The organism is uncultured Succiniclasticum sp., assembly GCF_902793885.1.
Taxonomy (GTDB): domain Bacteria; phylum Bacillota; class Negativicutes; order Acidaminococcales; family Acidaminococcaceae; genus Succiniclasticum.
On the sequence record NZ_CADBFF010000005.1, the window covers coordinates 56711 to 114127 of the forward strand.

The following is a 57417-nucleotide window of genomic DNA, read 5'->3' on the forward strand; positions in this document are numbered from 1 at the left end:
TGTACAAAAAGATTTTGATTGTAGGGGCAGAAACGCTTTCCCGTATTACAGACTGGACGGATCGTAATACCTGTGTGCTGTTTGGTGACGGCGCAGGCGCTGCGGTACTGGGGCAGGTAGAAGAAGGTTATGGGATTCTGAGTCTTGACATGGGGGCTGACGGTACCGGTGGCAGACACCTGATCCAGCCTGGCGGCGGCAGCCGCAATCCGGCAACTCATGCGACGGTAGATGCTCATGACCATACAATCCACATGGACGGACAGGACGTGTTCAAGTTTGCCGCCCGGAAGATGCCGGCCGCCTGCAAAAAGGTGTTAGAAAAAGTCGGGATGACGATCGATGATATTGCCCTGTTGGTTCCCCATCAGGCTAATATGCGGATTATCAATAATGCAATAAGCCGGCTGAAAATAGACAGGGATAAAGTGTGGATTAACATTGACAAACACGGCAATATGTCAGCCGCCTGTATTCCGGTCTGTCTGACGGAAGCACGACAGGCTGGAAAGTTGAAGAAAGGCGACAATGTGATTATGGTTGCTTTCGGTGCAGGCCTTACCTGGGCCGGTGCCCTGGTAAAGTGGGCGAAGTAGTTTTCAGAATAAACTCTTGTTTTTATCGTTATAGATGAAATGCTGACGTTAGTTTCAGAAAGAAATGAAAGTGAGGTTGATTCCATTGTCAAAGGTAGCATTTGTATTCCCGGGACAGGGAGCTCAAAAAGTTGGCATGTGTAAGGATTTTTATGATAATTATGCCTGCGCTAAAAAAGTCTTTGAAGAGGCAGACGAAGCGCTCGGCTTTTCCATCAGCAAACTGTGCTTTGAAGGGCCAGAAGAAAATTTGCGCCTGACAAAGAATACGCAGCCGGCTATCCTGACCTGCAGCGTTGCGGCTCTGGCCGTGATGCAGGAGCACGGGCTGGAATGTGAAACTGCCGGCGGTCACAGTCTTGGCGAATACTCCGCACTGGTAGCAGCAGGCGTTATGAATTTACAGGATGCTGTAGTGGCTGTCCACAAACGGGGCGAATTCATGCAGGAGGCTGTTCCGGTAGGGGAAGGCGCCATGGCGGCTGTGATGGGAATGGTACCTGATGAAATCGTAGCAATCTGCCAGCAGGTGGAAAAGGACTGCGGCGAAGCGGTACAGGCGGTCAATTTCAATTGCCCCGGCCAGATTGTTATCGCCGGTACGACGAAAGCAGTTGAGAAAGCAGTTGAAGCATTGAAGGCTGCCGGAGCTAAGCGTGCTGTTCCGCTGCCAGTCAGCGCACCGTTCCATAGCACATTGATGAAACCGGCCGCGGAACGGCTGAAAGAAGTGCTGGATAAAATTGAATTTCGTGATGCAAAGTTCCCAATCGTTGCTAATGTAACTGCCGAACCGGTTGTAAAAGCAGAAGAAATCCGCGCATTACTGGTGAAACAGGCGGCCAGCCCGGTAAAATGGGAAATGTCCATGCGGAATATGATTAAAAACGGTTTCGATACTTTTGTGGAAGTTGGACCGGGGAAGACTCTGACCGGTTTTACCCGCAAAATTGACAAAGAAATGAATGTGTTAAATGTGGAAGATTTGGCAAGTTTAGAAAAAACACTTGCTTATTTTAAGGAGGTTCGCTAAAATGCAGTTAGAAGGTAAAGTTGCACTGGTGACAGGAGCTTCCCGCGGAATAGGCAGGAGCATTGCGCTGCTGCTGGCGTCCCGGGGCGCTGACATCGCTATCAACTATGCAGGAAACACGGAAGCTGCCGAAAAGACCAAGGCGGAAGTGGAAGCGTTGGGTCGCAAAGCCATCCTGGTAAAGACCGACGTAGCAGACGCGGAAGCCTGTGTGGCCATGGTTGACGAAGTGGTAAAGGCTTTCGGGAAAATTGATATTTTGGTAAACAATGCGGGCATCACCCGCGACGGATTACTGATGCGCATGAAAGAGGCGGATTGGGATGCGGTACTGCTCACTAACCTGAAGAGCGTATTTAACTGCACCAAAGCCGCTGTTAAATACATGATGAAAGCCCGTTGTGGACGAATCGTCAATATCAGTTCTGTAGTAGGGGCTATGGGAAATGCCGGACAGGCGAATTATGCGGCAGCCAAAGCAGGCATCCTGGGCTTTACCAAAGCCACGGCAAAGGAAGTCGCGGCAAGAGGTATTACGGTAAATGCCGTGGCGCCCGGATTTATCGCTACTGATATGACGGCGGTACTGCCTGAAAAGGTGGTGGAAAGTTTAAAAGCAGGTATCCCCATGGGACGTCTCGGCGACCCGGAGGATATTGCGAAGGCGGTTGCATTCCTGGTATCGGATGAAGCTGCTTATATTACTGGCCAGACATTGCATGTTAATGGCGGTATGTTTATGAATTAAGAAAACAGAGAATGACCGGAAAATGGTCTGCGAGAGGAGGTGAATCGTGATGAGCACATTCGAAAAAGTAAGAGATATTACTGTGGAACAGTTAAGCGTTGACGCTGATGAAGTAAAGATGGAATCTGCGTTCATCGATGATCTGGGAGCTGACTCTCTGGATATCGTTGAGCTGATTATGGCTTTTGAAGAGGAATTCGGTGTAGAAATTCCGGATGAAAAGGCTGAAAAGATTCGTACTGTTGCTGACGCAGTTAAAATGTTGGACGAAGAAAAAGAGGCATAATGCCGATCAGTCCAGGGATGCCCAGTGCAAGGGCATCCCTGGGAACTGTTTTGATGATTGAATTATGAAGTTCTTTCCTGAAATGGGGGATATCTGTTGAAATTACCAGTGCTTAAAATAGGAAATTTAGTTGCGCAGGTTCCGATTATCCAAGGCGGCATGGCAATTAGATTATCAACGGCACGTCTGGCTGCTGCGGTAGCCAATGAAGGAGGAATCGGACTGATTGCTGCTTCCGGAATGGAGGAGCAGGAATTACGGACGGAAATCCGCCTTGCCCGTAAGCTGACTAACGGCAAGGGCATCATTGGCATCAACTGCATGGTGGCGGCCCGGGCCTTTAAAAACTTAATTGTGACTGCTGCACAGGAAGGTGTGGATCTGATAGTGGCCGGCGCCGGTTTTTCAAGAGATATTTTTGCGGTCGGCAGGGAATACAATGTGGCTGTAGTTCCAATTGTATCGTCTGTTAAGCTGGCAAAGATTTCTGAGAAGCTGGGAGCTTCTGCTATCGTAGTAGAAGGTACGGAAGCCGGAGGTCATTTGGGTACGCAGCAGTCCATCAAAGAAATTCTGCCCGATATTGTGAAGGCCGTGAATATTCCTGTGATTGCAGCAGGCGGAGCCACCTGCGGGCAGGATATCGTGGATTTGTTAAATTTGGGTGCTGACGGCGTGCAGATGGGCAGCCGATTTGCAGCCAGCGAAGAATCTAATGGCGCTCGGTTCCTGAAAGAAATGTATCTGCGGATGTCGAAAGAAGACGTAGTACAGATTGACAGTCCGGTAGGTTACAAGGGACGTTCGATTCGCAGTCCTTTCGCGCAGTTGTCACTGGAAGGAAAGGCTCCTTTGCCGGTTGTCTGTGACGCATGCCTGAAACATTGTACTCACCAGTTCTGCATTATCCGCGCACTATCCAGAGCGCAGCAGGGCGATGTGGAAACGGGACTGATTTTTACCGGGGCTAATATGTGGAAGATTCATGAAATCCTGCCGGTAAAGGAAATATTCCGCCGTATTAAAGAAGAAATCGAAGCGATTAACAACTGAAAAAGAATATCAGGAAAATAAGCATATCGGCTTGTTGAATTAGAATCAAAAATCATGAGGTGATAATTTTGAAGAAACGTGTAGTAATTACCGGGTTAGGCGTGGTTACGCCTATCGGCAACGATGTGGAAACATTCTGGAACAATCTGATTGCCGGAAAATCCGGTATTGATACGATTAAGTCGTTTGATACTGCTGAATTAAAAACAAAGATTGCAGGGGAAGTCAAGGATTTTGATTACACTCTGTATGTAGATAAAAAAGAAGGACGCAAAATGGACCGGGTGGCTCATTTTGCTGTAGCGGTAGCCAAACAGGCGGTGGCAGATGCAGGCATCGACGTGGCACAGGAAAACCCGGCCCGTCTTGGTGTATGCGTCGGTACCGGTATTGGCGGTATTAATACGTTCCTGGAACAGTCTCTGAAATATGGGGAAAAAGGGCCGGGACGTATCAGCCCGTTTTTTATTCCTATGGAAATCCCCAACATGCCGGCAGCCCATATCGGCATTGCACTGGGTTGGAAAGGCCCTAATACAGCAATCGTGACAGCCTGTGCTACCGGCACAAACTGTATCGGTGATGCTTTACGGACCATCCAGTACGGTGATGCGGACGTAATGATCGCCGGCGGTGTGGAAGCGGCAGTGGATCCTATTGCTATTGCCGGCTTTGAGAATATGAAAGCACTGTGTTCCGACTGCAATGATAATCCCCAGGCAGCTTCCCGTCCTTTTGACAAAACCCGCAACGGGTTTGTCATGGGTGAAGGCGGCGGCGTGATTGTGCTGGAAGAGTTGGAACATGCAAAAAAACGCGGTGCTCATATTTACGCGGAACTGGCAGGCTTTGCCATGAATACGGACGCATATCATATCACGGCTCCTGATCCGGCAGGAGAAATGCCTGCTATCTGCATGGAAGCGGCTATTAAGGATGCGGGTCTGACCCCTGACGACATAGATTATATTAATGCCCACGGCACATCGACCCACCGCAATGATTTGAATGAGACTGTTGCAGCTAAAAAGATTTTTGGCGAACGTGCCTATAAAGTGCCCATGAGCTCCAACAAGTCCATGACCGGTCATCTGTTGGGCGGCGCCGGAGGCATGGAAGCGGTTGCTACTGTTCTTACGATTGTAAACAGTATCATTCCTCCCACTATAAACTACCATGAAGTGGATACAGAGGACGGAATGGATCTGGACTATGTTCCTAACCAGGCAAGAAAGCAGGAAGTCCGGGCCGCCATGTCCAGCAATTTTGGCTTTGGCGGGCATAACGCAGTTATCGTGATTAAAAAGTACGAAGAGTAATCGCTATGCAGACACAGACCTTGAGAAATTTTGCGGGATTGCCCTGTATCAGTGAGGAACGCAGGGCAAAGTTGCAGGAACTGTGCAGTAATCTGGGCATCACGATGCAGCAATATGAGTTGCTGAATCTTGCTCTGACACATACTTCTTTTGCTCATGAAACACATCATTATCCGCATAATGAGCATAATGAGCGGCTGGAATTCCTGGGGGATTCCGTGCTGGGTCTCATCGTCAGCACCTATATGTATGAGCATTTTCCGCATTTTGATGAAGGCCGGATGACCAAACTGCGTGCCCAGGTGGTGTGCGAAGCTTCCTTGTATCAGTGTGCAAAACGAATCGGGTTAGGCGATTACCTGCGTATGGGAAACGGGGAGTTATCTTCCGGCGGAAATAAGCGGCCTTCTATTCTGGCGGATGCGTTTGAAGCCGTACTGGGAGCCTATTACTTGGATCAGGGTTTTGCTGCGGCGCAACAGTATCTGTTGGGACTTTTGGAACGGGAAATTAACGATGTTTGTAACGGTCTGCTTGTGATGGGCGACTATAAGAGTATGTTGCAGGAACGTCTGCAGCATAAGGCGCAGTATGAAATTGTTTATGAGATGTTAGATTTTGAAGGGCCGGAGCACAACCGTATCTTTACTTCCGGTGTCTTTGTTAACGGAGTGGAATACGGAAGCGGCAAAGGTCGCACCAAGAAAGAATCGGAACAGCAGGCGGCCCGCGAGGCGCTGGAACGTCTGAGAAGGGAAGATTCTGTTCAGGAATAAATCACCGTTTTAAGTTTTATTCAATGAATCCGGTAGCAGCTGCCTGACAACTTATAATTATTGAAAAATTTGAACACACCATGTATTGCGGAAAACGTTCCGCAACAGGGTGTGTTTTTCTTTTTCTTACAGCTATAAAGAGAAGTCGGTTTTATTGCTTGCAAGGTAAAATAATCTTGAATGTTTTTGCGAGTTGTAGTATAGTTAAGGTATCGGTTATACAGAAAATTTGCGCTCATCCGGAGCGACTTGGATAAGCTGCATATTTTTGTAAAATTGAATTTTATGAAGGAGGAGAAACTCATGAAAAAAATTCTTGCTGTAGCAGGGTCCCTTATGTTGGCTGCTTCTGTCCTGATGACGGGTTGCGGTGGCGGCGGCGGTGGAGACAAAAAGGCTGCCGATGCCAACAAGGAATGGAAACCCACGAAGGATGTCAAGGTTATTATCGCCTATAAAGCCGGTTCCGGCACGGATACAGGCGCCCGCCTGTTGTTGAACAATGCCAAACCCTATGTAGGGCAGACCATGGTTATTGAAAACAAACCGGGTGCTGATGGTAAGATCGGCTGGACTGAACTGACCAAGGCAAAACCGGACGGATATACCATCGGTTTCATCAACCTCCCGACTTATACCACGCTGGCTATTCAGCCGAATGCTCCGTTTAACGATCAGAGCATTGTTCCCATCTGCAACCACCTGACCGAGACCGGCGTAGTTGTAGTTAAGAAAGACGCAAAATGGAAGACCCTGAAAGAACTGGTTGCCGACGCACAGGCAAAACCCGGTGTGCTGAAAGCTTCCACTAACGGCGTAAAGGCTTCCAACCATACGGCAGCCCAGCTGCTGGCACAGTCTGCCAAATTCCAGTACAAGGCTGTTCCTTACGGCGGCACGGCCGACCAGCTGCTGGCTCTGCGCCAGGGCGAGGTTGATTTCTCCTGCGCCAAAGTGGCCGATATTGCCAAGCTGATTAACGGCGATAAAGCGGAACTGCGTGTATTAGGCCTGTTTGCTGAAAAACGCGATCCGCAGTTAAAAGACGTTCCGACATTGGGCGAACTGGGTTATTACAATAAATGGTACGGCTCTGCCCGCGCGCTGGTAGCTCCGAAGGGAACTCCGGAAAACATTATCAAATTCTATGAAACCGCTATGAAGAAGACCATGGACGATCCGAAGGTTAAAGAAGCTCATCAGAAAGCCGGCATGGCTACCGATTACAAAGACAGCAAGGCTCTGGGCGCTTTGATTAAGGAACAGATGGATTTCTGCAAGAACGTAGTTACCAAGTTGTATGATAAATAATCGGATTCATGAGGGCTGAAAGAGGTCCGGCAACGGGTCTCTTTCCTCTGTATTACGGTTATCCTTTAAAAACTGAAGCCGGCTGAGGCGGCTGCCTGTGTGACGGCTGCTTCAGGCCGGCTTTATTTCTGGTTGGTTGAGATTATGATCGCGAGGTTGCTTTTATGAAAAGGACCGATCTTTATATCTGTGGCTTCATGTACCTGTTCTGCGCCTTTTTTCAGCATGAGACGCAAAAGTTCCCGGAAGGAGCCCGCCATTATCCCCATTTTGTCATCGGGCTTTTGTTTTTGCTTACCACCATCCGCCTGTACGATATGGTAAAGCAATATTTGAAAGACAGGCATGTGATTAATGATTTGTCGGAAACATTCAAAGGATTCCAGCCCAAACAGTTTTGGACCATGTTTGCGGCTTTCCTGGGGTTCTTTGCTCTGATGTACTTTTTCGGGTTTTATGTGGCTTCCCTTATTTATATTCTGTTCTGCCTGCAATACTTCCATATTCCCAAAAAGTACATGGCGCTTGTGTTGCTGGTCATGCTTGTCCTGACGTATTTCACCTTCAGCTGGTTCCTGAATGTGCCGCTGCCCAAAGGTGAGATACTGGGAGAATTCTTGTAAGAGGGGAGGCTGTTACTTATGGATGCAAATACCTTGGGATTGATGGCCGCCGGTTTCTTGCATGTGTTTTCACCCATGAACCTGGGCATGATGATTCTTGGCGTAACGATTGGTATTGTCATCGGCTGTATGCCGGGTCTTTCTGCAGCCATGGGCGTGGCGCTGCTCCTGCCCCTGACTTTCGGCATGAAACCGGAAACCGGCCTGATTATGTTGGGCGCCATTTACTGCGGCGCCATCTTTGGCGGTTCCATTTCCGCTATCCTGATTCACACGCCGGGCACGCCGGCTTCGGCTGCCACGGCCATTGACGGCTATCAGCTGACCCTGAAAGGCAAGGCTGGTAAAGCACTGGGTACAGCCTGCACCGCTTCGTTCTTTGGCGGACTGCTCAGCTGTATTTCCCTGTATTTTTTTGCACCGGCGTTAGCCCAGCTGGCCATGAAGTTCGGCAGCCCGGAATATTTCTGGCTGGCGCTGTTCGGCCTTACCATTATTGCGGGTGTGACTTCCGGGTCTATGGTCAAAGGCCTGATGTCTGGCGCGTTCGGCCTGATACTGTCCACCATCGGCATGGACCCCATGGAAGGGGTGGAACGGTATATGTTCGGCATCGACGCTCTGTATAACGGCATCAATGTGACCTGCGCCATGATAGGCCTGTTCTCCATGTCACAGGTGTTCATGCTGATTGAAAAAGCCATTAAGGAGCGGGGCAACGTTATTGATTTTGAAGATTCTGTAATCCTGAAAGCCAAAGAACTGGCCCAGATATTCCCTCATGTGATCCGTTCCTGGATCATTGGGAACATCATCGGTATCTTGCCCGGCGCCGGCGCATCTATCGCCTGCTTCCTGGGGTACGATACTGCCAAGAAGTTTTCCAAACGGAAAGACGAGTTCGGCAAAGGCTCCATTGAAGGCGTGGCGGCTTCGGAAGCAGCCAATAATGCCGTAACCGGCGGATCCCTGATTCCCACGCTGACGCTGGGCATACCCGGTGAATCGGTAACCGCTGTGCTCATGGGCGGTCTGATTATCCAGGGTCTGCAGCCCGGTCCGGAACTGTTCACCAAATATGCGGAGATGACCTACACCTTCTTCGCAGGTTTCGTAGTCACGCAGTTCTTCATGTTGATGATCGGTTTGGGGGGGTGCCGTCTGTTCGCGCACATCTCCCGCCTGTCCGACGCTATCCTGATTCCCTGCGTATTCGTATTGTGCGTGGTAGGTTCTTTTGCCATCAACAACAGTTTTGTGGAAGTGGGTATTATGTTCCTGTTCGGCTTTTTCGGCTATCTGATGCGGAAACTGGATCTGAATACAGCGGCGGTGGTACTGGCGCTGATTCTGGGGCCGATAGGGGAACGCGGTCTGCGCCGCAGCCTGACTCTGTCCGGTAATGATATCAGCATCCTCTTCAGTACTCCCATTTGCTGGATATTGATTGCGATGTGCATTCTGTCCTCTTTCTCACCACTTCTTATGAAAGTGCTGAAGAAGCGGGAAAAGGCCGGAGAGGCCAAGTAAATAATTCATAAAAGAACGAGGGTAACTGAACCTGCTCAGTTACCCTCGCTGTATTTTATTATGTGTCTGTTTGCCTGTGACGCAGTCTGAACAAATCAATTCCAAAACTGTGTTTTACAAAAAAGTGTTTTGGGTGGCTGACAGTTTAATCCCATTCCAGCGTATCGCCCGGATCAACTAAAATTACTTGTGTACCGGGAACATTCTTTTCTACATCTGCCTTATAGGCTTCCGGATCTTGGGCGATGACCGGCCAGGTATTGTAGTGGATGGGGATGACTACCGGTGCTTTCAGGAATGCGGCAGCTTTGGCAGCATCGTGGGGATCCATGGTGAAGTTGCCGCCGATTGGCAGCAAAGCGTATTTAAACGGATCCAGATCCTGTAACAGCTGCATATCGCCGAAGAGGGAGGTATCGCCTGCAAAATAGAACTTCACACCGTGGAAATCAATGATGAAACCGCAGGCATGTCCACCGGCGATGCCGCTGCCGTGGAAGGCAGGAGTCAGGCGTGCTTTCCCGAATGGGAATTTGTAAGTCCCGCCAACATGCATGGCATGTGCTTTGCAACCGTTTTCCGATGCCTGGCCGGCGATTTCTGCCGTGGTGATGATAAGGGCGTCGCACTGCTTGGCCAGTTCATAGGCGCAGCCCAGGTGATCGCCGTGAGCATGGGAAACAAAAATATAATCTACCTTCAGGTCTTCCATGGAAACGTGGATGGGGTTGCCATCGATAAACGGATCGCAAATAAGCGTCTCGCCGCCGGCTGTAACGGTAAAGCAGGCATGGTGGATAAATTTGAATTCTGCAGACATGATAATTCCTCCTTTTTATTCTTTATGACATCATAATACTATGATTTCGTAATAGTATTATAACATATCCAACGTTATTCTGTCAGATGTTGCGGGGAACATTTCTAGTCAGGATAAAACTTTACAGACAGGTGAAATTTGGAATATAATTATATAATATAAGCATAATATCTAAATCAAGAAAACACGGAAAGAGTCAGGAGAAAAAGCAATGAAAAAAATGACGAAGATAACCTGTGCGGTAGCAGTTGCGTTGTTGCTGCTTCCTGTTCCGGGTCAGGCGGCTCGTACTGCTTCTGCCAACCGGGGAGGGAAACCGGTTGTTACAATGGGGGATCGTCCGGGGGCGATTGTTCCCGGCGCCGGTCAAAACAAGAATGATACGAAGCAAAATAAAGCTGCCAAGGGCAGCAATACGGAAATAAAAAATAAAAAGAACAGCGGGACACAGGTATCTCAGGGAAACAAGACGGATACAAAGCGTGGGGTTAAAACGAAACAGACCGCAGCGGCCAAACGGAATCTGAACGCCATTTACATTTTGCCGAAAGGCTATAAAGATATTACCATCAAGGGTAAGGCGGAGGCTACCAAAAAGCAGGCGGCCCAGCTGATTGTGGCAAACAATAAGAATCTGCCCATCGGCTGCAGCGTGGGAGAAATCGTGGACCTGTACTGGGAAGAAGCGGAACGGGAAGGTATCCGTCCGGACATGGCCTTATCCCAGGCTTTGCTGGAGACAGGCTACTTTAATTTCGGTGGTGCCGTGGAACCCTGGCAACACAATTTCTGCGGATTGGGGACTGTTGGTAACGGAGTCCAGGGAGCTGCATTTAAAACGACCCGGGAGGGTGTGCGGGCCCATATCCAGCACCTGTTAGCGTATACGAGCCATGACTTACCTAAAACAAAACTGATAGATCCCCGTTATGAAAAAGCGCATAATCTTCGTCTGCAGAATGGGCTTATTACCAAATGGTCCGGCCTGAACTGGACCTGGGCCATGGGCGGCGAATATGCGGAAAAAGTCATCAACACGCATCAGCTGATGCTGCGTTGCCCGGATAAGGAACCGGAAGGAATGTGGACGGACCACAAAAAACAGCAAAAAGAGCTGGAAAAACTGTATGAAAAGAAAATGAAGGAACGCAATAAACTGGAACAATATAAATATGAAAAACCTAAACATGAAAAATATAAAAGTGAAAACCGTAAAAATGAAAAACATAAAAATGAAAAACGCAAAAAGTAAAGAGGCCTGACCATGCATATCGTTTTATACCAGCCGGAGATTCCGGCTAACACCGGCAACGTAGTTCGTCTGTGTGCAGTAACAGGCTGCCATCTGCACCTGATCCGTCCTCTGGGCTTTTCGACGGATGACCGGCAGCTGAAACGAGCAGGGCTGGACTACTGGCATCTGCTTAAGATAGACTATTGGGATGACATTCACGAGTTGTTTGAAGCGTATAAAGATAATCCTATATTTTTTCTGACCAGCAAGGCCGCGAAAGGTTATACTGAAGTGCACTATGATCCGGACAGCCTGTTGGTCTTCGGCAGGGAAACTTCCGGGTTGCCGGACTGGATCCACGAAGAATTTCCGGAGCAGTGCCTTCGCATTCCCATGATCCCGGATCCCAAAGCACGTTGCCTGAACCTGTCCAATGCGGTGGCAGTAGTGACATATGAAGCCTTCCGCCAGCAGCCGGATTTTGGCGGACTAAGCCTGACGCCGACGGTTCATTCCGGCAAACTGAATTCGCAGTATGAATTATAAATAAGCAGCGGACTTCAACAATTCTGCTTTTGATAACAGATGAAAAAATGGATATATCTTGTCTGAACAGTTACAGGAGGCACCATGATCGTTTTGAAAGAGTTTGAATTTGACGCGGCCCATTATCTTCCCAGTTATAACGGGAAGTGCGAGCACTTGCACGGGCACACTTATAAACTGGTGGTAAAAGTGGACGGGCGTCCGGATATGGAAGGCATGGTACTGGATTTTTCCCTGCTGAAAAAAATCGTGCAGACGAAAGTACTGCGTAAGCTGGATCACAAGCTGCTGAACGATGTACTTCCCAATCCCAGCGCGGAAAACATTGCAATCTGGGTTTGGGATCAGCTGGCCAAACCGTTATATGCGGAAAACCGGCGCCTGTATGAAGTGGAAGTATGGGAAACCCGGACCAGCGGCTGCATATACCGCGGAGAATTTTACGAAGGTGAATTATGTTAAATGAGGCATTAGAAAAAAAGAAACAGTTTTTGAAAGATGTGCAGTCGGAACAGGACAGCCGCAATATCCCGCTGAAACATGTGGGTATCAGCGATTTGCGCTGGCCTCTGGTGCTGCGCGACCGGCAGAAAGGGGAGCAGCATACGGTGGCCACGGTATCCGTGGCGGTGGATTTGCCGAAAGACCTGCGGGGTACTCATATGAGCCGCTTTGTACAGTGCCTGCAGAAGCTGGATATCGTCAATCTTTCCGCACTGGAAGAGGTGCTGGATGACTTAAAGGAAAGCCTGCTGGCCGACCGGGCATTCCTGAAGCTGGAATTTCCTTATTTTATCCAGAAGGAAGCACCGGTAAGCGGACTGAGTTCTGTCATGGACTTGAATTGTGTGTATACGATGGAAAAAGGAACCCGTTTTACCCAAAAGGTCGAAGTGCAGGTGCCCATTCAGACATTGTGTCCCTGTTCCAGGGAAATCAGCGCCTATGGAGCTCATAACCAGCGGGCCGTGGCGTCTTTGGAGATTGAAGCCAGTGAGTTTGTCTGGATTGAGGAACTGGCGGAAATGGCTGATGCGGGTGCCAGTGCTCCGGTGTACGGATTGTTAAAACGTCCTGATGAAAAGTTTGTGACGGAAGAAGCCTATGACAATCCCCGTTTTGTAGAGGACGCAGTGCGGGAGATCGCTCTGCGGCTGGAGGCGGATTCCCGTATCAGCTGGTATCGGGCGACGGTAAAAAGCTTTGAAAGTATTCACAATCATAATGCGTTTGCCTGCGTGGAAAAAGGGTGGAAATGATGCTGTACGAAGTCAACCAGGACGCGCTGCGTTATGAAATGGAACATCTGGGCGTATATAAGCCCAGCGTGGCCATCATGCTGGGCAAAGGAAAAATAACGCCCCTGAAGGTGCTGCATGTCAGGACGCCGGCGGCTAACATCATCAAGCAGGAAATGCTGGCGGCAGGAGGCGACTGCGCCACGCCGGGAACGACAATTACCTGTGCGGTTCCCCATGTGGATATCCTGCTGCTTGGCAATGCGAAGCATTATAAAACGCTGGTCTATAAGCTGAAGCAGATGCCCTATTTCGGCATACCGGATATGGTAGCAGATCTGGAAACGTATCTTGCTGCCGTTCCCAAAAGCACGAAACTGGCAGACGGGCGCTTACTGCATTACGATTCCGTAAAGGTGATGGGCATCATCAACGTGACGCCGGACTCCTTTTATGCCGGTTCACGTAAAAAGAGCGTTGACGCGGTGCTGGAACAGGTGGAACAAATGCTGGCGGAGGGCGCTGCCATATTAGATATCGGCGGAGAATCCACCCGGCCCGGCAGTGATCCGGTTACCCCGGAGGAAGAACGGCAGCGGGTCCTGCCTGCGGTAGCGGAAATCAAAAAGAGATTTCCGGAAAGTATTGTGTCTGTAGATACGTATCGCGCTCAATTGGCAAAGGAAGCCTTGGAGTGCGGGGGCGATATCATCAACGATATCAGCGCCATGACGGCAGACGATGCGATGATGGATGTGGTGGCGGAAGCCAAAGCGCCCATTATTTTAATGCATCGCAGAGGCACGTCCAAAGATATGCAGCAGCAGTGCGAATATAAGAACGTGGTACAGGAAGTGACGGAGTTCCTGTTGAACAGGGCTGCGCTTTTGCAGGAACGGCAGATCGGTCCGGATAAAATCATTCTGGACCCGGGCATCGGCTTTGCCAAAAACGATGAACAGAACCTGAGGCTGATGCAGAATCTGAACGCGCTGACCGTGAACGCCTGGCCGGTGTTGCTGGCGGCGTCACGCAAAACGACAATTGGAAATGTGCTGGGAGTTTCACAGCCTCTTCCTCCGGAAGAACGGCTGGAAGGAACCCTGGCAGTGACTGCTGCCGCAGTTTATGCTGGCGCCAGTCTGGTTCGGGTGCATGACGTTAAGGAAAACGTGCGGCTGATCCGTATGCTGGAAGCGATCCGTAAGGTGTGAAATGGCAATTTATATTGCGTTGGGAAGCAATCTGGGCGATAAAGAAAATAATATGAAAGAAGCCCTGCAACGGTTAGCCAAAAAGGGCGTAACCGTCTGCAAGGTTTCTGATTTTATGGCGACGAGGCCTTATGGCGTAACTGATCAGCCGGATTTTTTGAATGCGGTTGCGGAAATAGAAACAGACTGTTCTCCCACGGAACTTCTCCGGGTTTTATTACAGATTGAACGGGAGATGGGACGGAAACGTATCCGCCGCTGGGGTGAACGGAATATTGATTTAGACCTGTTACTGTATGAAGACCAGATTATTAATTTGCCGGGTTTGCAGGTTCCCCATCCGGACATGCAGAACCGGGATTTTGTGTTGCGTCCGCTGGCGCAGATTGCGCCAGAGACGGTACATCCGATCCTGAAGAAGACGATCAGACAATTATGGGAAGAACTGTCTGACAAAGAATAAGAATTCACATATGGACCGGTATAGATTTATGTTTTTACAAAATATAGTATAACTCATGTACTTCCCGCCGTAAGCTTAACTTATGCAATTGTTTGTGTTATAATAGTCAAAATCAAATATTCTAAATTATTGTATATAATAAAAATTTTGGGGGAAATCATGCAAAAGATTGAGGCTGAGAACAAACATAAATTCAGCTTGGGGATGTTCCTGGTAGCACTCGGTATAGTTTACGGCGATATTGGCACGTCCCCCATGTATGTTATGAAATCCATCGTCGAAGGCAACGGTGGGATTACCAACGTGGATCAGGATTTTATCGTGGGTTCCCTGTCGCTGGTCATCTGGACTATCACTCTGCTGACGACAGTAAAGCATGTGCTGATTGCGCTACGGGCCGATAACCACGGTGAAGGCGGCATCTTTGCGCTCTACAGTCTGATCCGCAATTGCGGAAAATGGCTGATTATTCCTACTATGATCGGCGGCTGTACCATGCTGGCCGACGGTGTCCTGACCCCTGCGGTTACCGTTACAACGGCCGTAGAAGGGCTGCGTAGTATCGATGCCGTGAATGATTTTCTCGGTAGCGGGCAGCATCTGGTGGTCGTGATTACGCTGGCGATTATCAGTCTTCTGTTTATAATCCAGCGGAGCGGAACCAGTTCTATCGGCAAGATGTTCGGGCCGGTCATGATGGTGTGGTTTCTGTTTCTGGGCGTCACGGGAATCTGGCTGACCCTAGGCGATCTTTCCATCTTGAAGGCCTTAAATCCGGTTTATGCTTTACAAGTCCTGTTCAGTCCTCACAACAAGGCGGGCTTTTTGATTTTGGGCAGCGTGTTTCTGTGCACCACCGGTGCGGAAGCCCTGTATACGGACATGGGGCATGTGGGCCGGAGCAATATCTTCATCAGCTGGCCGTTTGTTAAAATCTGTCTGATTTTAAACTATATGGGACAATGCGTCTGGATCATTCAAAATCAGAATAATCCCATTATACAGGTGATGGAAGATCTCAATCCGTTTTATATGATGCTTCCAGAAGCAATGCGGCCGTTGGCGATTCTGCTGAGTGCGCTGGCCGCAATCATCGCCAGCCAGGCTCTGATCAGCGGAAGCTATACGCTGGTGCGTGAAGCTTCCAGCCTTGACCTTATGCCTCATTTAAACGTGCAGTATCCGTCAGATACGAAAGGGCAGATTTATATCCCTTATGTAAATAATATCTTGTGGTTCTTCTGCGTGCTGGTAGTCCTTTACTTCCAAAGCGGGTCCCGGATGGAAAATGCATACGGTCTGGCCATTACAATCAGTATGCTGATGATGACGGTCCTGTTTTGTGTTTATATCGGCGTGCTTCATAAACACCCGGTGGCTGCGGCGGTATTCGGTGTGATTTTCTTTGCTCTCGAGGGTGTGTTTTTCATATCAAGCCTCGGAAAATTTGTAGTGGGAGGCTATGTCGCGATTATCATTTCCCTGATGGTCCTTTTTATCATGATCGCCTGGTATCGGGGAACAGAAATCGAGCAGGAGCAGAATATCTTTTTGAATATGCGCGAGCATTTGGATTCCATTAAAAAACTGCAGAACGATGAGTCCATCCCATTATGCAGCAACAATGTGGTCTATCTGGTCAAAGGAGACGAAACCGAAGTAATAGACCGGGATATCCTGTATTCGATTCTGGACAAAGATCCGAAACGGGCAGATGCCTATTGGTTTATCAGCGTCAATACGACGAATGATCCCTATCAAAAACAATACGAAGTGGAAACCTTTGGAACAGATTATATCTTTCGTGTGAATCTGTATCTCGGTTATAAGGTAAGGCCCAGTGTCAATATCTATCTCAGACAGGTTGTGCACGATTTGCTTGCGACGGGTGAATTGCCGAAACAGAACAAGCGGCATTCCATCTATGCGCCTTCTGATGTGGGTTCTTTCAAATTCTGTATGATTCGAAAAACGATGCCGCAGGAAGGCGACATTGACGAAGTGGATGATTTGCTGATCCGTGCCAAGTACCTGATCCGTCGCATCTGCGGTAACCCGTTCCAGTGGTTCGGACTTGAAAATTCCAATATGATCATCGAATACGTGCCGTTATTCCTGTTGCCGAGGCAGAAGGAAGACAGATTGGAACGACTCTGATTTCAGGAGAATCTTCCAATAACTGAACAGAGTCTTTAATACAGTATCGTTTAATATAAAAAGGCGGTTACACCTTTTCCGGTGTAACCGCCTTTTTATATTGTTTTAACATATTATTTCGCTGCGTTTGCCTTGATGCATTCGTTGATGTCTTTGATCAGGGCGGGTACATCCAGTCCGTGAGCACCGGCGCCTTCACCGATGGTTTCGAACTGTGCAGCCATACAGCCGATGCAGCCCAGACCGTAATCGGCAAATACCTGCATGATTTCCGGATGTGCCTGAACGGCTTCGATAATATTGGTGTCTGCCGTAATTACATCAGCAGCATTTTTAACGTCTTTTACTTCCATGTTATTCACCTCGTAGAAATTTTATTGCATTGCTATTATAGCATTGTTGTAAAAAAAGGAAAAGACAGGAAATAAAAATTCATTCTTTTTTCAAAAAACATCAATAAAAGTATTGCAAAATAGGAAAATAGTCTGTATAATGGTGAAAAGTGGTGAAAAGTGGGGAAATGGGGTGGAGGAAATGTTTCTGGGTGAATACAGGCATTCTCTGGACGACAAGGGTCGTCTCTTCATTCCTGCCAAACTGCGGGATGCATTGGGAAAACACTTTTTTATCAGCAAGGGCTTTGATCATTGTTTGATGATATATGATGAGGAACAGTGGAAGCTGTTTTCGGATAAATTGAACGCGCTGTCCATGGGACAGAAAACGAACCGGGATATTAAACGATTTTTCTTTTCCGGCGCTGATGAATTCTCCTGCGATAAACAAGGGCGTGTGCTGTTGAGTGCCAGCCTGCGGGAACACGCAGGTATCGGTAAGGATACTGTGATTGTCGGTGTTGGCGACAAGGCGGAGATCTGGTCTGCAGAACGGTGGCAGGCACGGAATGCTGCTGCGGAACAGATGATAGAAGAAGGTCTGGATGACCTGAATCTTGACATTTGACGAGGCGGTTATGGATTTTTCTCATGTAAGCGTTCTTCTGAAAGAATGCATAGACTGGCTTGTTACAGACACGGACGGTATCTATGTGGACTGTACTCTGGGCGGGGGGGGACATTCTTCTGAAATTGTTGCCCGCCTGTCGGAAAAAGGCCGGCTGATCGGAATCGATCAGGATGACGATGCGCTGGCTGCGGCATCAGAACGCTTGCAAAACGCCCGGTGCAGGGTGGATATTGTCAAATCAAATTTTAAGGATTTAAAAGGCGTACTCCATAAGCTTGAAATAAATGGTGCTTCAGGTATCCTGTTCGATCTGGGGGTTTCTTCTTATCAGCTGGATATGCCGGAACGGGGCTTTTCTTACATGCATGAAGGTCCGCTGGACATGCGGATGAACCAGGAAGCTGCACTGACCGCGGATACCATCGTGAATACGTACAGCGAAGCAGAACTGGCCGGTCTGATCTGGCGGTACGGGGAAGAACGCTGGGCGAAACGGATTGCGCAGTTTATCGTTGCAGAGCGGCAGAAAAAACCGTTGCATACTACCGGCGAACTGGTAGAAGTTATCAAAAAAGCGATTCCCAAAGGTGCCCGTAAAGACGGTCCTCATCCAGCGAAACGGACGTTTCAGGCGCTTCGGATCGAAGTAAATGACGAATTGAACATTCTGGACCAGGTAGTAGAAGACGCGGTGAACGCATTGAAACCGGGAGGGCGAATCGGCGTCATCACCTTTCAGTCGCTGGAGGACAGGATCGTAAAACAAAAGCTGGCGCAGCTGGCCAAAGGTTGTGTCTGTCCGCCTCATATGCCTTGTGTCTGTGGCAGAAAACCGCTGATCGGCAAACCGGGAAATCTGGTTCCCGGGGATGAGGAAATAGAAATGAATCCAAGGGCACGCAGTGCAAGGCTGCGTTTTGCGGAAAAAATATAGTGGTGTTGTTTATTACAAATAAGTATTCTTCAACCGAAAGAATCAAATCATAAAATGAAAGCGGGCTTACGATGTTAGCAAGAAAATATAATTACGAAGAACAATGGGCACAGTCGGAACAGGAACGGCTCAGAGAGCTGAAGGAACTTCAGGAACGCCGCCAGCGGATCCGAAAGGCCAATTATAAACTGTTCCGCCGCCGTCTGTTTGTTACGGTGGGATTTATACTGGTCATGTACGCTGTAACGGTTATGCGCAGCGCTGCCCTGGTTTCGGCAGGAAATCATCTGATTGCTCTGCAGACGCAGGAGTCTCAGCTGATAGCAAGGAATGCGGAACTGAAAATCGAGGTAGATCAGCTGAAGGGACCGGAACGGATTACGTCCATTGCGGAAAAGCAACTTGGTATGAAAGTGGCCCGCAGCAACATTTATGTAAAAGCCGTCAGTCAATAGGTTATAGCTAAGGGAAGATAGTAACAGATCTTGCGCTTATCATAGCCTTTTAAAATTTTGAGTAAGGAAGAAAGAAGAGTTTTGATAGGCAGCCTGGACAGGCTGCCTTTACTTTTAAGGAAACGCTGATTCATTCGTCTGCACGCTGACCGGTGCTTTTTGTGACTGATTGCGTCAATGTCCCTCAACGTAGCTACGGCTACGCTTTCGGGCCATTTCCTTGCCAGCCGCAAAAAGCCCTCGGTCATCACACAAACTCATTAAATCAGCGTCTCCTTAAGGGATACTGTGGAACCGGGAGGATAAAAACAACCGGATACAAACTGAATTTCCGAAAAGGGGGATTTGATTATGCAGAAGCAATTGCGGCAATTGATTGATCTGCTGCCGGAAGCCAATGTAATAGGAGGTGCGGATAAAACCATTACGGATATCACGGCAGATTCCCGCGTTGTGCAACCGGGTAGTCTGTTTATCGCGTTAAAGGGTGTCCATGTAGATGGTCATACATTTCTTTCCAAAGCAGCGGAAGCCGGAGCAGCGGCTGCGCTGGTGGAAGATGTCCCTTCCGAAATTCCTGAAGGGCTCACGCTGTTGCAGGTTAAGGATGTCCGCGAGGCGATGGAAATCGTTGCGCCGTTCTTTTTTGATTACCCCGGTAAAACCATGCGCATGATCGGTGTGACCGGAACCAACGGTAAGACTACCAGTACCAATATCATCCGACAGGTATTGAAAAGTGCAGGCTATAAATGCGGCATGATTGGAACCATCAACGTATTGATTGACGAGGAGTCCGTCGTGTCCCACAATACCACACCGGATGTGGTCGATCTGCAGAAGTTTTTATATCGTATGAAAGAAGCGGGCTGCCAGTACGTGGTGATGGAAGTTTCCTCTCACGCGTTGGCGTTGAAACGTGTAGCCGGTATTGAATATGATACGGCGGTGCTGACCAACATAACAGAAGATCATCTGGACTTTCATAAAACCATGGAAGCCTACCGGGATGCCAAAAGCCTCCTGTTTGAACATTTGACGGATGGTGAAAAATCAAACAAAACGGCGGTGTTTAATGCGGACGAACCGGCAAGTAAGATTATTGAAGCGCGGACGAAAGCGCCTTATCTTACCTATGGCATGGGAAAAGAAAACGATATCTGTCCGATTGCGTACGAAGTGGGAGCCAAAGGCATGCATCTGTGCCTGCATACGCCGGCAGGGGATATGGATCTGCACCTAAACATTACCGGCAAGTTCAATGTTTACAACGTTATGTGCGCGGTAGGCGCGTTACTGGCAGAAAAAATAGATAAATCGGAAATTGAAAAAGTGCTGAACGGTTTTGCCGGGGTGCCGGGTCGTTTCCAATTGGTGGAAGCAGGACAACCGTATACGGTAATCGTGGATTACGCCCACACGCCGGACGGGCTGGAAAATGTGCTGAATACGGCGCGGCTGATTACCAAAGGCCGTCTTTGGGCTGTGTTCGGCTGCGGCGGCGACAGGGATAATAAAAAGCGCCCCATTATGGGAGGCATTGCCCTGCAGTTAGCGGATGACGTGGTTGTAACGTCGGATAACCCGCGAAGCGAAGATCCGGAAAAGATCATCGACCAAATCGAGGTGGCGTTGAAACCGGTGCCGGAAGGGAAAACGGTAACAAGAATTGCGGACCGGAAAGAAGCAATCCACTATGCGCTGGCCCATGCAGGTGACAACGACGTAATCATGATTGCCGGCAAGGGACACGAAAACTACCAGATACTGAAAGACAGAACCATTCATTTTGATGATAAAGAAGTAGTAGAAGAATACTGGAAAGGAAAACAGGCATGATTACATTACAGGAAGTTGTAGCCGCTACGGGTGGCAAATGCACCTTTACGGGGAATTTGGATTTTACCGGTATCAATACAGATACACGTACCATTAAAAAGGGCGAATTGTTCATCGCACTGAAGGGTGAGAACTTTGACGGTCATGCCTATGCGGGAAAAGCAGCGGAAAGCGGAGCGGCAGGAATTCTCGCTTCCCGGAAGGTGGACGTGGAAGGGATTCCGGTGATTTATGTCGAAGACACTTTAAAAGGGTATCAGGATATTGCCCATGCGTACCGCATGAAATTTCCCAGTCTGAAAGTTGTGGCAATCACCGGTTCCAACGGCAAAACCTCAACGAAGGACATGGTGGCGACAGTATTGGCTTCCCGATATAACGTTGTGAAGACCCAGGCAAATTTCAATAATGAAATCGGTTTGCCCCGTACATTGTTGGGAATTCAGCCGGATACGGATATCGCGGTGGTGGAGATGGGTATGCGTGGCCTGGGCCAGATCAAAGCCATGTGCGCCATTGCCCGCCCGGATGTGGCCGTCATATCCAACGTGGGTTCTACCCATGTAGGAGAACTGGGTAGTCTGGATAATATTGCAAAAGCGAAAAGTGAAATTCTGGAAGATTTGCCGTCTGATGGTTTTGCGGTACTGAATGGGGATTTGCCCAGAGTACGTGCCATGGAGAAAAAATTGCATACCGGCGTAAGCTGGTTTGGGTTTACCGAAGCAGATGATGTGCGGGCAGAAAATGTAGAGATTACGGCGGACGGAAGCCGTTTTATCTGCAAAACGGCGGACGGTTCGGCAGAGTTTTTTATCCCGCAAATCGGCGAACATAATGTAATGAATGCCTTATCGGCTATTGCAGTAGGCAGGCATTTTGGTGTACAATTAAATAATATAAAAACTGCATTGCAGGGAACGGTACTGACTGGGAGTCGGCAGGAACTGCTTCATTTTGGAAGTTATACCGTGATTAACGATGCGTATAACGCCAGCCCTGCTTCCATGGAGGCGGCCTTTGCCACGCTGGCAAGACTGAAGCAGAGCGCGCAGTCACCCTGCCGTACCATTGCGGTGGTGGCGGATATGCTGGAACTGGGCGACACCGCTGCGGAAGCACATCAAAGTGTGGGACGTATGGCAGCCAAAGCAAAAACTGATATCCTGTTAGGATATGGGGAAGAAACAAAAGCAACGGTGGATGCAGCTGCGGCGGAAGGCGTTCCGGCTTTCCATTTTGCAGACCGGCAGGGCGCGGCTAAAAAGCTGACTGAAATCCTGAAGCCGGGAGACATTGTGTTGCTGAAAGGTTCTCATTCCATGCAGGTGTCGGGAATCATTGACCTGGTTTTTAAAAAGTAAGAGGTAAATTGTTGCAGGATTCACAGAACAATTATTTGTAAATTGTCTGGGAATGCCAGGAATATATGATATTTCCTGCAAATATCTTGGAAAGTATGGTGTACAGTATGGATGTTACGGGCATGCAAGTCCTGGGGGCGTTATTTACCGCCCTGGTTGTATGCGCAGCGTTGGGACCGGTGATAATCCCGGCGCTTCATAAATTGAAGTTTGGGCAGAGCATTCGTGACGTAGGCCCGGCCAGTCATATAAAAAAAAGCGGCACGCCGACCATGGGAGGCATCATGATGCTGTGCGGTTTGTTTATCGCGATGCTGGTCTGGAACCGTTTTACGCCGCTGATCATAATTGCATTTGTGCTGACATTCGGGCATGCACTGATCGGTTTTCTTGACGATTATATCAAGGTTGTAATGAAGCGGAATCTGGGTCTTACTGCAAAACAGAAACTGGCCCTGCAGATTGCGCTGGCAATGGCGTATATTTATTATGTGGAGCAGCATGCGGGAGCGTCCGGAACGGATTTATGGATTCCGGGAACCGCTGTTACGATTCATACGGGCTGGCTGTATTACGTACTTGTACTGTTGCTTCTGGTAGGAACCACAAATGCGGTAAATCTGACGGACGGATTGGACGGACTGGTTTCCAGTGTCAGCATACCGGTTATGCTGACATATTCGTATATAGCCTGGCAGGCAGGCGAAGGGGATCTATGTCTGTTTGCGGCAGCCGTTTTGGGTAGCTGTCTGGGCTTTCTCGTGTGGAACCATCATCCTGCCAAAGTGTTTATGGGGGATACCGGATCCCTGGCATTAGGCGGTGCAGTGGCGGCATTGGCATTGCTGACTCATACAGAGATTCTGTTGGTTATCATAGGCGGCTTATATGTCTGTGAAGCGCTGTCAGTGATAATCCAGGTTGCATATTTCAAGCATACCGGAGGAAGAAGAGTTTTCCAGATGACGCCGATCCATCATCATTTTGAACTGGGCGGCTGGAAAGAAACGAAAGTCGTGGCGGTATTTACCCTGGTCAGCTGTGTTTTCTGTCTGGCCGGCATAGGGTTATGGTTCTTGGGAAAGGGTGGCATGTAATATGTCCGGAATAGAAAAAGTAATGGTATTTGGCGCCGGCATCAGCGGAAAAGGTGCGGCTATGGAACTGGCGGATCAGGGGAAGACTGTTTTCCTGTATGACGATATGCCGAAGGACCTGGAACCCGAACTGACGGAGATGCTGGCGCGGAAGGGCGGCGGATTTGTCAGCGGCAATATCGAAGAAATCCTTCAACAGGTGCAGCAGATCATTTTATCGCCGGCAGTCCCATATAATCTTTCCGTTTTGCAGAAAGCAAGGGAAAACGGTATCGAGGTAATTGCGGAAATCGAATCGGCCTGGCGTAATTATACAGGGCATATGGTTGCCATAACAGGAACCAACGGGAAAACCACAACCACGACGCTGGTTGGTGAAATGCTGAAGACGCTGCCGGTGAAAACTGCGGTTGGCGGGAATATCGGCCTGGCCCTTTCCAGAGAAGTAAAAGGACTGGATGAGAACAGCTGGGTTGCGGCGGAAGTTTCCAGCTATCAGTTGGAAGGCATTAAAGATTTTCGCCCGGATGTGGCGGCAATCCTCAATCTGACGCCGGATCATATGGAACGTCATAAGACCATGGAGGAATATGCCCGTTGCAAACGGAATATCTTTGCCAACCAGACTGCAAAACAGATTACGATTTTGAACTATGACGATCCGGAAGTCCGTACATGGGGGAAGTATTCGAAAGGTACGTTATGTTATTTCAGCCGTAAGGCGGTTTTACCGGAAGGCGTTTATATGAAAGACGGCAGTTTTTTCATTAATTGGAAAAATGCTGTGAAAGAAATCTGCCACAAGGATGAACTGCGAATTTTTGGCGCCCACAATGAAGAAAATGTGCTGGCGGCAATTGCCTGCGGCTTTTTTGCCGGAGTGACCCCGGAAAAAATGCGGGAGACGTTGCTGGGATTTAAGGGCGTAGAACATCGTATCGAGTATGTGACGACGATTCATGGCGTTCCGTATTACAATGATTCCAAGGCGACCAATACAGATTCCGTAATCAAGGCGTTGGAAGCGTTCCCCAGCGGACACATCATTCTGTTGGCCGGAGGGCATGATAAAATGACCCCGTTGGGCCCCATGATGTATCTGATCCGGGAAAAGACAGACCTGTTGATTTTACTGGGCGAGGCAAAGGAACGCTTTTATCAGGCAGCAATGGCAGCTGGTGTAGAAAACATCATGGTAGTGGACACGTTTAAAGATGCTGTCGATGCGGCGTATGCTCATGCCAAAACGCCCCAGGTGGTGCTGTTGTCGCCGGCCTGTTCCTCTTTCGATATGTTCCATGATATGGGCGAACGGGGACGCTATTTTAAAAAGCTGGTAACAGATTTAAAGAAAAGCGCTGACTGACTGTTCTTATTCCAAATGAGCCGTACAGGAATAAACCGGACGGCTTGCAGGCATGGTCATCAGTGTTGCCTTAAACAATACAGACTGCCTTTACAGGCAGCAGAATGGAGACAACTGTCAGATGAAGATCATCGTATCCGGCGGTGGCACCGGTGGACACATCTATCCGGCGCTTACCATTGCGGATACTATAAAAAAACTGTATCCGGACGCGGAAATACGTTTTGTTGGCACGACCCACGGATTGGAAAAGGATCTGGTGCCCCGTGCGGGTTATCCCATTGATTTTATTGATGTGCAGGGTTTTAAACGCAGCCTGAGCGCGGATACGTTCCGTTCGGTTTATAAGCTGTTCACCGGGCTGGGGGATGCAAAAAAGCTTTTGGATACGCATAAGCCGGACCTGGTTATCGGTACCGGCGGCTATGTTTGCGGTCCAATCGTATTCCTGGCGGCGATGAAGGGGATTCCGACCTGTGTGCAGGAACAAAATGCACTGCCGGGTGTGACCAACAAGATTTTATCGTATTTTGTAAAAACGATTTTTCTCGGATATAAGGAAGCGGACAAGTATTTTAAAGGAAAAGCGCAGAAGATTTTTACGGGAAATCCGATTCGGGAGGAGATTTTAAGCCATACACGCTGGGAAGCATTGCGGTTTTTCCAGCTGGATGTCCAAAAAAAGACCATCCTGATTACCGGCGGGAGCCTGGGTGCTGCGTCTTTAAACAAAGCAGCGTTTCAGTTGGAAAAGGAACTGTCCGGCAGAGACGATGTGCAGGTTCTGCATGCCACCGGGAAAAATCATTACGAAGCATATAAAAAGCAAATTGAGGAAGCCGGTGGGTTCCAATCGAATATTCGCGTTTCTCCCTATTTATACGATATGCCGATGGCGCTGGCGGCGGCTGATCTGGCGGTGTTTCGGGCCGGGGCGATCGGATTGGCAGAACTGACTGCCCGGGGCATCCCTTCTATCCTGGTTCCCTTTCCGTATGCAACGGCCAACCACCAGGAGTTCAATGCCAGGGCATTAGAAGCAGCCGGTGCGGCGCTGGTGATTTTGGACAGGGAACTGAACGGGGATATACTGCAGGAAAAAGTGGAACGGCTTCTGCAACACGACGAAGAATTACGGCAGATGAGGCTTGCCGCAGGCAGGGCCGGACGGCCTGAAGCTGCCGTGGATATTGCAAAACAGGCAGTTGCTTTGATTAATACAAAGAAACGCTGATTACGCACAGAGAACTAATTGGCGGTTCCAAAATGAAGGCGGAGGTAAAGCAGATGTTGGACAAGTACAGACATATCCACTTTATCGGTATCGGAGGAGCTGGGATGAGCGCATTAGCCTATGTGCTGGTGAAACGAGGCTTTGATGTGACAGGCTCTGACCTGCAGGCCGGCCATATGGCGTATGAACTGGCAGAGGCAGGCGCTTTGGTTTATATGGGGCATGACGAATGCCAGATAGAAGGGGCGGAAGCGGTCGTTGTTTCCACGGCGATTCCGAAGACGAATCCGGAACTGGTGGCGGCCCGTGCAAAGAATATTCCTGTTTTGCATCGCAGTGATGTGCTGATGGCGCTTTTGAACGGAACCGGAACGAAAGGGGTTGCTGTGGCAGGGGCGCATGGCAAGACGACGACCAGCGCTATGATCGGTGTAATTGCAGCGGAAGCCGGTATTGATCCCACGGTCGTGATCGGCGGCGATGTTGCGGCATTGGGCGGTAATGCGCGCAATGGGGAAAGCGAATGGGTCGTGGCGGAAGCGGATGAAAGCGATGGCTCTTTCTTAAAATTTTTACCTTTTATTCCTGTCATTACCAATATTGAAGACGATCATCTGGACCACTACGGGACGGAAGAAAACATTTATCAGGCCTTCAAAGAATATCTTTCTCATATGAAAGAAGGCGGCACTGCCGTGTTGTGCCTGGATAACGCAAAGGTGCGCCGCCTGTCGGAAGAAACGGAGCACGATTATGTTACCTACGGACTGACGGAAGATTGCGATTATTATGCGAAAGATATCTGTTACAGCGTAGAAGGTACAAACTATGACGTGTATAATAAGGGCAAAAAGCTGGCGTCCGTGCATCTCATTGTGCCCGGCCGGCATAATGTGTTAAATTCGCTGGGGGCATTTGCGGCCTCTGTGCTGATGGGGATTTCCCCGGAAACGATTGTAGGTGCGCTGGCGAAATTTTCCGGAGCCAAGCGTCGCTTTGAAACCAAAGGGAAAGAAAACGGAATATGGGTTGTTGACGATTACGCACATCACCCTACGGAAATCGGCGCCACGCTGCAGGCTGCGAAGGAAACCGGGGCCAAACGGATCGTATGTGTATTCCAGCCCCACAGGTACACCCGCACGAAACTGCTGTATGAAGAATTCTGTAAATGCTTCGGTAACTGTGACAAGTTGATCCTTACGCACATTTATTCTGCCGGCGAGGATCCGATACCCGGTGTCAGCGGGAAAAATCTTGCGGAATCGATCAAGGTCACGACCGGGAAAGATGTAACGTATATTGACAGTTTTGCACGGCTGGAAGAGTATCTGTTCAAAAACTGCAAACCGGGCGACCTGGTTATTACCATGGGGGCCGGCGATGTGTTCCGGATTGGGGAAGAACTGGTAAAAGAATTTCGGCAAATTGAAAAATAGAATGGGGAAATACTATGGATAAAGACATTACGGTAGCCGTCGTTATGGGCGGGCCTTCAGCGGAAGAGCAGATATCACTGTCCACGGGGCATGCTATGGCAGAAGCATTACGCGGCAAAGGGTATCAGGTAAAGGAGATTCGGCTGGTACCGCATAATTTTTTCGAGCAGGTAAAGGAAAGCGGTGCTGACGTGGTGGTAATTGCCGTACACGGTTTATATGGCGAGGACGGAAGACTGCAGAGCGCGCTGGAGATGATGGGGATTCCCTATACAGGCTCCGGAGTGCTGGCCAGTTCCCTCAGCATGAATAAGCTGGCTGCTAAACGGGTATTCCTTGGCAGCGGTATTCCTACTCCGGATTATATTTTCCTGCATCGGAGGAACCGCGGAAAGCAGGATATGATCAAGGCAATCACGGACAAGTTCTCTCTGCCTGTTGTTGTTAAACCGGTATCCCAGGGCAGTTCTCTGGGGGTTACCATTGAAAAAGACGTTTCCGGACTTCAAAAAGCTTTGGATGAAGCGTTCCGGTATGATGAAGAAGTGCTGGTGGAGCAGTATATTGCGGGACAGGAAACCTCTGTGTGCATGATCCGCCGGAAAGACGGAACGGTTAAAGTCTGGCCGGTTGTGCTGATTCATCCTCATGCCGAGTGGTACGATTTCAATGCCAAGTATTCGGTGGGCGGCGTGGAACATCTTGTACCGGCGCCGTTGCCGGAAGAAATAATACAAAAGCTGAAAGACATTTCTGTCAATGCTTATGAGGTACTGGGCTGTTCCGGCGTAGCCCGTACAGACTGTATGATCGACAAGGATGGAAACTGTTATGTGCTGGAGATGAATACAGTTCCCGGTATGACACCGACCAGTCTGGTACCGGATGCGGCAAGGGCGGATGGCACGGACTTTGGCGAGTTGTGTGAAATGATATTGGAAACCGCGCATTTATAAGGAAATGTTGGTCAAATGAGTTCTTCTCATGAAAAATTGCAGGAAGACCGCCGCCGCAGACGGCTGGACAATATAATATGGCTTTTGGGGCTCCTTATTTTTGCGGTTGCTGCAGTGGCAGGCTGGAATCATATACACCGGCCTGACTTTGCATTTGGCGATATTGTGATTCATGGAAGCAAACAGTTTACCCGGGGAAAAATCCTGCAGATGGCAGGATCCGGGGAGCCGGTTAATTTGTTTCGGGTGTCAAAGAGTAAAATTGTAACGGCACTGCAGGGGGATGTCAGAGTAGAGAGCGCAGAAGCGCATTATGATTTTCCTTCCACCCTGAATGTTTATATCAAAGAGCGCCAGCCCGTTCTATACGTGGTAACGGATTACGGTAACTATGCCAAAGTGGATAAGACGGCGCTGGTCATGGATATGACAGATGGAATCAGGGATGCGTCGATTCCCCGCCTGGCCGGTGTTGCCTGTGGCAATGCCTTTATTGGGGATACGCTGCAGAATGATACGATCCGGGAAGTGTTGCAGTTTTTGGATAAACTGAAGCCGGACGCAAAAGAACAGATTGCAGACCTGAGCGTAGATGCGGAACACAAACTGATTATCCATATGCGGTATGGCTTTCCGGTGATTTTAGGGCCTGTGAACGAACTGGCCGGGAAAGCGGAACTGTTTATGACAGTATTTAACGAGATAAAAGGGAAAAAAGTGCAGGTTGAATATATGGATTTGCAATACACCAAGCCTTTCGTCCGTTTGAAAAATCCGGAACGGTAAAGAAAAATACTGTAAATGTTGACAGGTTTGTAGTATAATATAGCAGAAGTAAACTGCAATAATGCCTGGCGTCTGCACAGGCTTGCAGAAAAGAGGATATTACGGATGATAACAGCAATCAATAAACATACCAGAATATTAATTTTTCTGGTATGTATTATTTTGGGATTTATGATCACGATGCAGCTGAAGTCTCATAACCAGTACCAGAACCTGGCAGTGCAGCGTGCAGAAGATCTGACGGTTCGGCTGAAAGAGGTACAGGAAGACCGGGACAAGCTGGTCAAAGAACTGGATGAGTACCGGGCAGGCCGTATCTCGGGTGCGGCAAAAAAGGAAATGGACGAACTGAAGGCCCGGGCCGGTGAAACCGAAATGGAAGGGAAGGGGATTGTTTTTACCCTTGATGACAGCAAACAGGCTGCCAAGGCTGGGGAGAACAAAAATCTTTACATCATACACGACGATGATCTGCTGCGCGTAGTCAATGAACTGCGTTCTGCCGGCGCGGAGGCAATTTCCCTGAATGGCCAGCGACTGATCGGCTCCAGTGAAATCCGCTGTGTCGGTCCTACGGTCCTTGTGAATGAAAGAAGGCTGGCAGCGCCTTTTGTGATTTCAGCGATCGGGAATCCCAAGACGCTGGAGAGTTCCCTGAAGCTCCGGGGCGGCGTCATTGAAAACTTTAAATTCTGGGGTATTAAGGCCGATATTGTACAGTCGGATAAAGTCAGGATCCCTGCTTTTCAGGGAAAACGAACTTTTGAGTTCGCAAAAATGGTAACCGAAGAAGAGAAGAAAGAAGATAATAAAGAAACCGTGCAGGCTGCTGAAAATAAAAAGGAAACTGCCGGAAATGCGCAAGCAAAGGATAACAAAGTAACTGCGGATGCAGGTAAGGAACAGCCGGCAGACCGGCGGAATAATGCCGGAGGTGGCGCCCAATGATCTATGCAATAATCGGTCTGGTCTTCGGTATTATAGGCGGCATTCTGACTCCGGGGTTTGTGCCTAAAGTGTATGCACCGTATTTTTCTGTGGCGCTGATGGCGGGTCTGGATACCGCCTTCGGGGGATTACGCGCGGCGATGGAGGGAGACTACGATAACGTGGTGTTCCTGTCAGGCTTTCTTGTTAATATTATGTTGTCTGTTTTTTTCTGCTATGCGGGCATCATGATGGATATCGATTTTTATATGGTTGTCATCCTGGTATTGGGCATGCGTATCTTTAATAATCTGGCTATTATCCGGCGGCTGTATCTGAAGAAATAATTGTGAATTTTTTTGTTAATGTGTCTGAATGTACTTTTTTATTTTTGTATAGAATGTTATAATAACAATAGGTAGTATTATGAAGCAGGGGGAAACCGAATATGTTTGAAGATATTTTGAATAGTCCGGATAGTTCCGGAATTGTTCCTGAGACGTTGGCAAAGATTAAAGTTGTTGGTGTAGGCGGGGGCGGCAACAATGCCGTAAACCGCATGATCGTTGCCGGATTGCAGGGCGTGGATTTTATTTCGGTGAACTGTGATGCGCAGGCGCTGTTGCTTTCCAAAGCGCAGAACCGCATTCAGATTGGTGAAAAACTGACCAAAGGATTAGGCGCCGGCGCCAATCCCGAGATTGGACAGAAAGCGGCGGAAGAATCCAGAGAAATTATAATCGAGCAGCTGCGGGGCGCCGATATGGTCTTTGTAACCGCAGGCATGGGCGGCGGTACAGGAACCGGTGCAGCTCCCATCGTTGCAGAATGTGCCCGGGAGGCCGGCGCGCTGACTGTTGGTGTAGTTACCAAACCGTTTTCTTTTGAAGGCAAGCGCCGGATGAATCAGGCGGAAGCCGGTATCGTTACGTTAAAGGAACGCGTTGATACACTGATCACCATTCCCAATGACCGTCTGTTACAGGTGATTGATCGCAGGACCAGTATGATAGATGCGTTCCGTATTGCGGATGATGTATTGCGTCAGGGCGTTCAGGGCATTTCCGATTTAATTTCCGTGCCCGGTCTGATCAACGCCGACTTTGCGGATGTTAAGACGATTATGTCCAACGCAGGTTCCGCATTGATGGGTATTGGTACCGCCACAGGCGACAACGGTGCAGTGGCTGCAGCGGAAGCGGCGATTAAGAGCCCGTTACTGGAAGCCTCCATTGAAGGCGCAAGGGGTGTACTGTTCAATATTACCGGCGGTAAGGACCTGTCTCTGTTTGATGTTACGGAAGCTTCCAACATCATTACAGAAGCCGTGGATCCGGATGCCAATATTATCTTTGGCGCGGTTATCGACGAAAAACTGGATGATGAGATCCGCGTGACCGTTATCGCAACCGGCTTTAACGGAAAGAATCCGGCTTTATATCCGGAAAAAACCGGACAGTCTACAATTAAGACTCCCGGATGGAACACTCCTCGTCAGCGCGGCGGTGCAACGGAAGTTAAAGCGAATCCTCCTAAACAACAGGCTGTTGCTGATACTCCGGCAAAAGAGGAACCGTCCCACGGCAGTATTATTACTGGATTTCCCAAAGATCCCGGAAATGATATCCCACCCTGGATGCAGAGTCGCTGATTGATTTCATAAAACGATGCGGCAGTGAGAAACTGCCGCTTTGTTATATCTGTTACTGACGTTGTTCTGTTGTTTTCTGTGGATGAAAGGAATGTGTACTTATGAGATGCCCGTTTTGCTCGTTTGAAGACAGTCGCGTCGTTGATTCCCGTTCCGTTGAAAATGGCGCATCGATTCGTCGCCGCAGGGAATGCCCCCAATGCAACAGGCGTTTTACTACATACGAGAAGTATGAAGAAACGCCGCTGGTGGTCAACAAAAAGGACGGAAGACGGGAACTCTTTGACAGCTCGAAATTGTTTAACGGTTTGCTGAAAGCGTTTGAGAAACGTCCCGTATCTGTGGAAACCATTCAGGATATGGCCCATGAAATCGAACGGGAGCTGCGCCTGAAAGGGGAATCGGAAGTGACCAGCCGGGAAATCGGAGAGCTGGTAATGGAGCATCTGGAAAAGACGGATCAAATCGCTTATGTCCGTTTTGCTTCTGTGTATCGGCAGTTTGCAGATGTGCAGAACTTCATGCAGGAACTGCAGCGGATCATGGCAAACAATAAGTCGGAAGAGGCGAAGAAGTAAATTTGCATCGATTCAGGCAACAAAAAAACCTGCTTACTCAGTAAGCAGGTAATTTTTTTGTGCTGTTATTCAGCGGCGTTTACTTTTTTGGCCAGTTTAGATTTTTTGCGGGCGGCGGCATTTTTGGAAATAACACCGCTCTGTGCCGCTTTATCCAGCAAGCTGGAAGCTTTCTTTAAAGTAACTTCGGCTTCCGCTTTATTTCCTTCGGCAACCTGTGCTTCTACTTTCTTAGCAGCAGTACGAACTGCGCTCTTTTCAGCTGCGTTCTTGGCGCGACGTTCTGCGTCGGTCTTTACGCTGCGGATAGAAGATTTAATGTTAGGCAATGGATTCACCTCCTACTTTAACTTTTACCATAGTATTTTACCACGTGAGTTTAGTTTATGCAAGATGATTTTATAATTACGGAAATAATTCTTTTACAAAAAATGAATATCGTATATAATAACTAAGAAATACTAATTCAGATTATAGAAAGGAACGGCGTAAGCCGTAAAAAATACATGCAAAAAGACCACATTCGCAACTTTTCAATTATTGCCCATATCGATCATGGCAAATCCACGCTGGCCGACCGGCTCATTGAGATGACCGGTACCCTGTCCAAACGGGAAATGGAAGAACAGATCCTGGACTCCATGGACCTGGAAAAGGAACGGGGCATTACAATCAAGGACCAGGCGGTGCAGAGCATCTATCGTGCCAAAAATGGCGAAGACTATATGCTGAATTTTATTGATACCCCCGGTCATGTTGATTTCAATTATGAAGTGTCCCGTGCGCTGGCAGCCTGTGAAGGGGCGTTGCTGGTCATCGACGCCAGTCAGGGCATTGAGGCCCAGACGCTGGCCAATACGTACCTGGCGTTAGATAATAATCTGGAGATCATTCCGGTCATCAATAAGATTGATCTGCCCAGCGCCGACCCGGATAAGGTCCGGAAAGAAATAGAGGACGTTATCGGCATTGACGCCAGCGAGGCGGTGCTGTGCAGCGCTAAGACCGGGGAAGGCGTAGATGAAATACTGGAAGCTATCGTCCAGCGGATTCCTGCTCCGGAGTGTGATGACGACAAACCGTTAAAAGCCTTGGTGTTTGATTCCAAATTTGATTCCTACAAAGGCGTGCTTTTATATTTGCGTGTCTACGACGGAACGATCCGAAAAGGCATGAAAATTGAGATGATGGCTACCGGTGCCACCTACGAAGTAACGGAAGTAGGCGTGTTTAAACCGGCACCGGTGAACGTGGATGTGCTGCGGGCCGGTGAGGTAGGTTTTCTGGCGGCCGCCATTAAAACGGTAGGCGAGGCCCGGGTAGGCGACACGGTAACGGATGCCAACCATCCGGCCGGGGAACCGCTGCCCGGTTACCGGAAAGCTACGCCGATGGTGTTCTGTGGATTGTATCCGGTGGAAAATACGGATTATGACAATTTGCGGGATGCTTTGGAAAAGCTGCATTTGAATGACGCGTCACTGCTGTTTGAGCCGGAAACGTCTACTGCGCTGGGCTTTGGTTTCCGCTGCGGATTTCTGGGCCTGCTTCACATGGATGTCATCAAGGAACGACTGGAACGGGAATACAAACTGGACCTGATCACTACGGCGCCTAACGTTGTGTATCAGATTAATAAAACCAACGGGGACATCGAGCTGGTGGATAATCCCTCTGCATTTCCGGATCCGACTGTGATTGCAGAGGTTGCAGAGCCCTACGTTACAGCGACGATCATCGTTCCAAAAGATTACGTTGGCGCTGTAATGGAACTGTCACAGGAAAAACGGGGCGAATACCAGAACATGACCTATCTGGACGAAGATCGCGTCATGATTCATTATTCACTGCCCCTGTCCGAAATTATTTACGATTATTTTGACCGCCTGAAAAGCTGCAGCCGGGGTTATGCTTCCCTGGATTACGAATTGGCCGGCTATAAGCCCAGCGATCTGGTGAAAGTAGATATTTTGCTGAACGGCGACCAGGTTGACGCGTTATCGGCCATTGTGCACCGGGAGAATGCCCAGGTACAGGGCCGGCGGCTGGTGGAACGGCTGCGGAGCCTGATCCCCCGTCAGCAGTTCGCCATTCCCGTACAGGCGGCTATCGGCAATAAGGTCATCGCCCGGGAAGATGTGGCGGCGCTGCGCAAAGACGTGCTGGCTAAATGCTATGGCGGCGATATCACCCGGAAACGCAAGCTGCTGGAAAAACAGAAAGCCGGTAAAAAACGCATGAAGCAGGTGGGCACGGTAGAGCTGCCTCAGGAAGCGTTCATGGCGATTTTAAGCATGGAGAAAAAGAAATAAAAAAGTAATTCTTTAAGTGTCAATTTTAACGTATCAGTTTTGTATATATAATAAAGGGTTTCATAGTTTTGTGGTTTGGGAGGGATTTTACTATGCCAATCAACAAGGATGTAATCACAAAAGAAATGTTTTTAAAAGCTTTGCAATGTAAGACTGCAGACGAATTGATTGCGTTAGCCAAGGCTGACGGAATCGAATTGACGAAAGAGGAAGGAGAAGCCTACATGGCGGAATTGGCTGACGTCGAATTGGATAAGGATATGCTGCAGAAGGTTGCCGGTGGCGTCTGCTGGGATAACTGCCCGACGGAAGGCCAGTGCGGACATCATGTCTGTGGTACCGTAGGCTGGGAAAATTTCAAGGGATGCTGACGGATTGAGAGGTAAGATGATATGGCAATCAACAAAAATGAAATCACAAAAGAAATGTTGGAAAAGGCTATGCAGTGCAAAACAGCGGAAGAGTTAATAGCGCTGGCAAAGGCTGAAGGCATTGAGGTTACCAAAGCTGAGGCAGAAGCATATCTGGCGGAGTTGACCGACGTTGAGCTGGACGATAAAGTGCTGAAGAAGGTTGCCGGCGGTGGCTGCTGGAATTGTCTGGATGATTGCGGGGTCGATACTTGTCCTTGCAGGGATTAGGTAAAGTACCCTCTGGTTAAGTCATACAAGTCCCGATTTGCAAAAAGTGAAAAACGGCGAACTGTCAATGACAGATTGCCAAAACAAAAGCTGTCAATGACACTTTGCAACAGCCGTGGACTTTTCTGCGGCTGTTTTGTTCATATTTGTCGTGCATGTTGAAACGTTATGCAGGACTCAACTATGTGGGGGCTGGTTATGAAACGAATTCGTGTTGATTTTTTGATTGTCGGGGCCGGGCTTGCCGGTTCTGTCGCAGGATTTTTGCTGAAAAAGGCCGGCGCTGATGTGCTGGCCCTTGAACTGCTGGACGCGAAGACTAAGGAAAAGCTCTGCGGCGGTATCATGAATAAAAGGGCGCTTACGCAGGTTGCGGAGGTGTTTGGCGAAGGCTGCATGGATACATTGCGGCCTATGCATATCGAAAAAGTATGGGACCGGTATGCAGGGCTTGAAATACTCATAGAGTCGGATGTTTATTACGCCTTACCCCGCAAACGTCTGGACGATTACTGCCTGGAACGGTATCTGCAATCGGGCGGAATGCTGCAGGACCGGACGACGGTACGCGAGATCGATGACAGCGCCGGCGTTGCCATATGTGCCGATCTTCGCACCGGGGAGACGTTCGAAGTTGAATTTGGCCGCATCATTGGAGCGGACGGAGCCATGTCGGCAGTACGCCGCCTGCTTACCGGAAGAAACCAGCGGGTTGGGATTACGCTGGAAGGAGTGGTTCCGCTGATGAGTCGGGACGGAGTATTTGAATATCTTTCCCGGGAGGTGGGATACAGCTGGTATATTCCACGGGGAGAGGATGCCGTTGTTGGCTGCGGCAGTTATCCCGGCAATGCGGAAATTTGCCGGGAAGGGATGAATTCACTTTGCCGGGGTCTGCAGATAGAAGAACCGCGTTGTGTGCGCGGAGCAGCTATCCCCACGGGAGACGACACGTTGTTGGAATACGGCAGGCAAACCTGTTTTGTGGGAGATGCTGCCGGTCTGATTGCAGCATCCTCCGGGGCAGGAATCGAACTGGCAGTAACGTCGGCGCGACTGTTGTCCGAATCGCTGCTGAACGGAAATTCCTATACAGAAGCCATGAAACCCAAAACGGATTATATTGCGAGGTTGGCTCAGGATGCAAAGAAAAGTTACTTTGTGTACCGGTTTTTCATTATGCGTAAAGGAAGACCCGCAAAGCCGTTTGTTTCTGAAAAGACGCGCTGAAAAATGCAGCTGCAGTTTTACTTCGCAAAGTTTTTAATGATATAATTATTAAAAATCCATCAGCGTCAATCTGGATGAATCTGTCTTGTTTATATAAGAAAACACACATGAAAACAATAAGAGTTGTTGCTGCAGTAATATGCGATTCTATTTGTGAAAAGAAGAAAATATTTGCTACGGCAAGGGGCTATGGCGATTTTAAAGGCCAGTGGGAATTTCCCGGCGGAAAGATCGAAGAAGGAGAAACTCCGCAGCAGGCGCTTGTCAGGGAAATCTGGGAAGAACTGGAAACAAAGATTACAGTAGGAGATTTGATCACCACAATTGAATATGATTATCCTGCATTCCATTTGTCCATGGATTGTTTTTGGTGTGAGGTTGCGGAAGGTGAACTGAAATTGTTGGAAGCGGAAGAAGCCCGGTGGCTTACAAAAGATACACTCTTTGATGTTGAATGGCTTCCGGCTGACATAACCATAGTGGAGGAGATTAAAAAGCAATTAAAGTAATTCTTTATTCAGATGCTTCAATATGATAATGCAGGCAAACTGAATCATTATATAAAGACAAGAAGCGAAAAGGATGATAGCAATGGCTTTTCAATAAAAACAGAGGTTGCTTCCATTTCGTTTTTCGTTTAAAATGTATAATAAAGGCGCTTTGGATATTGTTATGTGAAAGGTGGTAGTTGTTATGCCAATCAACAGAAATGAACTGACAAAAGAAATGGTCATAAAAGCCCTGCAGTGCAAGGATGCCGATGAACTGATCGTGTTGGCGAAGACCGGCGGCATCGAGCTGACGAAAGAAGAGGCCGAAACCTACATGGCGGAACTGGCTGATTTCGAACTGGATGGCGAAAACCTGAAAAAAGTCTCCGGAGGCATTTTCGAATGCTATATGAGAAATGATTGCATGTATGCGTTTGACGATTGGAAATAACGCGGATTAACGTGGATTGTTTTATCCGATATATTTCAGGAGTCATCATTCATAGTGAGCGAAACAGCCGTGGAGTTATTTTCTGCGGTTGTTTTTTATAATGAAGGTAGACGGGACAGTTGCTAAGAACGAAATAAGATGCAGCAGTTCTGCAGAAAGGGGAGTAAGGGAATGGATAAGCAGAGCAAGAAATATGATATAAAAGATAAGAGGGTTATCGTAGACCTGTTCGTTCTTTGGCTCGCGTTGACCGCGCTTTCCTGCGCGGCAATCAATCTTCATATCTCGTTGAATAAGCTGGGGAAAAAGGAAGAATAGCGTAGAGGAGTAACTTGCGTTAAATTTTATATATTTTCAGAAGGTTGTTGCGTAATAGAATTAGAGTGTGATAAAATAAAAATGATTTTAAGATGGAAATTACTATGAAATTTGAGCAAAAATATAGTATTACATCTTTACGCGAAGATAATAATTCTTTGATTAAAAGGAGGATATTATGTCTTTTCAATCCCTGACCCCTGAAGTACTTGCACAACTTACCGCCGCGCTCCCCGAAAGCGTTCTGACCGGGGACCAGATCAGCGAAGACTATGCCCACGATGAGATGGTGTCCGCCGGTTTCCGTATGCCGGAGGCTGTAGTGATGGCGCGGTCGACAGAAGAGGTTTCAAAAGCCTGCAAAATTCTGTACGAGAATAACATCCCCATCATTCCCCGCGGGGCCGGAACCGGGCTCAGCGGCGGATGTGCGCCCATCTGCGGCGGTGTGGTCATTGATACGACTAAGATGAATCATATTCTGCGCTGGGATTTGGACAATGGCCTTGTTCACATTGAAGCCGGCGTCCTGTTGGCTGACCTGACTGCCGCCTGCACGGAACGCGGCGTGTTCTATCCGCCTGACCCCGGCCAACGGTTTGCTGCGGTGGGTGGAAACGTGGCCACCAACGCCGGTGGGATGCGTGCCGTGAAATACGGCTGCACCCGTGAATATGTCCGCACCATGACGGTGGTGCTTCCCGACGGCCGTGTGGTGAAGCTGGGCGGTGAACCCAGCAAAAACAGTTCCGGGTATTCCCTCCTGCATCTGCTGATTGGTTCTGAGGGGACTCTGGGAATCATCACGGAAATTGGACTAAAACTCATCCCCCAGCCAAAATTCCAGGTTTCCCTTCTGGGAATGTTTGAGGATTTGGAGGCCTGTATCCGTTGCGTGCCTGTGGTCAAGCATTCCGGGCTGGATCCCCAGTCTCTGGAATTTATGCCCCGTTCCAATGTAGAACGGGCGGAGAAATTCACGGAAAAGGTGGTATATCCTGCCGTGAGTGAGGGGACAAACGTGGGAGCATATCTTCTCACTACCTTTGATTGTCGCCGGGAAGAGGAAATGGAAGAGACCATGGAGGCGGCTGCTGAAGTCATGCTGGAAGGCGGCGCCCTGGATGTGCTCGTATTTGATAATGCCAATGCGATGAAAGCGGCCTGGGATATGCGCAGGGCCGTGCCGGAGGCTATCCTCGAAACCTATGACAAGGTGGAGGAATGCGACATCGTGGTTCCCATCAGCTACATCGCGGAGATTGTGGAATATGCGCAGAGCCTGGCAGATGAGGTAGGTCTGGATATTAATACCTACGGACACGCCGGAGACGGCAACATCCATATCAAACTCTGTGCTAATGGCATGGAGGAACAGGAGTTCCGCGCCCGGTCGGATAAGTTCCTGGATCTGATTTATGCGAAAGGCAAGGGAATGAACGCCCTGATCTCCGGAGAACACGGTATCGGAGCGGTTTCCGTCCGGCGTCTGGAGGACTATGTAGGCAGTGATGTGATGCAGCTGATGCAGGGCATCAAGGCGGTATTCGATCCGAAAGGGCTTTTGAATCCGGGCAAGGTCTGCACGTATGTGAAAGACTGACATGACAGTTTAGTTAGTTTCATTAAACAAGGCCGGTATTTCAGGTACCGGTCTTTTTTTGGTATAATAATCTTGTAACAGCAAGAAGAACAGGAAAGAATGGTAACATGGACTACAGGATTATAGACAGGGAATCGTATTACCGGAAAGGCGTTTTTCGTCATTTTTCCGAAGACTGCAAATGTTCTACATCGATGACAGCCCGGATTGATGTCACCGATCTCGTGGAGTATTCCCAAAAAACGAAGACTAAATTTTATATCAATTTCCTTTACATCCTCACAAAAGTGATGAACTCGAGAGAGGATTACAGAATGGGTTATCTCTGGCAGACAGAAGAACTGGTCTGCTATGAGGTAATCAATCCAACGCAGTATGTTTTCCATGACGATACGGAAACCTTCACGCTGGTTTACACAGAATACTGTGCGGATTACGCGGCGTTTTATTCCAATGCGCTTCAGGATGTGGAACAGGCAAAGAAGACAAGGGACTATGGACTGGATTTGGAACATCATCCGAACTGGTTTGATGCTTCCTGTATTCCGTGGCTTTCGTATGATTCGCTGCATGTTGAATTGCCGGACGGGTATTTGTTCTTCGCGCCTATTGTCAACTGGGGAAAATATCGCAGGGAAAACGGGAGGCTGTTAATGCCGGTGACCGTACGCCTGAATCATGCGGTCGCCGATGGGTATTTAGTTGCCAATGTGTTTCGCCTGCTGCAGCAGGAAATGGAATTGTTTGTACAGCAAGAGTCGTAAAGTAAGGAGTTGCGGTCAAAAGCCACCGGGCGTGTAAAAGCGTCCGGTGATTTTTGTGTTATCTCTTTTGGCCGGATTTTCCGGGTCGGCGTAATGGCAGCTCTCCCGAACAAACAATAGAATGCTGGCAGGTTAAGTTACAAAGAGACAAACAAATAGTCTGTCTATATTTATAACAGAGAGCAGGCTCTAAACCTGCGCCATCACTGGCCTGACAAAAATTTTCCGGTCACTAAACTGACCGGATGCAATGTCAGCCCGGCAAGTTGCCGTGAAATTGGATAAAAAATGTAAAACTTCAGAAACCTGCATAAGTAGTGGCGTGGCGAGGTGAATCTGTAAATGATTGATTATTGATTACGTTTATACTGATATATGGTATAATTAAATTGAGTTTTAATATTTTTTTTCGCGCAAATTGTTGATTGGGAAAGAACGTATTTCCTGACCAATTATTATATGCCTTGAAGAAGGAATAAAGTTCTATTATTAAAAAATGAATCCTGATGCAGCTGGTAGGTCATTCTGAATCAGGAAAGTTGCAATGCTGATGGAGGACACTGCCTGCGTGGATCAGTATGCCGCGGCGCATGGGCTGAGCCTTTTTTCCTCCGGCAGCGTGGTGAAAGTGTAAGTGATCAATATGATGGAACGGTGGGAACAATTCCAAGGGGTATATGTTCATACCCCTTTTTGTTTACAAAAATGTTTATATTGTGATTTTCCGTCCTATGCCGGGTTCACGGAAGCAGTGCGACAGCAATATGTGGAAGCGCTGTGCCGGGAAATTAAGCTTCGTTCCTTACAGCGTGAGCTGCCTGTTGCGGAAAACGCGACGGTGTATTTCGGGGGAGGGACGCCGACGGTTCTTTCCGTGGGACAAATTCAAAATATTGTTGCCTGCCTGAAAGAGTACGGCTGGTGGAAGGAACCGGCGGAAGCAACCATTGAAGCCAATCCCGGAACAGTAGACGCTGAAAAACTGAAGGCATTGCGCGAAATTGGCTTTAACCGCATCAGCTTAGGGGTGCAGTCTCTGCAGAACAACGAATTGCGGGCGCTGGGGCGGATCCACACGGCGGAAGAGGCGTTGCGCGCGATTGACGAAGCAAAGCTGGCAGGCTTCCAACGTGTCAACGCGGATCTGATCTCCGGCATTCCCTGCCAGACGGTGGAGTCTTTCCGCGACACAATGAATCAGATTTTGCAGATGAACCTGTCGCACATTTCTGCGTACTGCCTGATTCTGGAAGAAGGGACGCCGCTGGAACGGTTGGTTTCGTCAGGACGGGTTACTTTGCCGGATGAAGACATTTCTTACTTAATGTATGAGATGACCACGGAGATTTTGGCGCAGGCAGGGCTGCGACGCTATGAAATATCCAATTGCGCGAAACCCGGCCAGGAGTCTCTTCATAATATTGTGTACTGGCATTACGAACCTTACGCGGCCTTCGGGGTGGGCGCCTGTACCTTTAACGGAAAAGAACGGCGGACGAATACGGCAGATGTGCAGGAATATATAAAAGGCTGGAGGAAGGAAGGGCCTGTACCGCAAAACGATGATAATACAATGAACGGGAAGGATACTTCTTCTGTTCCTATGCTTTCTGCAGAAAAGGAAAAGAAAGGAGTAACTGACCTTTTACACTCTTCTGTCAATGAGTACAGGGGTCTGTGGCAAACGGAACCCCTTGACCGCAGAATCCAGATCAGCGAAGCGATGATCATGGGTCTTCGTATGACGGAAGGCGCAGATATAAACAAAATGGAAAAACGGTTTGATATAAACATAATGAACTATTATGGAAAGGAAATCCAAACGCTGCTGGATAAAAAACTGGCAGAGTGCGAAGATGGAAAGCTGCGGCTGACAACTTATGGCATGCGGTTCGGTAACCGCGTGTTTGAAAAATTTATATGAGCTACGTTGAGGAGCATTAATGCAGTTGATTGATTGTGTCACGACCTTTTGCAAGTTTCATTTCCACTCGGCGGATAGTAGTTACCCGGCCGGCGTTTTAACAGCATCGGTCAGCATATTTGAATTGATTCGTGTTTTCTTACTTCATAACCAACGGGAGTCGTTCACTGAAAAGAGTGTAACGGCTCTTTTTAATTTTGAAGTTTGTGTGAATTGTGCGGAAAAAATAAAAATTTTACTTTTTGACTATTGACATTGTTGGCAAAGGGTGCTATTCTTACATTGTGAAAGATGTTAGCACTCTGCGTACGTGAGTGCTAACAAAAAACAGAACCACGAAGGAGGCCTGCAGCAAAAGCCTCCTGAACAAAGATGAGGTGGGATTATGTTAAACGACCGTAAACGGAAAATCCTGCAGATCATCATCGAAGACTACATTGAAACTGCGGAACCGGTGGGTTCGCGAACCATTGCCCGCAAACATAATCTGGGATTGAGTCCGGCCACCATCCGTAACGAGATGAGCGATCTGGAACTGTTAGGTTACCTTGAGCAGCCTCATACCTCGGCAGGACGTGTTCCTTCTGCGCAGGCGTACCGTCTGTATGTGGATTCCATGGTGGATTCCATGAAGGAAGAACCCGGCGTGCTGACGGAAAATGACAGGGCGCTGATCAACAGCTGGTATAAAGAACGCATCCGTAACATGGATGACATTTTTAAATCCACTGCCAAGATTTTGTCCCGCATGACCCAGAATGTTTCGCTGGTGCTGGCCAATAAAAAATCTACGGCCCGGTTCAAGTACCTGAAGTTTTTACCCCTGAGCGATACCCAGGCGATCATGTGCATCGTCACAGATGACGGGGCCATGGACAACGGATTGATCGATATCCCGGCAGGGATGAGCAGCGCCGAAATGGATTACCTGTCCGGCAAGATGAGCAATCTGCTGGAAGGCAGAAGGCTCACGGAAATTACCGGCGACCTGTTGCAGGAAGTGTACTCCGCCGTATCTGAGGATGAAGTGATGCTGGCTTCCCTGAAGAAAGCCATCAGCAACATCGCCGCGAAGAACAGTGAGCAGAAAGTGTTCCTTGGCGGCGCCAAGCAGCTGCTGAACCAGCCGGAATTCCAGGATGTGGGCAGGGTGAAAAACCTGTTGGGTATCCTGGAAGAGGAAAAAGTGGTGAAGGATATTCTGAACGCCGGGGATGATTCCGGTCTGAAGGTGACCATCGGCAGCGAGAACAAGTTCACCGGCATCAAGGACTGCAGCATGGTGCAGGCTACCTACCGGCTGAACGGACAAATCGTAGGGACTATGGCGGTGCTGGGGCCTACCCGGATGGAATACCGCAAGGTCATCGCGGTGATGAATTATCTGCACAAGTATCTGGAAACCATATTGAAAGACCCGAAGTGATTTCCCAACTGCACCTGCTTCCGGAGAATTTGTAAAAATAAATCAGGAAGCGCGGACGGATTGTGGGAGAACGTTTAATAAGAAAATTATCATTTTATATAGATTGACAGACAAGAAATCCAAAAGGAGGAACCGTGTTGTTTAAGAGGAAGAGTGAAGAAGAAATCCGGGAAGAGGTTGATCCGAATCAGAACGCAAATGCGCATACCGAAGAGGAAACCGTAACCGGAAGCGCGCCGGAAGAGGCGGCGGCCCCGGAATCCGGAAACGGGGAAGGGATGGCCGGAAATGCTGCAGAGGAAGCAAAGCCGGAGGAAGCAAAGCCGGAGGAAGCAGCGGAAGAAACGCTGGAAGATGTACAGGCTAAACTGACAGCCACGGCGGCTCTGCTGAAAACAAAAGAGGAAGAAGCGACGGAAACCAAAAACCGGCTGCTGCGCCTCCAGGCGGATTTCGATAATTTCCGCCGCCGCAACACAGCGGAGCGGGAAGAGCTGGCTACGTATGTGACCATCAGTGTGGTCAACAAGTTTTTACAGATTCTGGATAACTTTGAACGGGCAGAAGCCGCGGCGGAAAACGCGACAGACGTACAGAGCGTGGTGGATGGCATGGCCGGCATCCAGAAGCAGTTCGTAAAAACTTTGGAAGACTTGGGTGTAAAGGAGATTCCCGCCCAGGGCGAAAAGTTTAACCCCAATTTCCACGAAGCGGTGATGCGGGGGCAGAACCCGGAGATGGAAGACGAGACCATTGACATGGTTTTTGAAAAAGGTTACCAGCTCCACGACAAAGTGGTGCGTCACAGCAAGGTGCGCGTCATCAGCAACGAGTAAAAGTTTAACAAAACCGAATGTCGGTGCTGACAAAAAAGCAGGCGCCGGCAACGTAAAAATGTTTAAGTTATGAACCGAAAGGTTCAAAGATTTATAAAGTGTTTATGAATTCAGTTTAAAATTTAAGGAGGAATACATCATGTCTAAAGTAATTGGTATTGACTTAGGTACTACGAACTCTGTTGTTGCAGTAATGGAAGGTGGCGAACCCACCGTTATCACGAACCCGGAAGGCAGCCGCCTGACTCCTTCTGTAGTCGGTTTCACGAAAGACGACCAGCGTCTGGTTGGCCAGATGGCAAAACGTCAGGCGATTTCCAATCCGGCCCGTACTGTAAGCTCCATTAAACGGCACATGGGCGAAGCCGGTTACCGTGTGGAGATCGGCGACAAGAAATTCTCCCCGGAAGAAATCTCCGCCATGATCCTGCAGAAGCTGAAAGCGGACGCGGAAAAATATCTGGGAGAAACCGTAACCCAGGCGGTCATCACCGTTCCGGCTTACTTCTCCGATTCCCAGCGTCAGGCTACCAAAGATGCAGGCAAGATCGCGGGTCTGGAAGTACTGCGTATCATCAACGAACCGACGGCGGCTTCCCTGGCTTACGGTATCGACAAGACCGACGATCATACCATCCTGGTATATGACCTGGGCGGCGGCACCTTCGATGTCAGCATCCTGGAACTGGGCGACGGCGTATTCGAAGTAAAAGCCACCAACGGCGATACCCATCTGGGCGGCGACGATTTCGATGACCGCATCATGAACTGGATGGTTGCGGAATTCAAGAAAGAAAGCGGCATCGACCTGTCCAACGACAAGATGGCCATGCAGCGTCTGCGTGAAGCAGCGGAAAAGGCCAAGATCGAACTGTCCAGCATGGTGACCACCAACATCAACCTGCCGTTCATCACGGCTGGTGCTGACGGCCCGAAACATCTGGACATGAACCTGACCCGCGCCAAATTCGAAGAAATGACGGCGGATCTGGTAGAACGGACCATTGGACCCACCAAACGGGCACTGAGCGATGCAGGCCTGTCCGCCAGCGATATCAACAAAGTAATCCTGGTTGGCGGTTCTTCCCGTATCCCGGCGGTACAGGAAGCCATCAAACGGGTGATGGGCAAAGAGCCTACCCGCAACGTTAACCCGGACGAATGCGTTGCCATCGGCGCTGCCATTCAGGCCGGCGTACTGGCAGGCGAAGTAAAAGACGTACTGCTGCTGGATGTAACGCCGCTGTCTCTGGGCATTGAAACCCTGGGCGGTGTATTCACCCGCATCATCGACCGCAACACCACCATTCCGACTTCCCGGAAGCAGGTATTCTCTACAGCTACGGATAATCAGCCTTCCGTTGATATCCATGTGCTGCAGGGCGAACGCGATATGGCGGCAGACAACAAGACCCTGGGCCGTTTCGAACTGGGCGGCATCCCGGCAGCTCCCCGCGGAGTTCCGAAGATTGAAGTTGCGTTCGATATCGATGCCAACGGTATCGTAAACGTAAGCGCCAAGGATCTGGGCACCGGCAAGGAACAGAAGATCACCATTACTTCTTCCGGCACCCTGAGCAAAGACGAAGTAGACCGCATGGTGAAAGAAGCGGAAGCCAACGCGGAAGCGGACAAGAAACGCAAGGAAGGCGTAGAGGTCCGCAACCAGGCCGACTCCCTGATCTACCAGGCGGAAAAGACCATCAAAGATATGGAAGGCAAGGGCAAGGACGACCTGATCGCCAAAGTTAAATCCGCGATGGAAACCCTGAAGGCCGATCTGAAGGGGAACGACAACGACAAGATCAAAGCTTCCACCGAAGCGCTGACCAAACCGTTGTATGAACTGTCTGCCGAACTGTACAAGCAGGCGGAAGCCAACAAGGGCGATGCAGGGGCTGCCGGTGCAGCCGGTGCGCAGGACGCAGGCGAAAGCAAAAAGCCGGACGACGATGTGGTTGACGCGGAAGTTGTTGACGATAAGAAATAAAATCAGCGGGATGGGATGAAACAATGGCTGAAAAAAGAGATTTTTATGAGGTGCTTGGCGTCTCCAAAGACGCCAGCGCCGATGATATCAAAAAAGCATATCGTAAGCTGGCACGCAAGTACCATCCTGATTTGAACAAGGATAATCCGGAAGCCGCTGAAAAGTTCAAGGAATGCAGCGAAGCGTACAGTGTCCTTTCGGATGATCAGAAGCGTGCCCAGTATGACCAGTTCGGCATGGCGGCCTTTGAAAACGGCGGCTCGGGTGGCGCCGGCGGCTTTGGCGGATTTGAAGGGTTTGGCGGTTTTGGCGCCGGCGGCTTCGGCAATGGCATGGAGGACATTTTCGATATGTTCTTCGGCGGCGCCGGCGGACGCCGGGGCAGCCAGGCTGATAAAGGTCCCCAGCGGGGCAGTGATCTGCGCTTTGACCTGAACCTGACCTTTGAGGAAGCCGCCTTTGGTGTAGAGAAAGAAATTTCCCTGTACCGGGATGAGACCTGCGAGCATTGCCATGGCAACTGCGCGGAACCCGGCTCCAAGGTGGAAACCTGTCCGGACTGCCACGGTACCGGTCAGATCCGTGTGGTACAGAACACCGTGCTGGGGCAGATGCAGACGGTACGGCCCTGCCCGAAATGCCATGGAGAAGGCAAGATCATTTCCGACCCCTGTCATGAATGCCGCGGTACAGGAACGGTCAAAAAACAGAAGAACCTGAAGGTGAAAGTTCCGGCCGGCGTGGCCGACGGTTCCCGTTTACGTGTGGCCAACGAAGGCGCTGCCGGTCCCAAGGGAGGACCGAACGGCGATTTGTACGTGTACCTGTTCGTGAAACCTCACAAGTTCTTTGAACGGGACGGAAACGATGTGTACTGCGAAGTGCCTATCAACATTGTGCAGGCATCTCTGGGCGCCGAGGTAGAAGTGCCTACTTTGGACGGCAAGGTTGTCATGAAAGTTCCGGAAGGAACGCAGCCGGGCCGGGTGATGCGCCTGCGTGGCAAAGGGATTCCGCATTTGCGGGGAACCGGCCGGGGCGACCAGCTGGTGCGCATCAAAGTTGTGGTGCCTACGAAGCTGACGGAACGGCAAAAAGCGGTGCTGCGTAATTTTGCCGATGTGGCCAAGGATAATATTAATCCGGAAGAGAAGAGCTTCCTGAACAAGATCAAGGATTTGTTTAAGTAAGAGAGCAACGGTTTGATTAGGTAAGGGAACTGAATATAATCACGGATTTTTGTAAGTAAGGAAACTGCGGAAAAGTTAAAAAGAGAGAAGGCTTTTAGTGCGGCTTGCAGAGAATGCAGGCCGTACTTTTTTGTGTTCAGTGCAAAGCACCGTATTTTGTGATAAAATATAATATAGGCTAAGCTAAGCATTATTTTTAAACCTGTCGTCATTTATATTTTAAGGAGACGCTGATTAAACGAGTTTATGCGATGACTGAGGGCTTTTTGCGACTGACAAGGAAATGGCCCGAAGGCGCGTAGCTGCGTTGAGGGACATTGACGTAGTCAGTCACAAAAAGCACCGGTCGGCGTGCAGACGAATTGATCAGTGTTTCCTTAATAACGAAGGGGATATTATGGCACAGTTTATAACAGATATTTTTGCGCAGTTAGACAAAAAGCGGGTGCTGCTCAGTGCCGGGACGAAAGAAAAACATGACACCATGACCGTAAATTGGGGCGGTATGCTGCATAATAAGAGAGTCTTTTTGCTTCGTTCAGTTATCCTGTGCCTGTTTGTGTCGTTTCTGTTTTCTGTAGCATGTACAGCTTGTGGTGAAGCCGCAGTACCGTTTGTCAGGATAGACAGGGACAAACTGAACGGCTGGAATGGCAAACTGGCCAATGTGAGACTGCTGGCGGATCACCGGTATCAATTTAAGAAAGTGAACCTCAAGTACAGATTTGATCCGGATTTTAAACCTTCCACAGAAGGGCTGGATACACTGTGTATTTCGGGCAGCGCGCAATTTTCGGGGCCGCAGTTCCGGAGACTTGCTTCTGTCTTGCGGGAATGCGCCAAGGGCAAGGACATATATGTTATTGATTTGCGGCAGGAAAGCCATGTTTTTGTTAACGAGGGAATTCCGCTCTCCTGGTACGGGTCTCACAACTGGGCAAATGAAGGGATGACGCTTAAGGAGGTTGAGGCTGACGAAGCAAAGCGCTTTGGGGCAATGATTGGGAAAACAATTCAGGCGTACACCAGAAAAGGCAATACGCCGATTGACCGAATGAAAATCAATGTTAAAAGCGTTATGACGGAAAAGGAACTGGTTGAAAGCGAAGGATTTAAATATCTGAGGATTCCGATTCGGGACCATATCTGGCCCCCGGCGAAAGATATCGACGGTTTTATATCCTTTGTAAACAGAATGGGTCCGGGTCAGGCCTGGCTGCATTTCCACTGTCATGCAGGTAAGGGACGCACGGGTATCATGATGATGATTTACGATATGATGAGGAATCCGGGCGTGCCGATGAAGGATATTGTTATCCGTCAGACGATGGCGGGAAGCAGTTATCCCCTTTACACCGAGAAATCCAACAGCTATAAAGTACCTCTCTATGAGGAAAAAGCCAGGATGATGCCCTTGATCTATGAATATGTGCAGGAAAACCGTAAAACGAACTATAAAGTCCCCTGGAGTTTATGGTTGAAAAAAAAGAAACAGATTGAGTAGTTTAATTTGATTAAAAGACATACGAAGTTTAAGCGAGGTTTGTATGCATCGTTTTTTCATTCCGAAGCCTTATAAACAGGAAATGCAGATTACCGGCAGGGACGCCCACCATATTATGGATGTGCTGCGTATGAGTACGGGAGATCAATTGCAGGTGGTAGCGGATGACGGCATCAGCTTTGTGGGGGAGATTACGGCTGTCAGTATGAATACAGTGACGGTTTCGGCAAAAGAAATCCTGCGGGAGACCCATGAGCCGGATGTGCGGATCTCCCTGCTGCAGGGTCTGGCCAAAGGCGAGAAGATGGAGTTGATTATACAGAAGGCTGTGGAGATTGGCGTTGTTGAAATTTTCCCGCTTGCCATGGATCATTCGGTGGTGGTGCTGGACCGTTCCAAAGCGGGAAAGAAAACAGAGCGCTGGCAGAAAATTGCGGAAGCAGCGGCCAAGCAGAGCAAACGGGATGTGATTCCGGCGGTGCATGGGGTTATGAAGTTGTCTCAGGTTCTGCAGGAAGATAATTGGGATTTGCTGGTGATTGCGTATGAAAGCGAAAACCGGATCAGTCTGAAGGAAGTGCTGCAGGCTCACAAAAATGCAAAGAGCATTGGCGTGATCATCGGGCCGGAAGGCGGGCTTTCCAATGAAGAGGTAAAAGCTGCGCAGGAAGCAGGCGGCATTGCGGTAAGCCTGGGGCGGCGGATTTTGCGAACAGAAACGGCCGGGCTGGTGGCTGCTGCGGCGATTTTGTATGAAACGGATAATCTGGGGATATGAATAGAAAACAGTAGCTGGAAGTCAGTATAAAAGTGAAACATGAAGCGGAAGAAGTAACAGCGGAAATAGTTTGGGGACAGGAACATGGAACAGTGGCTGGAAGTCAGCATAAAAGTAAAACATGAAGCGGAAGAAGTAACGGCGGAAATTTTGCGGGAGGCCGGCGCCCGGAACGGAGTGGCCATAGAGGACCCGGTGCTGTATGAAACGGTGCGCAAGTCATTGCCTTTTGAACTTTGCGACCCGCTGCCGGAAGAGACGGATTTGTCTGTGGTGACGGTAACGGCATATTATCCGGAAGATGAAGAACTGCAGAAAAGGCTGCAGCGAATCGAAGCGGAACTGACCGCGGTGGAAAAACGGATTGGACGCTTTCGTATCGGGCCCACGTTGTTCCGAAAAGTCAGTGAAACGGACTGGTCGGATGAATGGAAGCAGTATTTCCATGTGACCCGGGTGGGGAAACATATTGTAGTGAAACCCTCATGGGAAAGTTACGAGCCGGAAGCGGAGGACATCGTGCTGGAACTGGATCCCGGTATGGCTTTCGGTACGGGGACGCATCCGACGACGGTTCTTGTGTTGGAAGCCCTGGAAAAAATGGTTCATCGCGACACCACTGTGTTTGACGTGGGAACAGGCAGCGGCATTTTGGCCATGACCGCGGCAAGGTTAGGCGCAAAAAGTATCAAAGCAGTGGATATAGACGGAGTTGCAGTGCGGACGGCAATGGAAAATATTGCAAAAGCCGGACTGGCAGACCGCATCGAAGTAAAACAGGGCGACCTGCTTCACGGTACGGAAGGCAAAGCCGATGTGATCGTAGCCAATATTTTGGCGGACATCATTATCCTACTGCTGCCGGATATTCCCGGTAAGCTGAAGGAGGGCGGCCTGTTCTTCGCCAGCGGTATCATTGAAGATTATCAGCAGGCTGTAACCGAAGCCGCAGAAAAAGTTGGACTGCGTGTGAAAGAAGTGACCCGCATCAAAGACTGGGTGGGACTGCTGATGGAAAAAGCTTACTAATGGAGAGAGTTTCCGATTGGCGGCGGTTTCTGCGTTGTGATACAATATGAATTGCGACGACGATACGTTCTAACATTGTAAATGGATTGAGAGTCAGGAAAGATATTATAATGAACAAAATTGCGTTTATGACATTGGGCTGCAAAGTAAATCAGGCGGATACGGCCAGCATGCAGGAACTGTTCCGGCAGGCGGGATACACCGTTTGCGATTTTACGGAAGAGGCCGATGTGTATGTGGTAAATACCTGTGTGGTGACCAACACGGGACAGCAGAAGTCAAGGCAGATGATCCGGCGGGCCGTCCGCAAAGAGAATGATGCGCTGATCGTGGTGACGGGCTGCTATCCCCAGACTGCCGCGGAGGAAGTGAAAGCTATTGACGGGGTAGACCTGATCATTGGCACCCAGGACCGGGCGAAAATCGTGACGCTGGTGGAAGCGGCGCTGGACAGAAAACAGGCAATGAAAAGAGCTTCAGAGGTTTCTGATTCTGAGGCTGATAGAATAAAGGCAGAGGCTGATTCCAATGAGCCGGTAATAGTACAAAAACAATTTGTACAGTTACGCACTTCTGCAGTGGACGACGAAGTACGCCCCTGGGAACAGGGTGTGCAGTTTGAGGAAATGTCAGGGGGCAATGAAGCGGACAAGACCCGGGCCTACCTGAAAATTCAGGAAGGCTGCAACCAGTATTGCTCCTACTGCATCATTCCCTACGCACGGGGACCGATTCGTTCCCGGAGCCTGCAAAGTATAAAAGAAGAAGTGCAGCGCCTGACGAAAACGGGATACAGGGAAATTGTCCTGATCGGTATTCATCTTGGCTGCTACGGGAAAGAAATGAAAGACGGAACGACGTTATATGATGCGGTCCGGGCAGCGCTTTCCGTTCCGGACTTGCAGCGCCTGCGTCTGGGTTCCCTGGAATCGGTGGAAGTGGAACCGCGCCTGTTGGATTTGATGGCAGAGGACAAACGCCTGTGTCCTCATCTGCACTTGCCCCTGCAGAGCGGGTGCGATAAGGTTTTAAAAGATATGCACCGTCCGTACGATACGAAGCGATTCGCAACGCTGTTGGAGCAGATCCGTAAGGAAGTTCCCGGCGTTGCGATTACGACAGATGTTATCGTGGGTTTTCCCGGCGAAACGGAAAACGACTTTTCCGCAACCTGCCATTTTGTAAAACAATGCGGCTTTGCCAAGATGCACATCTTCCCGTACTCCAAACGAAAAGGCACACCGGCGGCAGCAAGGCAGGACCAGATTCCGGAGGCCGTAAAGAAATACCGGGCGGAAAAACTGGCAGAGCTGGACAAAGAAATGCAGCAGGCGTATTTTTCACAAAATGTGGGAACAAATCATGCGGTGCTGGTGGAACAACCGATAATAACAGACAAGAAAGCCACCGGATGTGTAGAAGGTTTAACGGAAAACTACATCCGGGTGGAATTTAAAGGCGAACCGGACTTATGCGGTAAAATGATAGATGTCAAAATCACGGAAGCCTTAATTGACAAGTGTAAAGGCATCATTTTATAATTTGAAGTAGTTGCAGGAAAGAAAAAGAAATGAGCAAAACATAGTGAAGCATTTCGTTTGAACGTTTACTGGGCAACCCGTAAGGGCCCCAGTTTGACGAGCGAGCAACGCGAAGCTTGCTGAGCGGGCGGAGTGAGGAAGTGGGAGACGGATTGCCCAGTAAACGCAACTTCGGGTTTCGATGCCACAGACGCATGAATCCATGGAATAGCAAGCGTTTACGGTTTTGCGAATTCTTTTCCTAACGAAGTATTTTAAAGGAGGCATTATCATGAGTGACTGTATCTTTTGCAAAATCGCGGCAGGCGAAATCCCATCCAACAAAGTGTACGAAGACGACAAGATGATCGCATTCAAAGATCTGGAACCGGCGGCTCCGGTGCATGTGCTTTTAGTACCCAAAACCCATGCGGACAATGTGATGGCAGCAGAACCGGAATTAGTTGGTTACATGCTGGGCAAAGTTGCGGAGATTGCAGAAAAGCTTGGGATTAAAGAAGACGGATTCCGCCTGATCATCAACACAGGGAAAGACGGCGGACAGACCGTACAGCACCTGCACATCCATCTGATCGGCGGGAAAGCTATGGGCTGGCCTCCCTTCCCGAAAGAATCATAATCAAATACATTGGCATGATTCAGCTGCCGTAAGTCGGATTGGCGGTCAGACACCGGAATTTTGTGTGGGATTTCTTTTTCTGTTTTTCATAAAAAACTGTGAAAAGAATGGAATTTTGCGGCGCGGATTTGTTGACAGATTCTGCCATTTGCGATATAATCTACTGGTAAAATTGTGTGCAGGTGTTTTATGACACCTGTGCGTAATGAAATAAATGGAACACTTCCCTAAGTGTGTGGAGGGAGGGAGATCAGATGGCAGAAGTTAAAGTTGGCAAGGGCGAGTCCCTGGAAAGCGCGCTGCGCCGTTTCAAACGTGCGACCCAGAAGGCTGGCATTCTTTCCGAAGTAAGAAAACGCGAACACTACGAAAAACCCAGCGTTGCGCGTAAGAAAAAATCCGAAGCAGCCAGAAAACGTAAATCCAGATAATTGGAGGCGGGTCGGATGACCACAAAAGAAAAACTGTTGGCTGATATGAAGCAGGCGATGAAGGACAGAGAAGCGGGCAAGCTTCGTCTCGAAGTGATCCGTATGGTTCGGTCCGACATCCGCAATGCGGAAATCAACGGAAAAAACAAAGAAGAGCTTACTGAAAATGAAGTTTTAGCCGTAATCATGAAAGCGGTCAAGATGCGGGAAGATTCCCTGGCTGAATTCATCAAAGGAAAACGCGAGGATTTGATTGAACAGACCGAGAAGGAACTGGAAATCCTGAAAGCGTATCTGCCGGCGGCTATGAGCGATGAAGAATTGACGGCGATTATTAAAGAAGCAATTGCTTCTGTCGGCGCGACAGGTCCGAAAGAAATGGGCAAAGTCATGAAAGCGGTGATGCCCCGGGTACAGGGCCGGGCCGATGGCAAGCGCATCAATACAATCGTGAAAAACTTATTACAGTAAACAACGAATAACAGTGTCGAAAGGCACTGTTATTTTTTTGGAAAAATTCGTGAATTCTATGTGGAAAATGACATTTTTTGTGGCGTCCGGGCTGATATCATAGTATAATAATAGCTAAAGAATTCCTGTTTATTAATAGCAAACGTGTACGGTTTTGCGAAGCCTTTTCCTGATAGTAAAAATTGGAGGAATTATTATGTCAAAATTATTCGTGGGCGGCAGCGCCAGCCTTTTTCTGATTATAATCGGCGTGTTCATCTTTCTGCAGTTTGTGCCGGTGGGACTTTGGATTTCGGCCATATCCGCAGGTGTCAGCATCAGCATTTTCAATCTGGTGGGGATGCGGCTGCGCCGGGTGCCGCCGGATAAAATCGTGCTTCCTCTGATCAAAGCAAACAAGGCAGGCCTTCATGTGAATTCCGATCAGCTGGAAGCCCATTACCTGGCAGGGGGTAACGTGGACCGGGTCATCGATGCCCTGATTGCGGCGCATCGGGCAGCCATTAACCTTACCTTTGAACGGGCCTGCGCCATTGATCTGGCCGGCCGCGACGTGCTGGAAGCGGTACAGATGAGCGTTAACCCGAAAGTCATTGAAACGCCGGTCGTTGGCGCGGTGGCGAAAAACGGTATCGAATTGCGGGTTAAAGCGCGGGTTACCGTGCGCGCCAACATTGAACGACTGGTTGGCGGCGCCGGGGAAGCGACTGTAATCGCCCGCGTCGGGGAAGGCATCGTTTCCACGGTAGGTTCTTCGGAAATGCACACCGATGTGCTGGAATCACCGGAACATATTTCCAAAACGGTTTTGGATAAAGGGCTGGACGAAGGCACTGCCTTTGAGATTCTGTCCATTGATATTGCGGATGTTGACGTGGGACGTAACATCGGCGCGGCCCTGATGACCGATCAGGCGGAAGCTGACAAACGCATCGCCCAGGCGAAAGCGGAACAGCGTCGTGCCATGGCAGTTGCCAAGGAACAGGAGATGAAAGCTTACACCCAGGAGATGAAGGCCAAGGTCGTGGAAGCGGAAGCCAAAGTGCCGGAAGCCATGGCGGATGCATTGCGGCAGGGGAATCTGGGCGTGATGGATTATTACCGTATGAACAATATCAACGCGGATACCCAGATGCGAAAGGCTATTTCCGGGACGGACACGCCGGAAGAAGTGTAATGAGAGGATGCGAAGCAGAGTTGTTGCAAGTGTTAGGCAACGGTATTCGTATTGTCAGAGTTGTCAGGTAATGTTTCAGGAGCTTTACCATGTTTTTTAACCGAAATTATATTCCGGCTGTTCCCATTCGGGAGGAGCAGCGCCTTTCGGAAGAAGAGGAACTGGCGAGACAGTTGAAACGGGAAGCCAGGATTTTTTTCCCGGACAGGAAGCTTCCGGATTTTGATACGCCAGACCTGCCGGATCTTCCCAAAGACCAGCAGGAAGCGGATACCGCACCGTCGTCGGATTCGGTCTTTGGACAGAAGTCGCAGTTTCCGGAAAGAGGACGCGGAAGACAAATGCCGGAACCGCGTGATACTGTGCCGGATTCGGAAGAACGATCAGTGGTTTTGAAGGATCACGATGTAATCTGTCGGGAAGAGGACAGCATGTGGCGCAAACCGGATGGAACCTTTTCTCATCATGAAGTTGAAGCCGCGCGGGAGGAAGCGGAACAGATTGCAAAAAACAGACAACGGTTGCAAACCAGCGGACAAAGCAATTTACAGCTGGCTGAAAATGAAATCGGGTTACAAATGGGGGGAACGAGCCAAAGTGTTCAGCCCCGCTTAAATAAACAGGACGTAAAACGGGGCATCCGCTTACAGGTCATACTGGATAAGCCCCGGGGTATTATGCCTTGGAAGGGGGATATTTTCTAATGTTAAACAAAGTAAATCTCGATGCAAAATTGAAAAAATCAGACCTGAAAAAGCTGTTGGACGAGAAACTGGGCTATGAACTGGGTAAAGCACAGCGTGCGGCAAGAGATGCAGGCATGCCGGTGATCATGGTCTTTGAAGGCTGGCGTCATTCCCGCCGCAGCGAAATCGTCGGGAAGATGATGCAGTATATGGATGCCCGCGGATTCCGGGTTTTCACTTCCACAAGAATTACGGAGCAGGAGAGGCAACAGCCTTTCTTTACCACGTTTTGGAAACGACTTCCGCCTCCGGGGAATATCTTTGTTTACCGTCACAGCTGGTACTACCTGAAAAATGATATTGAAGTAAAGAATGAAGCAAAATCCACCCGGGTTACTTTTGATCAGATCAACGCGTTTGAAAAGATGCTGACAGACGGACATTATTGCCTGCTGAAATTCTTCGTTCATGTTTCGGAAAAGCAGCAGGAAAAAAATAAGAAAGCCATCATTAAGGAAACGGGCAAGGCCTGGAAACCTGTCCATGAAATTTATACCGAAGAAGGGAACTATGACAAGTTCTACAAACGGTATGACGAGATGCTGAAGGCTACCGACACGGAGAATGCTCCCTGGAACCTGATCAGCGGGGATGACGTGGACGTGGCGGAATACGAAATTTTCAATGCAGTAGTGGATGGCATCAACAAAGCGGTAAAGGCGTTTACCACATATAAAGAAGCGCAGCGCCTGTCCACGAATGTCAGCGACAGCAAGCGCAAGTATGATATTCTCAGCAAAGTGGATTTAAGCAAGGATGTTTCCAAGGACGAATATAAGGAGAAGCTGAACGAATATCAGAAACGGCTCCGGGAATTGCAGGTAGAAGCGTTCAACAAAGGCATAGCCACGATTCTCGCATTTGAAGGCTGGGACGCCGGCGGCAAAGGCGGCGCCATCAAACGTGTAGCGGAATCGTTGGATCCGTTGGACTTCAGCGTGCACCCATACTCTGCGCCCAATCAGGTTGAAAGGTTGTTCCATTATATGTGGCGGTTCTGGTTCAACATTCCCGAACCGGGACATATTGCCCTGTTTGATCGCACCTGGTACGGGCGGGTCATGGTAGAACGCATTGAAAAAATTACGCCGGACGTGGACTGGCGCCGGGCTTACGATGAAATCAACGAAACGGAAAAAGAGTGGGCGGACGCCAACATAGTTGTCCTGAAATTCTGGCTCCAGATTGATAAGGACGAACAGGCCCGCCGGTTCAAAGAACGGGAGAACAATCCGGAAAAACTGTGGAAGATTACCGACGAAGACTGGCGCAACCGGGCCAAGTGGGCGGAATATGAAGAGGCTGTCAACGAAATGCTGGGCCGCACCAATACGGACTACGCGCCCTGGATTATTGTGGAAGCCAACAGCAAGTATTACGCGCGGCTGAAAGTGTTGAAGACCATC

Annotated in this window: 59 protein-coding genes (2 of these 59 only partly in view); 56 read left to right on the top strand and 3 right to left on the bottom strand. The window is 49.2% G+C overall.

The annotated features are described in order from the left end of the window. The 10 genes from QZV31_RS03955 to QZV31_RS04000 form a co-directional block, all read left to right on the top strand. Positions 1 to 596 carry the 3' portion of a beta-ketoacyl-ACP synthase III gene (locus QZV31_RS03955; RefSeq protein ID WP_093730684.1) on the top strand. It extends 394 nt beyond the left edge of the window, so the window shows 596 of its 990 coding nt (coding positions 395-990); the start codon falls outside the window, past its left edge; its stop codon occupies positions 594 to 596. Between the two features lie 85 nt (positions 597 to 681). Further along, positions 682 to 1629, top strand: coding sequence for an ACP S-malonyltransferase (fabD, locus tag QZV31_RS03960; RefSeq protein ID WP_366508683.1), 948 nt, complete (start codon positions 682 to 684; stop codon positions 1627 to 1629). 1 nt (position 1630) lies between these two features. Continuing rightward, entirely contained in the window at positions 1631 to 2377 is a 747-nt protein-coding gene (gene fabG, locus QZV31_RS03965) for a 3-oxoacyl-ACP reductase FabG (RefSeq protein ID WP_093730682.1), read from the top strand. Positions 2378 to 2426: 49 nt separating this feature from the next. Continuing rightward, positions 2427 to 2663 (top strand): acyl carrier protein, encoded by a 237-nt coding sequence (locus tag QZV31_RS03970; RefSeq protein ID WP_093730681.1) that lies wholly within the window; start codon positions 2427 to 2429, stop codon positions 2661 to 2663. Between the two features lie 96 nt (positions 2664 to 2759). Then, positions 2760 to 3716 (top strand): nitronate monooxygenase, encoded by a 957-nt coding sequence (locus tag QZV31_RS03975; RefSeq protein WP_093730680.1) that lies wholly within the window; start codon positions 2760 to 2762, stop codon positions 3714 to 3716. A 68-nt stretch (positions 3717 to 3784) separates the two neighbouring features. Further along, positions 3785 to 5035 (top strand): beta-ketoacyl-ACP synthase II, encoded by a 1251-nt coding sequence (fabF, locus tag QZV31_RS03980; protein WP_366508684.1) that lies wholly within the window; start codon positions 3785 to 3787, stop codon positions 5033 to 5035. Positions 5036 to 5040: 5 nt separating this feature from the next. After that, complete coding sequence (gene rnc, locus QZV31_RS03985; protein ID WP_093730678.1) at positions 5041 to 5811, top strand: ribonuclease III; 771 nt, start codon at positions 5041 to 5043, stop codon at positions 5809 to 5811. A 357-nt stretch (positions 5812 to 6168) separates the two neighbouring features. Continuing rightward, positions 6169 to 7122, top strand: coding sequence for a tripartite tricarboxylate transporter substrate binding protein (locus QZV31_RS03990; RefSeq protein WP_366508686.1), 954 nt, complete (start codon positions 6169 to 6171; stop codon positions 7120 to 7122). Between the two features lie 164 nt (positions 7123 to 7286). Then, the gene (locus QZV31_RS03995) at positions 7287 to 7745 is read left to right on the top strand and encodes a tripartite tricarboxylate transporter TctB family protein (protein WP_093730676.1); all 459 of its coding nucleotides are present in this window, start codon (positions 7287 to 7289) and stop codon (positions 7743 to 7745) included. Positions 7746 to 7763: 18 nt separating this feature from the next. Further along, positions 7764 to 9275 (top strand): tripartite tricarboxylate transporter permease, encoded by a 1512-nt coding sequence (locus tag QZV31_RS04000; protein ID WP_093730675.1) that lies wholly within the window; start codon positions 7764 to 7766, stop codon positions 9273 to 9275. A gap of 145 nt (positions 9276 to 9420) precedes the next feature. Here QZV31_RS04000 and QZV31_RS04005 read toward each other — a convergent pair whose 3' ends face one another. Then, on the bottom strand, positions 9421 to 10095 hold the full coding sequence (locus QZV31_RS04005; RefSeq protein ID WP_295358384.1) for a metal-dependent hydrolase: 675 nt from the start codon (positions 10093 to 10095) through the stop codon (positions 9421 to 9423). A 211-nt stretch (positions 10096 to 10306) separates the two neighbouring features. On the opposite strand from QZV31_RS04005, the gene QZV31_RS04010 reads away from it, so the two are divergent. The 7 genes from QZV31_RS04010 (at position 10307) to QZV31_RS04040 (ending at position 16947) form a co-directional block, all read left to right on the top strand. Beyond that, the gene (locus QZV31_RS04010) at positions 10307 to 11347 is read left to right on the top strand and encodes a glucosaminidase domain-containing protein (protein WP_295358385.1); all 1041 of its coding nucleotides are present in this window, start codon (positions 10307 to 10309) and stop codon (positions 11345 to 11347) included. Between the two features lie 12 nt (positions 11348 to 11359). Then, positions 11360 to 11875 carry a tRNA (cytidine(34)-2'-O)-methyltransferase gene (locus QZV31_RS04015; protein ID WP_366508685.1) on the top strand — a complete coding sequence of 172 codons (516 nt, stop codon included), beginning with the start codon at positions 11360 to 11362 and terminating at the stop codon, positions 11873 to 11875. An 84-nt stretch (positions 11876 to 11959) separates the two neighbouring features. Continuing rightward, on the top strand, positions 11960 to 12337 hold the full coding sequence (gene queD / locus QZV31_RS04020; protein WP_093730671.1) for a 6-carboxytetrahydropterin synthase QueD: 378 nt from the start codon (positions 11960 to 11962) through the stop codon (positions 12335 to 12337). Between the two features lie 29 nt (positions 12338 to 12366). After that, positions 12367 to 13134, top strand: a complete 768-nt coding sequence (folE2, locus tag QZV31_RS04025) for a GTP cyclohydrolase FolE2 (RefSeq protein WP_366508687.1) — start codon at positions 12367 to 12369, stop codon at positions 13132 to 13134. Then, positions 13131 to 14327, top strand: a complete 1197-nt coding sequence (folP, locus tag QZV31_RS04030; protein WP_295358389.1) for a dihydropteroate synthase — start codon at positions 13131 to 13133, stop codon at positions 14325 to 14327. The genes folE2 and folP overlap by 4 nt, the downstream gene beginning before the upstream one ends. A gap of 1 nt (position 14328) precedes the next feature. Continuing rightward, complete coding sequence (folK, locus tag QZV31_RS04035; RefSeq protein ID WP_295358391.1) at positions 14329 to 14790, top strand: 2-amino-4-hydroxy-6-hydroxymethyldihydropteridine diphosphokinase; 462 nt, start codon at positions 14329 to 14331, stop codon at positions 14788 to 14790. Between the two features lie 159 nt (positions 14791 to 14949). Beyond that, on the top strand, positions 14950 to 16947 hold the full coding sequence (locus tag QZV31_RS04040) for a KUP/HAK/KT family potassium transporter (RefSeq protein WP_295358393.1): 1998 nt from the start codon (positions 14950 to 14952) through the stop codon (positions 16945 to 16947). A gap of 113 nt (positions 16948 to 17060) precedes the next feature. Here QZV31_RS04040 and QZV31_RS04045 read toward each other — a convergent pair whose 3' ends face one another. Further along, positions 17061 to 17300, bottom strand: coding sequence for a DUF1858 domain-containing protein (locus QZV31_RS04045; RefSeq protein ID WP_093730667.1), 240 nt, complete (start codon positions 17298 to 17300; stop codon positions 17061 to 17063). Between the two features lie 139 nt (positions 17301 to 17439). On the opposite strand from QZV31_RS04045, the gene mraZ reads away from it, so the two are divergent. The 15 genes from mraZ to nrdR all read left to right on the top strand — a co-directional run bounded on the left by mraZ (position 17440) and on the right by nrdR (position 32539). Further along, the gene (gene mraZ, locus QZV31_RS04050; protein ID WP_295358396.1) at positions 17440 to 17910 is read left to right on the top strand and encodes a division/cell wall cluster transcriptional repressor MraZ; all 471 of its coding nucleotides are present in this window, start codon (positions 17440 to 17442) and stop codon (positions 17908 to 17910) included. Positions 17911 to 17920: 10 nt separating this feature from the next. After that, complete coding sequence (gene rsmH / locus QZV31_RS04055) at positions 17921 to 18847, top strand: 16S rRNA (cytosine(1402)-N(4))-methyltransferase RsmH (protein ID WP_295358398.1); 927 nt, start codon at positions 17921 to 17923, stop codon at positions 18845 to 18847. A gap of 71 nt (positions 18848 to 18918) precedes the next feature. After that, positions 18919 to 19302 (top strand): septum formation initiator family protein, encoded by a 384-nt coding sequence (locus tag QZV31_RS04060; protein ID WP_093730665.1) that lies wholly within the window; start codon positions 18919 to 18921, stop codon positions 19300 to 19302. Between the two features lie 351 nt (positions 19303 to 19653). Beyond that, positions 19654 to 21141, top strand: a complete 1488-nt coding sequence (locus QZV31_RS04065) for a UDP-N-acetylmuramoyl-L-alanyl-D-glutamate--2,6-diaminopimelate ligase (protein WP_295358401.1) — start codon at positions 19654 to 19656, stop codon at positions 21139 to 21141. Then, a complete protein-coding gene (murF, locus tag QZV31_RS04070) occupies positions 21138 to 22505 on the top strand; it encodes a UDP-N-acetylmuramoyl-tripeptide--D-alanyl-D-alanine ligase (RefSeq protein WP_295358402.1) in 1368 nt (455 codons plus the stop codon). The genes QZV31_RS04065 and murF overlap by 4 nt, the downstream gene beginning before the upstream one ends. A 107-nt stretch (positions 22506 to 22612) precedes the next feature. Then, positions 22613 to 23602, top strand: coding sequence for a phospho-N-acetylmuramoyl-pentapeptide-transferase (mraY, locus tag QZV31_RS04075; RefSeq protein ID WP_366508688.1), 990 nt, complete (start codon positions 22613 to 22615; stop codon positions 23600 to 23602). A gap of 1 nt (position 23603) precedes the next feature. Continuing rightward, complete coding sequence (gene murD, locus QZV31_RS04080; RefSeq protein WP_295358406.1) at positions 23604 to 24968, top strand: UDP-N-acetylmuramoyl-L-alanine--D-glutamate ligase; 1365 nt, start codon at positions 23604 to 23606, stop codon at positions 24966 to 24968. A gap of 121 nt (positions 24969 to 25089) precedes the next feature. Further along, positions 25090 to 26202 (top strand): undecaprenyldiphospho-muramoylpentapeptide beta-N-acetylglucosaminyltransferase, encoded by a 1113-nt coding sequence (gene murG, locus QZV31_RS04085; RefSeq protein WP_295358407.1) that lies wholly within the window; start codon positions 25090 to 25092, stop codon positions 26200 to 26202. Between the two features lie 53 nt (positions 26203 to 26255). Continuing rightward, positions 26256 to 27641, top strand: a complete 1386-nt coding sequence (gene murC / locus QZV31_RS04090) for a UDP-N-acetylmuramate--L-alanine ligase (RefSeq protein ID WP_295358409.1) — start codon at positions 26256 to 26258, stop codon at positions 27639 to 27641. A 14-nt stretch (positions 27642 to 27655) separates the two neighbouring features. Next, positions 27656 to 28597, top strand: a complete 942-nt coding sequence (locus tag QZV31_RS04095; protein WP_295358411.1) for a D-alanine--D-alanine ligase — start codon at positions 27656 to 27658, stop codon at positions 28595 to 28597. A gap of 15 nt (positions 28598 to 28612) precedes the next feature. Continuing rightward, entirely contained in the window at positions 28613 to 29383 is a 771-nt protein-coding gene (locus tag QZV31_RS04100) for an FtsQ-type POTRA domain-containing protein (RefSeq protein ID WP_093730658.1), read from the top strand. Positions 29384 to 29563: 180 nt separating this feature from the next. After that, a complete protein-coding gene (locus tag QZV31_RS04105; protein ID WP_295358413.1) occupies positions 29564 to 30331 on the top strand; it encodes a DUF881 domain-containing protein in 768 nt (255 codons plus the stop codon). Further along, positions 30328 to 30657 (top strand): small basic family protein, encoded by a 330-nt coding sequence (locus QZV31_RS04110; protein WP_093730656.1) that lies wholly within the window; start codon positions 30328 to 30330, stop codon positions 30655 to 30657. The genes QZV31_RS04105 and QZV31_RS04110 overlap by 4 nt, the downstream gene beginning before the upstream one ends. A 101-nt stretch (positions 30658 to 30758) precedes the next feature. Next, positions 30759 to 31961 (top strand): cell division protein FtsZ, encoded by a 1203-nt coding sequence (ftsZ, locus tag QZV31_RS04115; protein WP_093730655.1) that lies wholly within the window; start codon positions 30759 to 30761, stop codon positions 31959 to 31961. A gap of 101 nt (positions 31962 to 32062) precedes the next feature. Next, positions 32063 to 32539, top strand: coding sequence for a transcriptional regulator NrdR (gene nrdR, locus QZV31_RS04120; RefSeq protein ID WP_093730654.1), 477 nt, complete (start codon positions 32063 to 32065; stop codon positions 32537 to 32539). A 65-nt stretch (positions 32540 to 32604) separates the two neighbouring features. Here the strand turns inward: nrdR and rpsT are convergent, their stop codons facing one another. Then, positions 32605 to 32868: a 30S ribosomal protein S20 gene (rpsT, locus tag QZV31_RS04125; protein ID WP_093730653.1), complete on the bottom strand. Its 264-nt coding sequence runs from the start codon at positions 32866 to 32868 to the stop codon at positions 32605 to 32607. Positions 32869 to 33045: 177 nt separating this feature from the next. Here rpsT and lepA point away from each other — a divergent pair, with 177 nt between their 5' ends. From lepA to QZV31_RS04245, 24 genes are all read left to right on the top strand, one after another. After that, positions 33046 to 34851, top strand: a complete 1806-nt coding sequence (lepA, locus tag QZV31_RS04130) for a translation elongation factor 4 (protein ID WP_295358416.1) — start codon at positions 33046 to 33048, stop codon at positions 34849 to 34851. A gap of 92 nt (positions 34852 to 34943) precedes the next feature. Continuing rightward, positions 34944 to 35222 (top strand): hypothetical protein, encoded by a 279-nt coding sequence (locus QZV31_RS04135; protein ID WP_295358418.1) that lies wholly within the window; start codon positions 34944 to 34946, stop codon positions 35220 to 35222. 21 nt (positions 35223 to 35243) lie between these two features. Beyond that, positions 35244 to 35492: a Nif11-like leader peptide family RiPP precursor gene (locus tag QZV31_RS04140; RefSeq protein ID WP_295358419.1), complete on the top strand. Its 249-nt coding sequence runs from the start codon at positions 35244 to 35246 to the stop codon at positions 35490 to 35492. A gap of 198 nt (positions 35493 to 35690) precedes the next feature. Continuing rightward, positions 35691 to 36722 (top strand): NAD(P)/FAD-dependent oxidoreductase, encoded by a 1032-nt coding sequence (locus tag QZV31_RS04145; RefSeq protein ID WP_295358421.1) that lies wholly within the window; start codon positions 35691 to 35693, stop codon positions 36720 to 36722. Between the two features lie 107 nt (positions 36723 to 36829). Further along, positions 36830 to 37231, top strand: coding sequence for a (deoxy)nucleoside triphosphate pyrophosphohydrolase (locus tag QZV31_RS04150; protein ID WP_295358423.1), 402 nt, complete (start codon positions 36830 to 36832; stop codon positions 37229 to 37231). Between the two features lie 184 nt (positions 37232 to 37415). Continuing rightward, on the top strand, positions 37416 to 37664 hold the full coding sequence (locus tag QZV31_RS04155; protein ID WP_093730646.1) for a hypothetical protein: 249 nt from the start codon (positions 37416 to 37418) through the stop codon (positions 37662 to 37664). Positions 37665 to 37835: 171 nt separating this feature from the next. Beyond that, positions 37836 to 37982 carry a hypothetical protein gene (locus QZV31_RS04160; protein ID WP_295358426.1) on the top strand — a complete coding sequence of 49 codons (147 nt, stop codon included), beginning with the start codon at positions 37836 to 37838 and terminating at the stop codon, positions 37980 to 37982. A 178-nt stretch (positions 37983 to 38160) separates the two neighbouring features. After that, positions 38161 to 39585, top strand: a complete 1425-nt coding sequence (locus tag QZV31_RS04165) for an FAD-binding oxidoreductase (RefSeq protein ID WP_295358428.1) — start codon at positions 38161 to 38163, stop codon at positions 39583 to 39585. 107 nt (positions 39586 to 39692) lie between these two features. Further along, positions 39693 to 40349 (top strand): CatA-like O-acetyltransferase, family 3, encoded by a 657-nt coding sequence (locus QZV31_RS04170; RefSeq protein WP_295358430.1) that lies wholly within the window; start codon positions 39693 to 39695, stop codon positions 40347 to 40349. Between the two features lie 646 nt (positions 40350 to 40995). After that, complete coding sequence (gene hemW / locus QZV31_RS04175; RefSeq protein WP_295358500.1) at positions 40996 to 42273, top strand: radical SAM family heme chaperone HemW; 1278 nt, start codon at positions 40996 to 40998, stop codon at positions 42271 to 42273. A 385-nt stretch (positions 42274 to 42658) separates the two neighbouring features. Beyond that, a complete protein-coding gene (gene hrcA, locus QZV31_RS04180) occupies positions 42659 to 43699 on the top strand; it encodes a heat-inducible transcriptional repressor HrcA (RefSeq protein ID WP_093730642.1) in 1041 nt (346 codons plus the stop codon). Between the two features lie 137 nt (positions 43700 to 43836). Further along, positions 43837 to 44535 (top strand): nucleotide exchange factor GrpE, encoded by a 699-nt coding sequence (locus QZV31_RS04185; protein ID WP_295358433.1) that lies wholly within the window; start codon positions 43837 to 43839, stop codon positions 44533 to 44535. 139 nt (positions 44536 to 44674) lie between these two features. Then, positions 44675 to 46525, top strand: a complete 1851-nt coding sequence (gene dnaK / locus QZV31_RS04190) for a molecular chaperone DnaK (RefSeq protein ID WP_295358435.1) — start codon at positions 44675 to 44677, stop codon at positions 46523 to 46525. A 23-nt stretch (positions 46526 to 46548) separates the two neighbouring features. After that, positions 46549 to 47715 (top strand): molecular chaperone DnaJ, encoded by a 1167-nt coding sequence (dnaJ, locus tag QZV31_RS04195; protein ID WP_295358437.1) that lies wholly within the window; start codon positions 46549 to 46551, stop codon positions 47713 to 47715. A gap of 397 nt (positions 47716 to 48112) precedes the next feature. Beyond that, a complete protein-coding gene (locus QZV31_RS04200; protein ID WP_295358439.1) occupies positions 48113 to 49219 on the top strand; it encodes a hypothetical protein in 1107 nt (368 codons plus the stop codon). A gap of 43 nt (positions 49220 to 49262) precedes the next feature. Further along, on the top strand, positions 49263 to 49997 hold the full coding sequence (locus tag QZV31_RS04205) for a 16S rRNA (uracil(1498)-N(3))-methyltransferase (protein WP_295358441.1): 735 nt from the start codon (positions 49263 to 49265) through the stop codon (positions 49995 to 49997). An 84-nt stretch (positions 49998 to 50081) separates the two neighbouring features. Continuing rightward, positions 50082 to 51026 carry a 50S ribosomal protein L11 methyltransferase gene (gene prmA, locus QZV31_RS04210; protein WP_295358443.1) on the top strand — a complete coding sequence of 315 codons (945 nt, stop codon included), beginning with the start codon at positions 50082 to 50084 and terminating at the stop codon, positions 51024 to 51026. 110 nt (positions 51027 to 51136) lie between these two features. Further along, positions 51137 to 52567, top strand: coding sequence for a tRNA (N(6)-L-threonylcarbamoyladenosine(37)-C(2))-methylthiotransferase MtaB (mtaB, locus tag QZV31_RS04215; protein ID WP_295358445.1), 1431 nt, complete (start codon positions 51137 to 51139; stop codon positions 52565 to 52567). A gap of 271 nt (positions 52568 to 52838) precedes the next feature. Next, a complete protein-coding gene (locus QZV31_RS04220; protein WP_295358447.1) occupies positions 52839 to 53186 on the top strand; it encodes a histidine triad nucleotide-binding protein in 348 nt (115 codons plus the stop codon). A 254-nt stretch (positions 53187 to 53440) separates the two neighbouring features. Beyond that, positions 53441 to 53617, top strand: a complete 177-nt coding sequence (gene rpsU, locus QZV31_RS04225) for a 30S ribosomal protein S21 (protein WP_093730635.1) — start codon at positions 53441 to 53443, stop codon at positions 53615 to 53617. Positions 53618 to 53632: 15 nt separating this feature from the next. Further along, positions 53633 to 54088 carry a GatB/YqeY domain-containing protein gene (locus tag QZV31_RS04230; protein WP_295358449.1) on the top strand — a complete coding sequence of 152 codons (456 nt, stop codon included), beginning with the start codon at positions 53633 to 53635 and terminating at the stop codon, positions 54086 to 54088. 196 nt (positions 54089 to 54284) lie between these two features. Next, a complete protein-coding gene (gene floA, locus QZV31_RS04235) occupies positions 54285 to 55265 on the top strand; it encodes a flotillin-like protein FloA (RefSeq protein ID WP_295358450.1) in 981 nt (326 codons plus the stop codon). 89 nt (positions 55266 to 55354) lie between these two features. Then, positions 55355 to 55969 carry a hypothetical protein gene (locus QZV31_RS04240; RefSeq protein ID WP_295358452.1) on the top strand — a complete coding sequence of 205 codons (615 nt, stop codon included), beginning with the start codon at positions 55355 to 55357 and terminating at the stop codon, positions 55967 to 55969. Further along, on the top strand, positions 55969 to 57417 hold the 5' portion of the coding sequence (locus QZV31_RS04245) for a phosphate--AMP phosphotransferase (protein ID WP_295358454.1). It continues 36 nt past the right edge of the window; only the first 1449 of its 1485 coding nucleotides appear in the window; it begins with the start codon at positions 55969 to 55971; its stop codon lies off the right edge, out of view. The genes QZV31_RS04240 and QZV31_RS04245 overlap by 1 nt, the downstream gene beginning before the upstream one ends.

Coding starts and splice junctions, on each gene's coding strand:
- QZV31_RS04000 (WP_093730675.1), top strand. CDS start 7,764: ATGGATGCAAATACCTTGGGATTGATGGCCGCCGGTTTCTTGCATGTG.
- QZV31_RS03970 (WP_093730681.1), top strand. CDS start 2,427: ATGAGCACATTCGAAAAAGTAAGAGATATTACTGTGGAACAGTTAAGC.
- QZV31_RS04140 (WP_295358419.1), top strand. CDS start 35,244: ATGGCAATCAACAAAAATGAAATCACAAAAGAAATGTTGGAAAAGGCT.
- QZV31_RS04040 (WP_295358393.1), top strand. CDS start 14,950: ATGCAAAAGATTGAGGCTGAGAACAAACATAAATTCAGCTTGGGGATG.
- mtaB (WP_295358445.1), top strand. CDS start 51,137: ATGAACAAAATTGCGTTTATGACATTGGGCTGCAAAGTAAATCAGGCG.
- murF (WP_295358402.1), top strand. CDS start 21,138: ATGATTACATTACAGGAAGTTGTAGCCGCTACGGGTGGCAAATGCACC.
- hrcA (WP_093730642.1), top strand. CDS start 42,659: ATGTTAAACGACCGTAAACGGAAAATCCTGCAGATCATCATCGAAGAC.
- QZV31_RS04095 (WP_295358411.1), top strand. CDS start 27,656: ATGGATAAAGACATTACGGTAGCCGTCGTTATGGGCGGGCCTTCAGCG.
- QZV31_RS04165 (WP_295358428.1), top strand. CDS start 38,161: ATGTCTTTTCAATCCCTGACCCCTGAAGTACTTGCACAACTTACCGCC.
- QZV31_RS04145 (WP_295358421.1), top strand. CDS start 35,691: ATGAAACGAATTCGTGTTGATTTTTTGATTGTCGGGGCCGGGCTTGCC.
- murD (WP_295358406.1), top strand. CDS start 23,604: ATGTCCGGAATAGAAAAAGTAATGGTATTTGGCGCCGGCATCAGCGGA.
- QZV31_RS04230 (WP_295358449.1), top strand. CDS start 53,633: ATGACCACAAAAGAAAAACTGTTGGCTGATATGAAGCAGGCGATGAAG.
- rpsU (WP_093730635.1), top strand. CDS start 53,441: ATGGCAGAAGTTAAAGTTGGCAAGGGCGAGTCCCTGGAAAGCGCGCTG.
- QZV31_RS04240 (WP_295358452.1), top strand. CDS start 55,355: ATGTTTTTTAACCGAAATTATATTCCGGCTGTTCCCATTCGGGAGGAG.
- QZV31_RS04005 (WP_295358384.1), bottom strand. CDS start 10,095: ATGTCTGCAGAATTCAAATTTATCCACCATGCCTGCTTTACCGTTACA.
- QZV31_RS04010 (WP_295358385.1), top strand. CDS start 10,307: ATGAAAAAAATGACGAAGATAACCTGTGCGGTAGCAGTTGCGTTGTTG.
- nrdR (WP_093730654.1), top strand. CDS start 32,063: ATGAGATGCCCGTTTTGCTCGTTTGAAGACAGTCGCGTCGTTGATTCC.
- rsmH (WP_295358398.1), top strand. CDS start 17,921: ATGGATTTTTCTCATGTAAGCGTTCTTCTGAAAGAATGCATAGACTGG.
- murG (WP_295358407.1), top strand. CDS start 25,090: ATGAAGATCATCGTATCCGGCGGTGGCACCGGTGGACACATCTATCCG.
- fabG (WP_093730682.1), top strand. CDS start 1,631: ATGCAGTTAGAAGGTAAAGTTGCACTGGTGACAGGAGCTTCCCGCGGA.
- QZV31_RS04150 (WP_295358423.1), top strand. CDS start 36,830: ATGAAAACAATAAGAGTTGTTGCTGCAGTAATATGCGATTCTATTTGT.
- QZV31_RS04015 (WP_366508685.1), top strand. CDS start 11,360: ATGCATATCGTTTTATACCAGCCGGAGATTCCGGCTAACACCGGCAAC.
- QZV31_RS04160 (WP_295358426.1), top strand. CDS start 37,836: ATGGATAAGCAGAGCAAGAAATATGATATAAAAGATAAGAGGGTTATC.
- QZV31_RS04200 (WP_295358439.1), top strand. CDS start 48,113: ATGGCACAGTTTATAACAGATATTTTTGCGCAGTTAGACAAAAAGCGG.
- QZV31_RS04110 (WP_093730656.1), top strand. CDS start 30,328: ATGATCTATGCAATAATCGGTCTGGTCTTCGGTATTATAGGCGGCATT.
- QZV31_RS04170 (WP_295358430.1), top strand. CDS start 39,693: ATGGACTACAGGATTATAGACAGGGAATCGTATTACCGGAAAGGCGTT.
- QZV31_RS03990 (WP_366508686.1), top strand. CDS start 6,169: ATGACGGGTTGCGGTGGCGGCGGCGGTGGAGACAAAAAGGCTGCCGAT.
- dnaJ (WP_295358437.1), top strand. CDS start 46,549: ATGGCTGAAAAAAGAGATTTTTATGAGGTGCTTGGCGTCTCCAAAGAC.
- QZV31_RS04045 (WP_093730667.1), bottom strand. CDS start 17,300: ATGGAAGTAAAAGACGTTAAAAATGCTGCTGATGTAATTACGGCAGAC.
- floA (WP_295358450.1), top strand. CDS start 54,285: ATGTCAAAATTATTCGTGGGCGGCAGCGCCAGCCTTTTTCTGATTATA.
- queD (WP_093730671.1), top strand. CDS start 11,960: ATGATCGTTTTGAAAGAGTTTGAATTTGACGCGGCCCATTATCTTCCC.
- QZV31_RS04135 (WP_295358418.1), top strand. CDS start 34,944: ATGCCAATCAACAAGGATGTAATCACAAAAGAAATGTTTTTAAAAGCT.
- mraY (WP_366508688.1), top strand. CDS start 22,613: ATGGATGTTACGGGCATGCAAGTCCTGGGGGCGTTATTTACCGCCCTG.
- QZV31_RS03995 (WP_093730676.1), top strand. CDS start 7,287: ATGAAAAGGACCGATCTTTATATCTGTGGCTTCATGTACCTGTTCTGC.
- dnaK (WP_295358435.1), top strand. CDS start 44,675: ATGTCTAAAGTAATTGGTATTGACTTAGGTACTACGAACTCTGTTGTT.
- QZV31_RS04220 (WP_295358447.1), top strand. CDS start 52,839: ATGAGTGACTGTATCTTTTGCAAAATCGCGGCAGGCGAAATCCCATCC.
- prmA (WP_295358443.1), top strand. CDS start 50,082: ATGGAACAGTGGCTGGAAGTCAGCATAAAAGTAAAACATGAAGCGGAA.
- folP (WP_295358389.1), top strand. CDS start 13,131: ATGATGCTGTACGAAGTCAACCAGGACGCGCTGCGTTATGAAATGGAA.
- QZV31_RS04205 (WP_295358441.1), top strand. CDS start 49,263: ATGCATCGTTTTTTCATTCCGAAGCCTTATAAACAGGAAATGCAGATT.
- rnc (WP_093730678.1), top strand. CDS start 5,041: ATGCAGACACAGACCTTGAGAAATTTTGCGGGATTGCCCTGTATCAGT.
- hemW (WP_295358500.1), top strand. CDS start 40,996: ATGGAACGGTGGGAACAATTCCAAGGGGTATATGTTCATACCCCTTTT.
- QZV31_RS04060 (WP_093730665.1), top strand. CDS start 18,919: ATGTTAGCAAGAAAATATAATTACGAAGAACAATGGGCACAGTCGGAA.
- murC (WP_295358409.1), top strand. CDS start 26,256: ATGTTGGACAAGTACAGACATATCCACTTTATCGGTATCGGAGGAGCT.
- mraZ (WP_295358396.1), top strand. CDS start 17,440: ATGGTGAAAAGTGGTGAAAAGTGGGGAAATGGGGTGGAGGAAATGTTT.
- QZV31_RS04100 (WP_093730658.1), top strand. CDS start 28,613: ATGAGTTCTTCTCATGAAAAATTGCAGGAAGACCGCCGCCGCAGACGG.
- QZV31_RS04105 (WP_295358413.1), top strand. CDS start 29,564: ATGCAGCTGAAGTCTCATAACCAGTACCAGAACCTGGCAGTGCAGCGT.
- QZV31_RS04155 (WP_093730646.1), top strand. CDS start 37,416: ATGCCAATCAACAGAAATGAACTGACAAAAGAAATGGTCATAAAAGCC.
- QZV31_RS04065 (WP_295358401.1), top strand. CDS start 19,654: ATGCAGAAGCAATTGCGGCAATTGATTGATCTGCTGCCGGAAGCCAAT.
- ftsZ (WP_093730655.1), top strand. CDS start 30,759: ATGTTTGAAGATATTTTGAATAGTCCGGATAGTTCCGGAATTGTTCCT.
- lepA (WP_295358416.1), top strand. CDS start 33,046: ATGCAAAAAGACCACATTCGCAACTTTTCAATTATTGCCCATATCGAT.
- folK (WP_295358391.1), top strand. CDS start 14,329: ATGGCAATTTATATTGCGTTGGGAAGCAATCTGGGCGATAAAGAAAAT.